We start from the raw sequence: 57,671 nt of genomic DNA on the forward strand, positions 1-57,671 counted from the left end.
TTTACTTTGTTCAGTTTTCAAAGATCTACTCTTTATAACTTGGTGTTTCGTTTGTTTACTGCTTTAGCAGCAACTAGTACATCATACCATGCTGTCGACTAAGTGTCAACAACCTTTTTGAAAAAGTTTTTTTCTTTTTCAATACCGGCGGCCGGAGTCGAACCGGCACGCCCTAACGGGCACTGGATTTTGAGTCCAGCGCGTCTACCAATTCCGCCACGCCGGCCTGTTAATATCGTTAATTTAAGACAAGGCGGTAACCGGATTTGAACCGGTGATGAAGGTTTTGCAGACCTCTGCCTTACCACTTGGCTATACCGCCATTTATTCATTTGGTATGAAACTGGGCTACCAGGATTCGAACCTGGGGAATGACGGGATCAAAACCCGCTGCCTTACCGCTTGGCTATAGCCCAAAAAACAAAGGGCGACTGATGGGGATCGAACCCACGAATGCCGAGACCACAACCCGGTGCGTTAACCACTTCGCCACAATCGCCATAATATTAAATTGAAACACAGGGGTAGTAGGAATCGAACCCACATTGATGGTTTTGGAGACCATAGTTCTACCGTTAAACTATACCCCTAGTAATGGAGGGAGTAGGATTCGAACCTACGAACCCGAAGGAGCGGATTTACAGTCCGCCGCGTTTAGCCACTTCGCTATCCCTCCAATGGCGCAGGACAGAGTCGAACTGCCGACACACGGAGCTTCAATCCGTTGCTCTACCAACTGAGCTACTGCGCCTTGGAAATGTTACTACGGTCCCGACGGGATTCGAACCCGCGATCTCCTGCGTGACAGGCAGGCGTGATAACCGCTACACTACGGGACCATATAGTTATTCTTTTTTCAATTGCGGGGACAGGACTCGAACCTGTGACCTCCGGGTTATGAGCCCGACGAGCTGCCAACTGCTCTACCCCGCGATCATTAATAAGGAGGATGTGGGATTCGAACCCACGCGCGTTTTTACACGCCTGACGGTTTTCAAGACCGTTCCCTTAAGCCGGACTTGGGTAATCCTCCAAAAATATATGATAGTAGTTTCCTACTAATGACCCCTACGGGATTCGAACCCGTGTTACCGCCGTGAAAGGGCGGTGTCTTAACCGCTTGACCAAGGGGCCGGTTAAGTATTAGGTGGAACAATGGGCCTAAGTGGACTCGAACCACCGACCTCACGCTTATCAGGCGTGCGCTCTAACCAGCTGAGCTATAGGCCCTAAACAAAAAGCGGGTGACGAGAATCGAACTCGCGACGACAGCTTGGAAGGCTGTGGTTTTACCACTAAACTACACCCGCATAATGCTAACGGTCCCGACGGGATTCGAACCCGCGATCTCCTGCGTGACAGGCAGGCGTGATAACCGCTACACTACGGGACCTCGCTATAATTGTTTAGATTGCGGGGACAGGACTCGAACCTGTGACCTCCGGGTTATGAGCCCGACGAGCTGCCAACTGCTCTACCCCGCGATAATAATAGAAAATCATAACTGAATACGATTGAATTAAATGAATGACCTTCTATAAAAAGATGATAGCGGCGGAGGGAGTCGAACCCACGACCTCACGGGTATGAACCGTACGCTCTAGCCAGCTGAGCTACACCGCCATGATTAGATGGCTATCTTTTTTAGAAAATCGGGAAGACAGGATTCGAACCTGCGACCCCTTGGTCCCAAACCAAGTGCTCTACCAAGCTGAGCTACTTCCCGTACTTTACTACTTTCCTTTCGGAAATGCACCCTAGAGGAGTCGAACCTCTAACCGCCTGATTCGTAGTCAGGTACTCTATCCAATTGAGCTAAGGGTGCGAATGTTTCAAATGCCGAGGGCCGGAATCGAACCGGCACGGTGAAAACTCACCGCAGGATTTTAAGTCCTGTGCGTCTACCAGTTCCGCCACCCCGGCAAAGGCCATTAAGACTAAGTAAATATGCATTCGCTTTATCTATAACCAAGCGAAAGACGGGATTCGAACCCGCGACCCCCACCTTGGCAAGGTGATGTTCTACCACTGAACTACTTTCGCAAAATGCCGGCTAAAGGATTTGAACCCTCGACCTACTGATTACAAATCAGTTGCTCTACCAACTGAGCTAAGCCGGCTTTAATTTTCAAAAATGAACTATGCGGATGGAGGGACTTGAACCCCCACGCCGTGAAGCGCTAGATCCTAAATCTAGTGCGTCTGCCAATTCCGCCACATCCGCGTTAAGTCATTTATATTTGTATATCGCTATACAATGAGCCATGCTGGGCTCGAACCAGCGACCCTCTGATTAAAAGTCAGATGCTCTACCAACTGAGCTAATGGCTCTGTAAAACATGGAGGTTAACGGGCTCGAACCGCTGACCCTCTGCTTGTAAGGCAGATGCTCTCCCAACTGAGCTAAACCTCCTGAGATATACGATTACTGCATAACGACGTCCTGCTTTCACAAGGAGAAACCCCTCACTATCCTCGGCGCTGAGAAGCTTAACTTCTGTGTTCGAAATGGAAACAGGTGGATCCTTCTCGCCATAACCGCTATACAGTTTTCGTATTGTTGCTAAAAGAGATAATCAATTAGCAGCAACTTTTATATAATACAATGAGAATACAATTTTGTCAATAACTTTACTGAATTTTTTTAAAAAAAGAAAATGCCGGGATACTTTCTCCCGACATCTCATCTTTATTATTCCTTGCCACAAAGCTTATTCTCCGGACCAGTTCTGCTCGATAAAATCGACTCTTCCTGAACCTTTACTGTATCGCTTGTAGTGCGCATTTTCTTTTTTATAGAAATCTTGATGATAATCTTCCGCTTCATAAAATGGATGCGCCTGCTCAATCGTCGTTACAACTGGTCGATCAAAGCGTCCACTTTCATTCAAAGCTTGTTTAGAAGCTTCTGCTACTTCTTTTTGTTGATCGGTATTATAGAAGATAACCGGTCTATACGAATCTCCGCGGTCAGCGAACTGTCCACCAGCGTCCGTTGGGTCAGTTTGCTGCCAATAAATTTCTACTAATTCTTCATAGGAAATTTTCGAAGGATCATACACGATTTCTACAGCTTCAGTATGGCCTGTTGTTCCAGACGTCACCTGTCTATATGTTGGATTCTCAACTGTCCCACCAGTATAACCAGATGTCACTTTTTCTATCCCTGGCAATGAGTCAAAAGGTTTGACCATACACCAGAAGCATCCGCCTGCAAAAATTGCCGTTTCAAATTTTTTATCCGTCATGGTTCCCCTCCTAATTGGTTGTGTAAAACCTATTATAACATCAATACCTCGTTCTACTTAATCGAAACAACTTATCGAACAGCATTATTTGATTTCAGTGATGCCACCCATATAAGGAACCAATACTTCTGGAACTTTCACCGTTCCATCTTCTTGCTGATAGTTTTCTAAAATCGCTGCGACGGTTCTGCCGATTGCTAAACCAGATCCATTTAATGTATGAACAAAATCGATTTTGTTATCCGCTTCTCTTCTATAACGAATTTTAGCTCTTCTAGCTTGGAAAGCTTCTGTGTTAGAACAAGAACTAATCTCTCTATACGTATCCTGCGCAGGAATCCATACTTCAAGGTCATATGTTTTCGCCGCTGCAAATCCTGTATCTCCTGTTGATAATAAAACAACTCTATATGGAAGATTCAGTTTCTGTAAAATAGCTTCAGCATTTGCTGTCATTTTTTCCAGTTCATCATAAGACTCTTCCGGTTTAGCAAATTTGACCATTTCTACCTTGTTAAACTGGTGTAAACGAATCAACCCTCTAGTATCACGTCCTGCACTCCCTGCTTCAGAACGGAATGATGGAGATAATGCCGTGAAGTATTTAGGCAGATCTTTTTCTTCCAATATTTCATCTCGGTAATAGTTCGTCAACGGGACTTCAGCCGTCGGAATGAGTGTTAAATCTGTATCTTGAATCTGGAATACATCTTCTTTAAATTTGGGAAACTGTCCTGTTCCATATAAAGAATCTGCATTAACTAAATAAGGCGGAATCATTTCATGGTACCCGTGTTCTTCTGTATGAATATCCAACATGAAATTGTAAAGTGCTCTTTCTAGCCTCGCACCTAATCCTTTGTAGTAAAGGAACCGACTTTTCGCAACTTTAGCGCCTCTTTCAAAGTCTAAGATATCTAAATCTGTTCCTATTTCCCAATGGGGTTTCATTTCAAAAGCTGGTTGCTCTTCAACATTTCCCCATCGACGAACTTCTAGATTGGCTTCTTCATCTGCACCGATCGGTAAAGACTCATGTGGTAGATTTGGTAAACCAGCTGCAATATCATGAAATTGATCTTCAATTTCTTCCAATTCTTTATCGATTTGTTTAATCGCTGTTCCGACTTTTTGCATTGAAGCAATGGCTTCATCAGCGTTCTCTTTGTTTCTTTTCTTCGTGGCGATTTCATCAGATACCTCATTACGAGTCTTTTTCAAGCGTTCAGATTCTTGAATATGCTCTCTTCTTTTTTCATCCAATTCTTTCAATTGAATCAACTCTTGAGGGTTTACACCTTTTGTTTCAAGCTTTTGTTTAACTACTTCAAATTGGTTACGAATTAATTTGATATCTAACATTTACTTTCCTCTTTTCTATTATTTAGTGATGAAGGGTCAAAAAAAGCAGTCTTCACCCCTTCAATTACGAAGGGACGAAAGACTGCTTTTCGCGGTGCCACCCTGATTCAGAGAAAATACCTCTGCTCTCTATGAGTGTTAACGGGCTCTACCGAAATAACTTAAACAGAAAGAAGTTCTGCAATCGTTATTTACTCATATGATGGATTCAGATTGCGAAGGATCAGTTCTCACCAACCACTGACTCTCTTGACCTTCGTTCCTCTTACTAGTTCATACTTTAACGTTCGTCTATAATATGGATTTATTTTACTTCACTTACTACATTAAATCAATACGTTTCTCTATAAGTTTAGAAGCGATTCATCAGTCCACTAAAGAACTCACTTATCCATGTGCCAGCAACAGAGAAGAATCCAGCTCGTTCTACAGCTTTTGACGTTACGACTGGGATCGTCTGGTGATCACTACCATCTAAGAACCCTAAATCATCACCTTCGTAAGATAGCGTCAGCGTACCAACACTTTGTCCTTTTTCGACTGGTGCTTCTAAGGTACTGTCCTGTCCAATTACTTCTTCATCTGGAACAAAGGTCCATTCAACATCATCTTCAGACACACCTTCCGGAAGTATATAATCCGCTGATGCTGCTGTCATCATATCTACTTGATCCACTTCTCCATTACGAACCGTTAGCGGCTCAACGTCTTCAAGCACCGTATTTTCTTCCATGATCGTCGTAGCAGTCCACTTATCGAATCCATAGTCCATCAATTTCTCGGTTTCGTCAAATCGTTGTGCACGATTTTCCACACCATCTCCAGCACCCATAACGACTGTAATGATTCTACGACCATCTTGTTCTGCTGTCCCCGTAAAAGTTGCACCTGCAAAAGGCGTTGTGCCTGTTTTCAAACCGTCTACGTTCGGACGTTCATGAATCAGTCCTTTTAACATCCAATTCCAATTACTCATTTGAATCGCATCTGACGTACCTTCTCTAAATACCATACTTGGTATACTTGATGTGTTCAATACTTCTGGATAGTCTTTCAATAAATGAGAGGCTACAGTCGCAATCCCTCTAGCTGACATAATATTTTCATTTTCAGCTGTACTTCCAGGGTAGATATTTTCTTCTAAATAGCTATTACTCAATCCCGTAGCATTATATAACTCAAACTCTGTAACGCCCCATGACTCTATAAGTTCACGCATACGGTCGACTAGCTCAGGTTCCGAGCCTGCAAGCTGTTCTGCAATGGCAATCGTTGCTCCATTAGCAGAGTATATGGCCATTGCTTGGTATAATTCTTCTATTGTATAGTTTTCACCTTGTCTCAACGGAACATTGGATAATTCATAGTTTTGACTTATACGGTGAGCGTACTCACTAATGGTTGTTTCAGTATCCCAATTGACATTCCCTGCTTCTATCTCTTGGAATAATATGTATTCCACAAGCATCTTTGTCATTGATGCAATACCTCTTTGACCATCGGCATTTTGATTTAGCAACACTTGATTCGTATCAAAATCGACCACTAAGGCAGCTTCTGCATTGATTCCCGGTGCTTGCGGCGCAGCATGCACTACTTGGTTTGCACTTGAAAGAACTGGCATTAATAGACTTGCTGTTAATCCTGAAAGGACGATTTTTTCTACTGACTGTTTCATTGATTTCATAAGCTAATACGTTCTCCTAAATGATGCCCTAAGCATCTGTTTATTTTATATGGTTGAAAATATTCTGGTGGGCTTATTATGCTAATTGTTCTCAATTTTTCAACCTTCTTTATGGTACTCTGTCGCTTTATAAAAAACAACTATTTTTCTATTGCTTCATAAAAAAGACAATCTATTTTTCAACTTTTTTCATGAAACAAACATATCCTTATAAGAATATGTTTATTAGCGATTTTATTTATTTGTCTCTAATTAATGACTGACCTGTTGCTTCAAGGGTAATTGAATATCAAAGCTTGTCCATTTTTTATTGGACTGTGCCGTGATCGTTCCTCCGTGAAGTTCTATAATGCTCTGTGCAATCGCTAATCCCAAACCTGTTCCTGCAGTTTCTTGAGATCTTGATGTTTCAGCACGATAAAATCGTTCAAAAATCTGATTAACGGCTTCTTTCGGCAGCGGTTCGCCGTCATTTTTTACCGATATCGACGCTTTTTCACCATGCTCATTGACTTCAACTTCAATCATGCTGCCACCTTTCCCGTATTTCAAAGCATTGGAAATAAGGTTATTAAAGACTCTGACTAGCTTTTCTGTATCAGCCGTCATCATTAGTCGTTCAACGTTAGATTTGACGATCACTTCCATGTTGTGACTTTTCGCCTCTAATTCGAAATCAATGGCCAGTTGTTCGACAAGTTGCACCATATCAAAGGTAACGAGTTGTAGTGGTGTCGTTGTTTGTCTTACTTTTGTGTATTCAAACAAATCATCAACGAGTACTTTCATTTGCTTTGCTTTTTTATACGCCGTATGTACGTATTTTTGCATATCTTCCGTTGAGTCGAACCTTCCTTCTTCTATTAACCCTAAGTAGCCAATAATAGAAGTTAAGGGTGTTCGAATATCATGACTGACATTTGTGATCAATTCATCTTTCGATTGCTCGATTCTACGCTCTTCTTCCATTGCTTCTACCGTTGAATCTACTAGCACATGGATACTCTCTACAACTTTCCCGATTCCCCCGCTGTAATTGCCTCGGATTTTGTGCGTATAATTCCCTTGTGCAATATAGTGTAGTTCATCGATGATATGTCGCAGTTCATATTGTTTATACCTTCTTTTCAGTCTCCAATAAATAGCGCCTAAAGCTACAAGAATCAATAAGAAAAAGACAAAAGGTGTCAATCCCCAGAATCCCTGTGGCTGATCCTGCATGTAGACTTCTTCCACTAACCAGAGATCTTCAAAAATATTCGGAAAAGCTTCTATAAACCAACCGAGTATTTCATAAGCAGCCAAGTAGCAAAGGAGAATGATGCCTGCAGTGATGAACGCCTCAATCAGCAATCGAAGTCGTTCTCTCATTGTTAGTTTCATTGATTTACTCCGTTCATTTATCTATTCATCTTTAGATTTCTGTTACTCGAAACTTTGTTTTTCTTCAATTTTGTACCCTACGCCCCATACTGTCTTAACGACATTCTCGCCGCCTGTTGCTTTTTCAATTTTATCTCTCAGATGGCTCACATGGACCATCACCGTTTTAGCTGGCACAAGACTTTCTTGCTTCCAAACGCGTTCAAAGATTTCATCTGCGCTGAATACGCGGTTCGGATTACTCGCTAGTAAGAAAAGAATTCCAAACTCTAATGCCGTCAACTGAATCAATGTGCCATCTACTGTTTCAACTTGATGTTGATCTTTGCGAATGATAAGCGGTCCGATTTCTAGTTCCCCAGCTTCTGCTTCTCGGTTCGTATAGGCACTTCTTCTCATTAAAGACTTGATTCTTGCAACAACTTCTAAAGGATTGAATGGTTTGACGACATAATCATCTGCTCCGTTTGCAAGTCCTCTAATTTTATCGACATCTGCTGTCTTTGCACTCAACATCAATATGGGTAACTGGGACGTTTCTCTAATTTCCTTCACGACTTCTAACCCTGTTTTTTTCGGCATCATGACATCTAACACGACACAATCGATTTCTTGATCATATAGTTTTTCAAGTGTTTCCTGTCCATCATGCGCTTTTTCAACTTCAAATCCTTCATTCTTCACATAAATTTCCAGTAAGTCACAAATTTCCTTATCATCATCAGCAATTAATACTCTCATCTTTCTGCCCCCTTCAGTTTCATTCTTTTACATTTTATCATGGAACCCTAGGATAGTTCGTAAACTTTTCCTTAAATTGATAGAAAAAAAGCACCTTTCTTTAAAGAAAAGTGCTTTATCCTTTATGAATTTAGGAGATTAAATACTGTTTTCTGCACGAGTACAGGCGCAATATTAAAGCTGTAGTTTTTTTCTAGTCGTTCTGTAAACTTATGAGAATCTTTCCCAAAAGGACCAATGTCTACTACTGGTAGCTGCAATTGCTGCATTTCTTCAAGCGGTAGAGAGTATTTCACACCAAATCCTGGCATGTTAAGTTTTAATGCATCCACTGCATTTGCTTCTCTAGGCGCCGCCGCATAACTTAAGTCTGATATATATGGGAAGAACTTTTTATAGACCAATTGATAATCTGTTTCTGTTGTATCCACAGCTTTCTTCACGGCTTCAAGTAATGCATTTTCTTGTTTCGTCTTCCCTTCCACATAAATATGCGGATAGTAAGGCGGTGTAAAATAAATCAGTATGACCGGTTCTTGGTTCGTCCACATTGTCTGCAGCCATTCGACTTCTTTTAATGCGTAATCCCGGTCATCGATCGTTTCGTCAATAAGCCATTTTTGACGAGCTTTTTCAAATTGCTCATCCAATTCCGGGCCTCTTTCGTCACGAACAACTCTATATAATTCACTATACGTCATCACTTTCGTTTTAAACGGCAAAGGCTCAAACGTGCGTTTCGACAACTTGCTATACTTTTCATATTGCGTATTTACGTCCTCCAACACTGCATCAAATGCTGCCGTAGCTACGTCACGCATTGTTTCCAGTACCATATCCGGTGTCGAATAATGGGTTGCGAAGTTGTAAAAGGCATGTGCTGTTTTGGCTGTTTGTACAGAGTATTCCGGTTTTAAATCTTGTTGCTTCAAGCTCATTGGTGGAAGCGTGACTTCCCCTTCGACGATATCACATAAATCAGTATTCAAATTGATTCGTTTCGTTAGTTCTGCTACAAGTTGATTCGGATCAAGTCCTTTGAAGGCCTCTCCTACATGCGTCTCTTTCCCTACAACGTAAAATGAAGGCATGAGTTTACCCACCGTACCTACATACACGTATTTATTCTCGTCTCCCGGGAACTCAGAAGTCATGTAATCAGTATTGATTAGCGCTGTGTACTCAAAAGCATTTTCTTCTCTTAATCTAACTAGTTCCGGCACACATGAGCGCATCCCAACTGAATTTGCTTCTTCATCACATACGGCACAATAAATAATCGTTCCGGAGAAATTTTCCAAATCTTTTTCAATTTCCTCCATCAACGTCATGATAATGGCATTACCAGCTTTCATGTCAAAAATACCACGACCGAACAAATAATCTCCAGAATCCAAATCGATTTGGACTTCTTCTGGAAGCTGATCTTTTCGTTCACGCAGTTTCTCCGTAATCTCATATGGTAGATGCGCAAAATCTTTTAAATCACCGAAATCCGAAATCCCCACCGTATCAGTGTGACCAATTAAAATGACTGCTTTATTATTTTGAGGTTCCTTTTTTCCTCGCAAGATAGAGATTACACTTTTTCTATTCCACGGATCGTTTGGCGCAGGTATCGTCATCAAGTCTTCCGGGTGTTCTTTAAAATAATCTAGCTCTTGAAAAAAATGCGAAACTTTCTCTGTGACGAGTTGTTCTTCTATCGTTTCCGTTACACTTCTTTGTCTTGTCAACATGACAGTGATTTCTTCAATTCGTTCGGGTTTCATTGTTATATTCATGATTTTTTCCTCCACATCAGCGTCTTTTCAAACTTAGTATAGATTGACCTTCATAATAAAGCAATACTATCGGCCTTCATGAAAAAAGCACACGTACTATACGTGTGCCTTTCACTACACTTTATATAAAATCGTATCTAAATCAAAATGATAAATATAGCCATCGAAAGCGACAGATTGTTTTTCGAGCACCTGTTCTCGGAAATCTTCTTGCGTGACCCGTAACAAGGCTACTTCTTCGCGCTCTCCTGACATTGTTTCCGTAGATAACCTGACCGCTTCACTTGATGAATACTCAAAAACATAGAGTAAGGCGGGTTCTGATAAGTGTTTAGGTTTCTTAAATCCAAGTGTCAAAATGGATTTAGCTAGTGCTTTACCGCTAAAGGCTGGCGTTCGGTAAGCTTCTACAGATTGAACAATTTTTTCGTTTTCTTTCATTGTTGGACTCCTTCTATCTACGTTTCTTCATTATATAGCTTTTTTGTATCGATTAAAGCACGTTTAATGTGAATCATGTGGTGTACTTTCAAGAAAAAGAAGATAGTCTAGCAATAGCGCGTTTCTTTCTTTCAAGTCTTTCTGGCTGATTCCTCTTGCTTTTTTAAACGTCTCTTCTAGTAAAGGACTGTTTGTCTCTATATAACCAGTGTTCTGATCCAGGAAACAACACACAGCACATCCACTTTGATAATCTTTATGGATTGGACTTGGATGGACATGTGCAAAGTACGCTTCACTTTTACTATTTTTAATAATGTGATAGAAATGAAAATCGCGTTGTTCGAGTAAGGTTTCTTCTGAGGAATAAAACCTTCTACTAAGCAGTTCTCTCTGATTCATTGCCATATAAGCATCTGGTAACACCTCAATTGATCGCTCTGAGATATCCACTATTTCCTTGAGTTCCGCTACAGCATCTAGTGGTTCATCTTTTATAACCATCTTTGGTTCAACACGTGCGATCGTGCGATTCAATTCGTCTGATTCGACTATTTCATCGTTTGGATCAATAGTCATACCGTCTCCGAGATAAATGTGATTGATTGTATCAGGGTTTCTATGGAGCATAAAGTGATCCGGGACTTTGTCGACACCTCCGGAAACGAAAGGATTACAGCGAATGATTCTTGCAATCGACATTGCACTACCTTTGAACGCACCATGCATTTCAATCGCCTGAACAGCATAGTTTGAACAGGTCGGGTAATATCGACAAGTTGCTGGAAATAATGGAGAAATCAATTTCTGATAAGCTTTTACAAACCCTAGTACAAGTAACTTCAAGGCCATTCCCCTCTCCCTTTAAAACTGGTCTTATTATACCAAAACGAATAAAAAAGAGAAGAGTCATCTAGACTCTTCTCATAGTTAATAGATTATTCGGCTTCAAAAATATTATCTACTGTTCTCGTTACATATCGAGCACCTTTTACTTTGTTGAATAATTTAACACCCTTTTTTTCAAAAAGATGTTGTTTAGCAATCGTTTCCATAGCCTCACTAACTGATGCGGCACTTAAGTTCATAACAGGTTGGTTAATTCCGATTGTTTGATTTTTTCCTTCTCCTGTTTCAAACTGCAACTCTAATTTCGTTGTCATCCTACATACCTCCTAATAAATTTTCCACAATAGTATTGGTTGTTTTTATTCACTCATTAAACAGTATAACTATACTGCTCAACGACGATTCCTTGGGTTGTCGGTAACGCACTAACACTATCGATTGCGCCGATAAACGCTGCTATCTGTTCAACAGTTGGTGCTTCTACGACGCCGTTAAAACGTTGACGAACAGAACGGTCATTTTCACTATCGTTCAAGTAAACATCCACTTTACTATCTACCCATTTCTTTTGCATATTGATTTCCTCCTCCAATTGTTTTCTAGCATTTTGTCCATTGTAAGTTGTGATCACTGCTTACACTCTTAATAACGAAACCTACTCAAAATGTGTTACCCCAATAACAAAAAAAGTATCTATACTAGTGAATAGATACTTTCATCATTATTTTTGGATACACGCTTCATAACAGTCGCACGTCGTCAAGTGGTCATTGACCATGCCTACTGCTTGCATGTAGGCGTAGCAAATTGTCGGACCAACAAACTTGAAGCCATCTTTCTTCAGCTGTTTACTCATTTGCGTACTGATTTCAGTAGTAGCTGGTACTTCACCAGGTTTGTCCCAGTGATTGACCACTTGCTGATGATCTACGAACTGCCAAATATAATCAGAAAATGACTGTCCAGATTCAAGGATCTTCAAGTAGGCCCGTGCATTGGTTAGAACACTTCTGATTTTGAGTTGATTTCGAATAATCTCTTCATTCTGCATAAGCGCTTGGACCGTATCTTCATCAAATTGTACAATCTTTGCTGGATCAAAGTCGGCAAAAGCTCTACGATATCCTTCTCTTCTTTGCAGAATCGTCCACCAACTCAGACCTGCTTGCGCACCTTCAAGGCACAACATCTCAAACAAACGCTGATCGTCGTATAAAGGTTTGCCCCATTCTAGATCATGATAATCAATATATAATGGTTCTTCTGTAACCCACGCGCAACGCTTCATCATAACATCTCCTTCTCGTTATTTCAGTGACAGTGCCCATGTTTCGGATACTAGATCCTCGCCAAATTCTTTATTGGTTTCTTCTTCAATTATTTCAAATCCCGCCTGCTTATAAACATGTCGGGCTGACGTTAGCATCTGCATCGTCCAAAGTAAAATCTTTTCATAGCCCGCTTTTTGTGAAAACTGAATCACTTCATCTACTAAATATTTAGCTAGACCAAGCCCTCTTGCTTCTGGTTCTACGAACAACAACCGTAATTTCGCTGAACCTTCACCAGCATCTACCACAAAGACACATCCCAACATCTTCCCCTCTCGCTCCGCAATAAAGCAACGCTCTTTAGCAGGATTATACTGCTTTAAAAATTGAGCAGCAATTTCTCCAACTACACCTTCGAAAGCTTCTCCCCAACCATAATCTTGGGCTACCGTCATCGCATGACGATAAGTAATCCACCCCATATCACCTAGCTCATGTGTGCGTATCGTAAACAATTGTTCTGACATGACTTCTCCCTCTTCCATACTTTGTGGTTCTATTTTTCATTACTCTTCATAAAAAGTCAACTTCTCTCCATCAAAGACTCAAGAAGGTCGTTGAACCACCAAAATGTTTCACAAAAATATAACTAATAAATGACTGAATTCTGAAATAGTTTATCAGAAAACATTTATTTTTTTATCATTTTTTCTGCAATAATCTTAACAATTCAAATTAGGATTGTATTCTCATACAGATACGATAAAATGCTTTTCAGTATCCTTTCATCTCTAGTCATTATTGCAAAAAACCTTTAAATAAAGCTTTTAACACTTGTTATTTAAATAGTTCAAAATCTCGAATTCGTATAATTTGCTCGATTCTTATTGCGTGATTTCATCAAAAGCTTAGGTTACAATGATATTACATTCGCAACACATTAAAACGAATTCTAATCATATTATTAGAAAGCTTTGGTTTCAGTATAGTGAAACGTTAACATTTACAAGAGCGTCTATGAAACAGCTTAGATTGTTTTACACGCTCGCTTTCGTTTGTTACGATTATACATGTGCGAAAAAAGGCATCGTTTTGATGTTATGTAAACAGCGCCTTTTATTCTAATGAACGTTGCGAGAAATAAATCACTATATCAAGAAAGCACAATACTATAGAGGAGGTAATGATTTCTTGAATACAAAAGTAGAAATTCAAAATCTAATTAAGATTTTTGGTAAGAAAGAGCAACAAGCTTTAGAGCTCGTTCACCAAGGGAAAGCTAAAGATGAAATATTAGAAAAGACTGGTGCGACTGTTGGTGTAAACCAAGCCAGCTTTGAAGTTAACGAAGGAGAAATCTTCGTTATTATGGGACTTTCCGGTAGTGGGAAATCTACATTGGTTCGTATGTTAAACCGATTGATTGAACCAACTGAAGGTAATATCCTGATTGACGGTGAAGACATTTCTAAAATGGATAAGAAAGCGTTACGTAATGTGAGACGTGAAAAAATATCAATGGTCTTCCAGAACTTCGGTTTGTTCCCTCACCGCACAATTCTTGAAAATACAGAATACGGCTTAGAGGTACAAGGTGTTGATAAAGAAGAACGTCAGTCTAAAGCTGAAAAAGCACTTGATAATGCTGGACTTCTTCCATATAAAGATCAACTGCCTAACCAATTATCCGGTGGTATGCAACAACGTGTCGGGCTTGCTCGAGCACTAGCAAACGATCCAGAAATCTTATTAATGGATGAGGCGTTCTCCGCACTAGATCCACTGATTCGTCGCGATATGCAAGATGAATTGCTGGATATGCAAGAATCAATGCACAAAACGATTATCTTTATCACCCATGATTTAAATGAATCATTACGTATCGGTGATCGCATTGCGATCATGAAAGACGGAGAAGTCGTACAGGTTGGTACAGGTGAAGAAATCCTAACAAACCCTGCAAACGAATATGTAGAACGATTCGTAGAAGACGTCGACCGTTCGAAAGTCTTAACGGCTGAGAACATTATGGTTCGCCCTCAAACGGTTCGTTTAGGCCAAAGTGGACCACGTGTTGCTTTGAATCGTATGAAGACAGAGAGCTTATCAAGCTTACTTGTTGTCGGCGAAAACCAAAGATTACTTGGTTACGTTGTAGCAGATGATGCGGCTCGTCTAGTTAAAGAAAATATCAATTCATTAGAATCGATTATCCGTACAGATATCCCTAAAGTTTCAAAAGAAACATTGATCCATGAATTGTATGATGTGATTCATGAAGCAACCACACCAGTTGCAGTTGTTGACGATAACGACCGTTTACACGGCATCGTTGTTCGTGGACTTGTCATCGGTGCGCTTGCTAAAGAACGCGAGGAGGTAACAATTGATGGAGAATAGTATTTTAGACAACATCCCACGTCTACCCGTTTCCGATTGGATTTCAAACGTCATAGACTGGTTGACGATAAACTTAGCATGGCTTTTCGGCGCAATTCAAGATGGTGGTACGACTTTCATGAATACAGTAACAGACTTACTGATTCTGATTCCGCCACTTGTATTTATTCTTATTATGGTCGCCTTAGCTTATCTAGCGACAAGAAAAATCGGTTTGCCTATCTTTACACTGATCGGCTTGCTGTATATTCAAAACCAAGGACTATGGGAACCACTAATGTATACATTTACACTCGTGATCGTTGCCAGTTTAGTCTCAATATTGATTGGTGTTCCAGCAGGTATCCTAATGGCTAAAAGTGAAATCGCAAATGTTATTTTAACCCCTGTATTAGATTTCATGCAGACAATGCCAGCATTCGTTTACTTGATTCCAGCTGTAGCATTCTTTGGAATTGGTATGGTACCCGGTGTATTTTCAGCCGTAATTTTCGCTTTACCACCAACTGTTCGTTTTACGAACTTAGGTATTCGCCAGGTTTCTGACGAAATGGTTGAAGCTGCGGAATCATTCGGTAGTACTGGCTCACAACGTTTGTTCAAAGTTGAATTACCATTAGCAAAAGCTACAATGATGGCTGGTATTAACCAGACTGTACTTCTAGCACTATCAATGGTGGTTATCGCTTCTATGATCGGTGCTCCAGGTTTAGGTGAACGTGTAATCAACGCCTTGCAACGTGCACAAGTAGGACCAGGATTTGTTTCTGGATTAGCACTCGTTGTTTTAGCTATCATCTTAGATAGAATCATGCAAGGATTTAATAAGAAGAAATAATTTAAGTACTAGAAATAGAGTAGTTTGATACGATCTACTCTATTTTTTTACAATCGTATCACTTTTAAACTGTTTATTCTTCGTCTTGCTTATAAATAAGACGATAAAAAAAAGAAGGAGAGATTTATTTTGACATTCACATGGAAAAAATTAGGACTTACTGCGGCTTCTGCCTCAGCATTATTCTTGGCAGCTTGCGGAAACGGTGACTCAGCAGATGGCGGCTCTGAATCTAAAGAAATCACACTTGCTTATGTTAACTGGGACTCAGAAGTTGCTTCTACTCACGTAGTAGGCGAAGTATTTGAAGACCTTGGTTATGAAACGACTTTAACACCTCTCGATAACGCAATTATGTGGGAAGCTGTTGCTAACGACGAAGCTGATGCTATGGTTGCTGGATGGTTACCAAATACACATGCTTCTCAATTCGAAAAATATGGCGATAGCTTAGATCATATCGGAACAAATCTTGAAGGCGCAAAAGTCGGTCTTGTAGTTCCAGAATATATGGAAGCTGACTCAATCGCTGACCTAACAGATCAAGCTGGTCAAACGATTACGGGTATTGAAGCTGGTGCAGGTGTCATGACTGCTACTGAAGAAGCATTAGGAACTTACGAAAACTTATCTGACTGGACATTACAACCTTCTTCTTCTGGTGCAATGGTTACTACACTAGGACAAGCTTATGAAAAAGAAGAAGACTTCGTTGTGACTGGATGGTCTCCTCACTGGAAATTCCAGACTTATGATCTTAAATATCTTGACGATCCAGAAGGTGTCTTCGGAGATGCAGAAACCATCGATACTTTTGCCCGTGAAGGATTAGCAGAAGATATGCCTGAAGCCCACGAAGTTCTTGAGAATTTCAACTGGACTGTAGAAGACATGGAAGCTGTTATGCTAGAGATTTCTGAAGGTACAGATCCTAAAGAAGCTGCGCGTAACTGGATAGATGCAAACCAAGATAAAGTAGACGAATGGACTGCTGGTGTATCAGAAGAATAATCTTTCTTCTGATACCGATTCATTCAAAAGGACAGGAATGCTCTTACGAGCACACCTGTCCTTTTTTATTTATTCCAAATTTTACTGCTGTTTACTGGATAGCCGTCACTTGATAAGCAGTTGCTGCCAATGCTTCTTGGGCTTCCTCTTCCGTTATGCCCGTCAAACTATCGACATCCGCTGTTTGATTGTCTAAATCAACTGATACCTTTTCTACTGTACTGATTGAAGCTAGATTCTGCTGGACGTTATTTACACAGCCTTCACACTTCATACCTTTAATCGTTAGTTGTTGTTTCATTACTTTTCCCTCCTAGGAATACATGTGCTGATTATCTGGCTTGAATTTTTTCAATCTCAAAGCATTTAGCAGAACAGAAACAGAGCTAAAGCTCATCGCTACTGCTGCTAGTGCTGGATTCAGCAAAGGACCTCCAAAAATAAATAGCGCGCCCATTGCAATCGGAATGCCAATCAAATTATAGGCGAATGCCCAAAACAGATTTTGCTTGATATTTTTTAGCGTCGCTTTACTCAAATCTAATGCAGTAATAACTTCGTTAACGTCACTTCTCATTAAAACGATGTCGGCAGATTCAACAGCAACGTCAGTCCCAGACCCAATGGCTAGTCCAATCGTCGCTTGGACTAATGCCGGAGCATCATTGATGCCATCTCCAACCATCGCTACTTGGCGACCTTCTTCTTGTAGTTTCTTGACTTCTTTCGCTTTATCTTCTGGCAATACTTCGCTCAACACTTTGTCGATTCCGGCTTGTTGCGCAATCGCGTTCGCTGTCCGACGATTATCTCCAGTGATCATCACTACTTGAATACCCTTATTCTGCAATGCATGGATGGTTTGCTGACTATTTTCTTTCAGTGTATCAGCCACCGCAACCACCCCTTGCAACTGATCATCTAGTGCAAAATACATTGGTGTTTTCCCTTCATCAGCTAGCGCATCTGAAGTAGCATCCATTTTATCGATGGAAATCTTTTGAGCATCCATTAATCTTCTATTTCCGAAATAAAGTGTAGAAGATTCCGATTGTCCCGTGATTCCTTGCCCAGGTATCGCTTCAAAAGACTCGATAGCTAACAGCTCTAATGCATTTTTCTCTGCTTCTTTTACCACGGCTTCTCCAAGTGCATGTTCACTGCCTTTTTCAAGCGAAGCGGCTAGTTGGAGGAGTTCAACTTCGGATAAACGACTATTTTCCGAAAGTACAAGGTCCGTTACGATCGGCTCTCCGCGTGTTAAAGTGCCTGTTTTATCAAAAACAACGGTATCGATACTGTGCATGGTTTCTAAAGCATCTCCACTTTTGATTAACACTCCATGCTCGGCCCCTTTTCCAGTACCTACCATTATGGCAGTCGGTGTAGCTAGTCCAAGCGCACAAGGACATGCAATAACCAAAACGGAAATCAAAATCGTTAATGAGAATAGAGGTGATTGTCCCGCAATCAACCAGACAAGACCTGATATAATCGCCAAACCGATGACGATCGGCACAAAGTATCCTGTAATGATATCGGCTAGTTTCGCAATCGGCGCTTTGGATCCTTGAGCTTCTTCGACAAGCTGTATAATTTGGGCTAATGTGGTATCTTTACCAACTTTTGTTGCGCGATAATCTGTACTACCATTTTTATTCAAGCTCGCACCGATCAGGGTATCTCCAACCTGCTTTTCAACAGGCAAACTCTCACCCGTCAACATGGATTCGTCTACGGTTGTCTGACCTTTAACAATGATGCCATCAACCGGTACTTTTTCTCCAGGACGTACTCTTACGATATCACCCGCTACAACTTTGTCTATCTTAATTTCTTCCTCTACACCATCGTGTACTACTCGTGCGGTATCCGGTGCTAAATCCATCAGTTTTTGAATTGCTTCTGACATTCTTCCCTTAGAACGTTCTTCAAGGTACTTACCAAGCGTATGGAATGTTAGAATCACGGCTGATGTTTCATAGTACAACATCATCGCCATATCCGCACCTTGGAATAAGATAGCGATCGTTGCACCAAGGCTGTAGATAAATGCTGCTGCAGTTCCCAACGAAATCAATGAATTCATATTTGGATGACCCTTACTCAAAGTTTTGAATCCTTGTTTAAAATACGGTAGGCCACTCCATACTACGGGTATTGTCAGTAGTAGCTGGGCTAGCGTGAAAGAAGCCGGATGCATCATTGGATCGAGAAACGCGGGTAGCCAAAGTCCAATCATATGTCCCATAGAAATATAGAGTAAAGGTATCGTGAATAGTGCGGATAAAATCACACGATCACGATAACGCTTCTGGTTTGAGGGCTGCTCATCTTGTTTTTCAGCCGTTTCTTCACTAGCCGCTGATTGTTCAAGAACAGCTTCATAACCTGATTGATGTACCGCGTCAGAAATTGTCCGTGTTGAGACTTCTAGCGGATTATAGGTCACGCTCATTTTTTCTGTTGCTAGGTTGACTGATGCAGTGTCTACACCACCCAATTGTTTTGTTGTTTTTTCAACTGTTGCCGCGCATGATGCACAAGTCATCCCTTCGATTGAAAACACAGTTGATGCTGCCTTAGGTAGAACAACTTCATAGCCAACCGCATCAATTTCTTTTTGAAGTCTATCTTGATCAAATGTATCCTCAGCTACGTTGATTTTTAATTTTTCCGTTGCCAAGTTCACACTTGCATCCGTCACCCCTTGCACACGACTAGCAGTTTTTTCGACTGTTGTTGCGCACGAAGCACAAGTCATGCCTTCAATGGGATATATTTTCGTTTCCACAGTGAGATTCCCCTTCCGTATGACAGTCACATTGCCCCGGTGTACATTCACAAGCGAGTACTTTCGGCGCCAATGGTTTCTTATTTTTTAGCAATTGTTCTAGTTGTTCAATGTCCTCTATGCTCAGCGTTGTATTGTCTATCATTTGATAAAGGACTTTGCCTCTTTTCTTCGTACATACCTGATTTAAAAGAGCGTTACTGGTGTCTTGAAGGTTTTCTTGCTCTGAAACCATGGCTTCGTACCTATATTTTCTACCTTCCTCTATGGTTGTTAAGTAATATTTTTTTACGAGCCGTCCAATTAATGTTTTCGTTGTTGCAGGTTTCCATGCCTTTTTTTCTTCGAGAACCTGACTAATATATTTACTGGTCGTCTGTGGGTTTGCCCAAACAACTTTCATGACTTCTCTCTCTGATGGCGTCATTTGATTTTCTTGCATTCGAATCACCCTTTTAACTTATTTACGTTTACGTTTGTAATCGACTATTTGATTATAGTTTACATCTGTAAACGTAATCTGTCAATCATTTTATCTTAGGTAATAAAAAAAGGGATTTGAAGCCTATGACTTCAAATCCCTTTTTTTATTCAATTACTTGCCATCTAGGTACGCCGTTTTTAAGTTCTGTGATTCTATACTCGCCTGTACCTGCTCTTTCTTTCAAATCATTTAGTGCATCGATATCATTAAAATGCCACCACTCAGATGCTAATGGTGTGAATCCGGCTTCTGCCATATAACTTTGCATGCGCAATGCAGGCTCCGTTACTGCTTCACTGATTTCCATGTCTCGCCAACCTTCTTGATCTTTAGCTGCTATAGGCCGTTTAAACATAGCTGAATCAGTGCTTAATTCGTGAATAGGCGTCTGCATTTGGTATTCCGTATACGCTCGTACATCCGGTACGTGATAGTCCCCAACGATTTGTTCTGAAAGTTCGTCTATTTTCACCAAACTCAAATCAATCGCCAAGCCTCGTTGATGGTTAGAGACACTCGTATTAATAAACCATGTCATACTCCACGGTTCTTCCGTAATCCCTTTTTTAACATCTGGGTTAGAATCAGCTAGTCTAGAAAGCGAGTCATTGACCAATATTTGAACATCTCTCGGTCGGAAGGTTTCATAAACTTTCAGAGATTCTTGGTTCTGCAAAGCAATTTGCTGAGCAGCTTGAACTTTTTTAGCCGTCTGATAAAGAATCGGCATAATAAAAGTTTCTTCATCTAGCCGGCCATTATACCCTCTCATATCGTATAAAGATTGTCCTGTCAGTTCAGGAATAGCAACATACGAAGAGGTGAATTTCGAATCGTAACTGTTTGAATGCTCATAGACAATAGATGGCACAACATCAGGCAAATTGATCATCGCAAATCGATGCTCAATCCATCCAGTTTTTTCATCTACCGTTTGAATCTGCCACCATTCTCCTTGCTCTTGCTCAATAAGGAATGGCGTTCCTTGCATAAGGTCTGTCACTTTTGCTGAATCTACATTAGGCTCCGTATACAAGACTTGATTTGTAGAAGTATAGCCACCTGATCCTGCAATCGGTAATTCAAATGGACCTTCTTCATGCCAAATAGGTAGTTCAGGTTTTGGATCTTTCACTTCATTCGATGGTTCATTTTCATCATCTGGTTTAATCGACTCTGTTGGTATTTCTTCTTTCATTTCGTCGGACCCACTTTGATCAGTTCTTACATCTTGAACAATAAATATCAGTAAAGATACCAATATCATAGTCAAAACTACAATAATCGCTGGTCTTTTGTCCTTCAAATAAATGCTCCTCTTTTGCCTGGCTTTTGCTATTTAAGTAGCTAACATTACCTGGATGTTATTCACTTATTCTATCATACAAGTAACAAGCTTAATAGAATAATTAAAACAAGATGAACTGGATAAAACCAGTAGAAAGCCCACTTATAAAAATTATTTCTCTTACCTGGTTTACCGTTGTAGAGATAGAAAAAGATAATAGCCATTAAAAACCCGAAGCGGTAGGTAACAAAGGTACCCATTTCCATCAATCCAGGTATGACATATAAAACCATTCCCGTTAGCGTATAGGCAAGCATCTGCTTTTTAAAATCATCCCGAAAAACGCCAAAACCTACAATCCATAGAATGGCTATATAATGCCAGTTGGCCGGATAAGCTGCGAGGCAACACAGTAGTATAGTGATGAACTTAGCTAGTTTCCCCATGGTCTTATGCTTAGCTGCTGTTAATGCAACGAGACCAAGCGTCAGTGACCACATCACACTGGTTGCCTGCCACCAGTTCAAGTTGAATAAAATCACATAGGGGAAGTGGGCTATCAATGCAAATAAGAATAGTCGTTTTGTATACGATCGTTTATCAGAAGTATAATGGTAACCTTCTGCAATGAGATAACAAATCAACGGTGCAGCTAACCTTCCAAAAAAATGTACCCCCCATCTCAATGGAACATCTCCTGGATCGTAAATTTGAAGTGAATGGTCCAAAAACATAGCTAAAACTGCGACCAATTTGATAACGTTTGCGTTCAATCCTTCTTTAGTGATCATTAGTTGTTTAGCACCGATCTTCATTTCCCCCTATTACAGCATGACTGTGTATTCTATTATTCATCTTCTTCTGCTACTTCTTTAAGATAGGTCGCCAGTTGCAACATTGCATACTGGTTTGCGCGTTGCTCTGCTTCAGGATTGTAGTTCGTATTCGTATTCACGTCGTAAGTATACAATTTCCCACTTTGATCACGAATAAATTCAAGTGCGGCGACTTGTACATTGCTCTCTTGCATAAATTGTCTATACTGTTCAATTTCATCTGCCGACAAGAGATTTTCTTGAATTTCAAACTTTGCTGGTTGCCCGTTAAGTTCTATAGTAGATTCATCCGGTAACTGACAATTGTCTGCCGGACACAATTCAAAACCATCACTGGAATCTACTTCTACAGTGTAGAAAAACTCTCCCCCGATAAATTCAGCACGGACGATCCGTCCATTCGTTGACTGGATATATTGCTGAATCAAACTGATACCATCAATAGATGCTTCAAATTCTGGCCCATTTATATACGCCTTCAGCTCGTCTATTGTGTAGATCAGTTTAACGCCCAACCCTTTTCCAGCACGATTATGCTTAATGATAAAAGGCCATTCATTTAATTTTTCGGCCGCTTTTATGATTTGGTCGAGACCTACTGCTCCAATCGTTTTTGGTGTTTCGATTCCAACTTTGTTTAATGCAAGATATTGTTTTAGCTTACTCACTTCTAAAGCTAGTGCATCTGTCCCATTAATGACTGTACGCCCATGCGCCTCCAACCAACTCAATACTTGATCCGTCAGTTCAGGTGCAAATCGATTCCCCCTTGTATGTGAAGAAGCACTCATCCGGTTATAAAAAATACCTTCTGGTGGCTCCACTGCGAGGTCTACGAAGCCTTCAGACAAATCCCACTCTTGATATGGAACCGCTAGTTCTTCTAATCTCTTGATCAAATGTCTTGTCCAGTCCATATTTTCATGTAAAACGTATACTTTCTGCATGATTATGCTTCTTTCCCCTCTTCTTGCTGATTCACAATGTCTTTTAATTAGTTTTATCATACTATTGTTTAACGCATCATTCTATCATTTACGTATTTTGTGATAAAAATGAAATGTTCTTACTAGTATTCACGGTATCAAAAAACAGGTTCTTTACTGATTCACAGCAAAGAACCTGTTTTTTAATTGATTTACTATTCACGCGTTAAGCTTTCTGCTAGCACTTGCATAGGATCGATCAAGGGAATTTCAACATCTTCTTGTTTCAATGCCAGCTCAATTTCTGTACAACCAGAAATGATAACATCTACACCATTATCAATTAGTTCTAAAGCCGCTTCTTGCAGTAATCTTTTAGGTGCAATGCCTGTATTTCCTTGTTTGATTCCATCTATTCCATAGATAGCTTCCATCACTTTTGTTTCCTGAGAACGATCGCTAGGATAACAAATATCAAATGGGAGATTCTTTTGAAAAAGTGCCATTTTTCTTGTCCCCGTAGTACATAGAACACCTACTTTTTGCACATTCTTTTCCTTCGTGCTCAAGTAGGTTGCTAGTGCTTCAAACACATTTGCAATGGGTGTGTTCACTTCTTTTTGTACGTCAGCAAGAAAGTAGTTTGAAGTGATACAAGGGACAGCAATCACGTCAGCACCCGCTTTTTCAACATTTTTTGCTGTAGCAATCAAGGCAGGTAAAGGGTTTTCCCCCTCACCTAGAATCGCTTTGGTTCTATCCGGTATTTTAGGATTATTATCGATAAAAATGCGGTAGTGGTCCTGATCTTTTTTTACTTCTGTCGATCGAATCAACTTGTAGAAAAAACTAGCCGTTGCTTCTGGTCCCATTCCTCCTACCACCCCGATTATTTTTTGGTGGTCGTTCAATCTGCATCATCCTCAGTTAAAAATGACTCATCGATTCCCGCTACTCTTTCTTCGAGAGGTGCTAAAACCGTTTTTGCATCTAATGTCGGATCCATTTCTACAAGCTGGTTCAAAATATACTTCGCACCGAAATCCATTCCTTGTGCGCCACCAATAACAATCAAATCGCCCGATTCTACTTGGTTCAAACTAGACTGTAAAGCATCTGGCATTTCATGGTGTAACTCTACTTCAACACCAACGTTTTTCATTGTTTTTTCAAATGCTTCGCGTTCTTCTGGTGTAACGATGTCTTTGTCCGTAATATGAGATTCACTTAGTGAAACAATCACTTTTTTAAGACCAAGTTCTGGCACCCATTTTGCCAAGGTTTCAGCGTTCTCAAGGTTTGTTGTAACCCCTCTACTGCCACGGATGGCATAAACAAGATGAAGGTTTTTGTAATCCATTTTCGTCAATGTTTCTAACGTCACATCGATATTACCAGCATTCGCAAAATGGTCATCGACGATTTTGAACGCACCTTCGTAAATGAATTGGAATCTTCTTTCTACTCCGGTGAACTTTTTGATACCGGCTTGAATCGTTGGAATTGAAATACCACTGATCAAACCGATCGCGATGGCTGTTAACGCATTGTAAACAGAATGATAACCAGCTACTGACAGGCTGATATCAAACGTTTCTTCTTTGACCCAATCTCCATTAATCGTTTGAAATGGCCGTTTGATTTCGACAGTAAAGTTTCCTCTACCTGTTGAAAGATCGATATTTGAGCAATGTAGATGGCCTTGATCACTTTCAATACCGTAAGTGACCGTTGTTGCTACTGTTTCATCGACAAGAGACGCAGAATGCGCGTCATCAAAATTTAATACCGCAAATTCGTCTGCTGTTGCTTCTCGGATCAAACTGGCTTTTGCATTGTAATACTCTTCAAATGAGCCATGCAAATCAATGTGTTCGCGACTGATATTGTTCAACGCTACGATATTAAAGTCAACATTACCGACACGTTTCAGATCTAGCGCAGATGAGGAAACTTCCATTGTTACATGAGAAATCGATTCATCTCTCATTCTTGCAAAATATCCGTGTAAATCTAATGACTCAGGAGTCGTTAAGATACTTGGAATCAAGGTATCCCCGAACTTGACCATAACGGTTCCCATCAACCCTGTTTTCCACTTATGTTCTTCTAGAATCGCATTTGTCATGAAAGATGTTGAAGTTTTTCCGTTTGTTGCCGTAATACCAATGACATTCAAATCCCTAGAAGGATGACCATAATATTGATCTCCAAGTGCTGCAAGTGCCTGACGCGAATCTTCAACAAGATATTGTGGTACTGAAAGTTCTGGAATGAACGATTCTACCACTAACGCTGTGGCACCTGTTTCGACGGCTTGTTGAGCATACTGATGACCGTCTGTCTTGTATCCCTTTATACAAACAAATAATGTATCTTGTTTAACTTTCCCTGAATGGTAAGCCACCTCTGAGATCATTTGCTCTTTATGATTTTTGGATTCTTTGACTTCTATCGCGCCAAGTAATTCTGCTATTTGAATCATGGGTCGTTTCTCCTTTTTCGGTTAACATGCCATTTAACCGTTTCTTCTAGTCACTTTTCCGGCAACTCTTTTAACAAATTTACCAATAAATTGCATACCAGGTTTGGGATCATCTTTTGCCCATACAGCACCTGTCTTACTTGCTCCATAAGATTTGATGATTTGGCTCCAAGTTAAATCTCCAGCTTTGACATACGCTTTTGAAGCATGTAGGTCTTCATACATATAATGAAAGACTTGTCCTGTATCTTCTTTGATCACTCTTGATCCAATCGGTTGTCCTGTTAATTCTTTGTATGCTATGAGTGGCATATTGATCCCCACGTCAGCGATCATCTGGTTAAAGTTCGTTGTTCTAACATTGATCTCGATTAAATAATATTCTCCAGTTTGGGCATCTTTTTTAAATTCGATTTCAGCGAAGCCTTTATAGCCTAACGCTTCTAGGAAAGGTGCACCAATAGTGAACAATTCTGGTACATATCGCTGTTGTGTATAAACAGAGGCACCGAAGTGAATAGGATACTGACGATGTTTTTGTGCTGTCATCCAATGTGTTACTTTTGATTCTTGATTCAAGTAAGCATCAAATGTGTACATATGGTCATCGAATCCTTGTACTAGCTGTTGAACGACTACTTCAATCTGTTTATCTTTCGCTTTTTTCAGCGCTTCTTCTAGCTCTTCTCGGTTCTGCACTTTAAAGAGCTTCTTGCGAAAAGTTGCTACAAATATTGTTGAGTCCGCGGGTTTCACTAAGCAAGGATACCCCAATTCTGACTCCACAGTTTGAATAAGATCTGCTCGGGATGTCTGAATCGTCTTCGGCACACGCACCTGGTGCTCTTCTGCTAATACGTATAATGAATCTTTATCAATCAAGCGTGTCCATAAGCCTTTTTCTGTTTGTGTGATCAGATAATACTCGCTTAGTTCGTCTAAATACGCATCAATAAATTCTACGTAAGGGTCAGCTGTTGGATAAAGTACAGGTTTTTTATCTTGCTTTTTAGCGTAATCGATCAAAAAGTTTTTTAAGGCTTCTGGTTCTTCTTTATAATTCGGTCCAATCAATTCTTCTGATAGATATTTTGAATGAAGTCCGTAAGCACCTTCTCGTTTGTATTCTACGGCTACGACGGGTACGCCTACACGACCGAGGCAACGAATAATGCTTAATCCTATATAGTAATTCGCACCAAGTACGACTGCTTTATGCTGTTCTGTCATTTTAATGTCCTTCTCTTTCTCTTGTGAGCGTTAGTTGTCATGATTGGTCATGTACCTTTCTCCAATGGTCTAGCTATAAATCCATTTCTCCACTCTTAGCCGGGAATGGCACATACGTGTTCATTATACATCATATTGTATGTTTTTTGTACAATTACCAGTTGTTTAACTGAGTTGAAAGCTTAAATATAACTTAAGCTTATCTTTGATTACTGACAACAAAGTTGGTATATCGCTTCTGCATAGATGTCCATTGCTAAATAAAAATCTTCTAATATAATACCTTCGTTTTCTTGATGCGCTAGACTGGGACTTCCTGGTAAATGTGCACCAAATGCAACCATATTCGGCATCGTTCTCGCATATGTTGCTCCACCGGCAGTCAAAGGTTCTTGCATATCCCCAGTTTTTTCTCTGTAGATATTCATAAGTGTTTCTACGAGTTGGCTATCTTTGGGTACATATAATGAAGGCAACGCATCATATGTCTGGTAAGTTAACTGATATTCAGAAATAACTTCTTTTAATCTTCTGACGAGATCCTCTTGATAATAAGAAACAGGTATCCGCATATCGACCATCATCTCTGACGTATGAGCGTAAATAACAAGAGAGGCTACGTTGAAGGTTAATTCTCCAGTCATCTCGTCTTCTACTTCTCCAAATATTCGAAAGCCATTCGTTTCTTGACTAACCTTCTCTGCTATAAAAGACAACATTGGATGTAATTGAAATTCGGCTAAACCTGCCACCAATCGCGTGATCGCATTCACGCCCTCAAAAGCTGTACTTGCATGAACAGCTTTACCGAAGACGACTAGCTCTTTTTCATTCTGTTCAAAAGATGTACCTTGTTTTTCCAGTATTTGTGCCAAATCTTGTTGTTTATTTCCATCATATGTCGCTACCGCTGGCACTACGTTTAGTGCGCCTGAGCAATTCAAGCTTAGCTTTTCGGATCCTGGGCCTGTCAATTTGAACTGTAATAATCCTTTTTCAGCATAAGTCAGTGGAAACGCACTATCAGGAACAAATCCCATATCTGGCATTTTTTCGTTTTGCTTATAAGCTTCCATACAGCGCCACAGGTTTTCTTCGTCTGTGCCAAAAACAAATCGTATTTTACGATTGAACGTTTGTCCTGCATCTACTAAAGCTTTGAAGCCATAAAGTGCTGCAATTGTTGGTCCTTTATCATCTTGTGTTCCTCTTCCATAGAGCACGCCCTCTTTTTCTGTTGCTACGAAAGGATCAGTGTCCCATTTTGCACGGTCTCCTTCTGGGACAACGTCTAAATGACATAATACGCCCACAGTCTCTTCACCTTCACCATAGTCTGCATATCCATAGTAACCATTAGGATCACAAAAAGTGTTCATGCCCAATGTTTCGCACAAAGCCAATGCCGCTTTTAGGGCACGATCAATTCCTTCACCAAACGGTTTTCTTATCTCATTCGTATTTCCTTGTTCTAAGTAAGATGGCACATCAACCAGTGTCTTTAAAGCTGCCAGACTATCTTTCTTTATCGCTTCAGTAATATAATTTTCCATGTCCATGCTCTCCATTCATTCTAAGATGATTGAAACCTACTTCATCCACCTTTTTCAGTTACTTTCACGTTACTAGATTATGTAGAAAAGTCAAGCAAACACTAGTAAAACTCTACTCCTGTTTAGTGGAATAGAGTTTATATTTGTCTTTTTAATTAAGACGCTTCTTTTACTTCTTTTCTTGCTTCTTCCATCCACTGATCGCTCAGCGCTTCTGGAATATAATACTCAGCTGAATAAAATCGGTTTTCATTATCCTTTAACCGTTTGACTGATTCGTTCAAGGTATAAAATTCAAACGTTTCCTCGCTTACTTGGACTACGTATCGACCATTTTCATATTCAAGACTTTCTACTTCATACACTGATTCATCATCGCTCGTATCTTCCGAAATAGACCATACTGTTAACTCAAGTTCATCTCCTAGTTGAATAAACTGATACTTATAAGGTAATCCAACCATCATATGGTCTGTCGTCAAAATAACATTGTCAAAGTCATCTACTTCTCCAGTAAACGTTAACGGATGTTGCTGCTCTTCATAGGCTAACTGTTTTTCAGCATATCGTTCACCAACTTTTTGAGCGAAAGTCTGACCTCCTTGCATTTCTTGTATATCAATATCGTCTGAATTTTCATTAAGCGCGCATCCGGATAGCAAAATCATACTTAATATTATGTTTATACTATATTTCATTTTTTACTCCTAATTATTCAGCATTTAAAAAAGTAGCCATTCAGATTTTCAGTGGGTACGACTGATTCTTTGAATGACCATCTTCCAATTAGAACTGCTCTGTTTCTTCAATTATTTTTGAAGGCAAGTGATTTCCTGCTCTCAAAGTTCCTCTGTATACTGCCATTTTTCTTCCATCAGAAGATCTATAATAACTTCTGTAATAGCTCAAATACCCTTGATATTTTTGTCCATTTCTGTAGCCAGAATGCCAGATTCTATCTGCTTCTATCGCTAGCCTATGAACTTCAAACACTTCTGTTTTCGAAGTAGCTTCAATAGAATTTTCGGCAGCTTCAACGTTTTCAGCAGTTACAAATGTAGCAAATAACAATATAGTTCCTAAAACAAACATAGCTTTCTTCATTGTTTTATGCCTCCATACTAATCTGTCCTCATTTTAACATTTGTTATACTGTTAATTTATCATAAATCATATCATTATTTTCAAATATTCAAATAATAATTTTTATGATTTGAATTTAATCATCTTGACTGCCAGAAATATCATTACCTCTATAATAACTAAGGTAGATAATAAAACGATAAAAGCACTATTGTATGTTAAGATTTGATCATTATATAAGTGATTATGATAGCCTATCAATATTGAACCTATTGAAAAAAAGTAGGTGGCGTAAACATTTTTTAACAAAGTATTCAAAATCGCTGAGAGCGAAACGACATAAAGCGTTAAAAGAAATAGCTAACCAAAATAAATAAACATATATTTAGTAATAGGTAGAGCGTAGTAAGCATGTTGATCGTAAACAATCATAGGATAGGCAAGCTCCCCACTACCGTGTAACACCCAAACAAGCACTACTGCAAATCCGGTCAATAAGAAGATGCTCAAGAAGCTTGCAGAAACATAAATGATCAGTTTACTGATTATTTTTTGTCTGTAGATTACTGGGTAACCTTTGACCATTGTCTGGTGATCAAGATCGTTTGTTAATAGACTACCGTTATATAATAAGAGAAACACGAAAGCTGCTACGCCAAAAGTATTAAGGTAAAGCATCATAAATCCAGCTACATTTTTTTGATCATACATAATGGGAATATCTTTATCTCTCATATACGTAAATCGAGCTAAATCGGTTCTTGCTTCATGTACAGAAGGAATCAGGTTTTTTAGTGCTTCGTCCAGGTCGTTAAAGGCATCATATGTATGTAGGTCAATCTGCAATTGTGCCAGCTCAATCGTTGAATCAAGATACCAGTCATGCTCTTCAAAGCGAATAACATTGGACTGTTGTGTACGTAACTGCTGCTGTTTGTATATATTTTCATACAATTCAGCTTTCTCTTCATTTTCAACATTTGCAGCCGCAATACTAGATATCGCTACTCTACTCGCATTCATTTCCTCAGCTTGTTCTTGTTCAACATTGCCTGCCCCTTGAACTACAAGCAAAAAATAAACAAATAGCAAGAACGCTGAAAATATTAGAAACATGATTCGATTCTTTGCTTCTTTAAGAAACAATTTCAATTCAAATAATAGATAAGTCTTCATCCTATCTCCTTTTTAGTCGTGATTGATAGCATATATGTAGGTTTGTTAAAATGATACCAAAGTTAGAGAATGATGTAAATATTTTAATTTTTGATCTACAATTGATTTTTCAGACAAAAAAATCGCCTCTCCACGGAGGAGAGACGATTAATGGTTTGTTATGATTTAAGCTAATTCTTCTGCTGAGATTTCTTTGTTTGTATCTTCTACTTTTGGTTTCCATAGTCCTAAGATAACTGTAGAAATTGCTGTACCAATTAGTAATGCAAGGAAGAATAACCATCTGTTATCTCCTAGCGCTAGTACGACAAGAGCCCCACCATGCGGTGCTGGAATGGCTGTACTCCATAATTGACTTAGTCCGCCACCAACAGCAGCCCCAACGATAGATGATCCAATAACACGTAGTGGATCAGAAGCAGCAAACGGAATCGCACCTTCGGTAATAAATGAAAGACCTAAGAAGAAGTTAGATAATCCAGAACTTCTTTCAAGCTCAGTAAATTTATTTTTGAAGATTACTGTCGCAAATGCAATAGCCAATGGTGGAATCATACCACCTATCATAACAGCTGCCATTAAGCTTCCGTCACCAGTATCTGTAAAGATACCAATTGAGAATGCGTAAGCTGCTTTATTGAACGGTCCACCCATATCAATGGCCATCATGCCACCTAGCACAGCACCTAGTATTACGGCGTTACCTGTACCCAAGTTTTCTAAGAAACCAATCATTGCTGTATTGATTGTTGTAAAGATTGGCATAATCAATACCATGACCAGACCTGCTATTAAAAGACCAAACACTGGATATAAAAGAATCGTTTTTAAACCATTAATAGCTTGTGGTAAGCCACGTAACATCTTTTTCACGAAATTCATAAGGTAACCTGCTAGGAAACCACCGATTAGTCCACCTAAGAAACCTGCATTCCCTTGCACTGCCATATAACCAGCAGCCATACCTGGTAATAATCCGGGACGATCTGCAATACTGTAAGCGATATAACCTGCTAGAATTGGAATAAGGAATTGGAACGCTGCACTACCAATCGTATTTAACGATGCAACAAGGATATTATCACTACCAAAAAATGGTTCAAATGCGAATGATATCGCTAAGATTATCCCGCCACCAACAACAAATGGTAGCATGTGAGAAATACCGTTCATCAAATCTTTATACAAAGTATTCCAAACGCTTCCGCCTTCTTCATCTTCGTATTTGTTACTTGAACCTTCACCATCAACGTTTAATATTGGTGCTTGTTGGTTCATTGCTTTTGTGATCAGTTCTTCAGATTTGTTGATTCCTTCAGCAACTGGACGTTGTAAAACGTGTTTGCCGTTGAAACGAGCTAATTCAACTTTTTTACTTGCAGCGATGATTACGCCGTCAGCACGACGGATTTCATCTTCAGTTAAGACGTTTTTCGCACCGTCTGAACCGTTTGTTTCAACACGGATCGTTACACCCATTTCGTTTGCTTTACGTTTCAAGGCATCTTCAGCCATGTAAGTGTGGGCAATACCTGTAGGACATGCTGTTACAGCTACAACGAATTTTTCTTTCCCTGAAACATTTTTTGTATCGGGCTTAACTTCATTTGTTTCTTCCTCAGAATCTGCAAAAACAGCTTGTACTTCTTCTGGTGTTTCAGCTTGACGTAAGTGTTCAAGCACTTCAGGATTCACTAACTTACGAGAAAGAGAAGCGAGTACTTGCAAGTGTAAATCATTTCCGCCTTCTGGTGCTGCGATCATAAATAAGAAGTGTGTTGGTTGACCATCTAATGCTTCATAGTCTACACCTTGAGTAGATTTAGCGAATAATACCGCTGGATTTTTTACTGCTTTGTTTTTTGAGTGTGGCATTGCAATACCATCACCTAATCCAGTAGAAGTTTGTGCTTCACGATTCATGATGCCTTCTTTATACGTTGCAACGTCGGAAATAACATCCTTTTCAGCTAAACGTGCGATCATTTCGTCGATTGCTGCTTCTTTTTCAGTCGATTTAAGATCTAATATCATCAGATCTTTTTTTAATAAGTCATTGATTTGCATTTAATTCTCCTCCAATACGTTGATTTCGATTTGTGGTAGTAGTGCCTCTATTTTATCAATTGTTGCTAAATCTTCTTCGAAGGCCGTTGCACTACCACAAGCGATGCCATACTTGAATGCTTCTAACTGGTCTTTCGTTTTAGCGAATATGCCTGTAAAACCAGCAACCATTGAGTCCCCTGAGCCAACAGAGTTCTTCAGATTACCTTTTGGTGCTTTTCCGTGATAAACGCCTTTTTCCGTGAATAACATTGCACCTTTTTCTGCCATTGAAATAATAACGTTTTGAGCACCTTCTTCTACTAACTTTTTACCGTAGTAGATCAGATCTTCTTGGGTTTCCAATGAAACATTAAAAAGCTCTTCTAATTCGTGATTATTAGGCTTAATCATGAGTGGTTTAGAAGCAAGTGAGTCTTGCAACTCTTTGCCTGTCGTATCGACTACGAACTGTGTCCCTGATTTTGTTAGCTTTTCAATGATCTCCTGATAGTAATCTTCAGCAAGACCAGCAGGTTTACTTCCTGATAATATAACGACATCTTCTTCTGTTAATCTTGACAGCATATCAATCAGTTCTTTTGCTTTTATGTTAGAGATATTCGGACCTGCACCATTGATCTCTGTTTCGTTACTACTTTTCACTTTTACGTTAATTCTTGTGTCTTCATCAACTTGGACGAAATCAGTTTTAATGGCTTCTTTTTCTAGCGCATCTTCAATAAATTTTCCAGTGAATCCACCAATAAAGCCTAGTGCTTTATTCTCAATAGATAATTGAGATAAGATTCTAGATACGTTAATCCCTTTTCCACCAGGGAATTTACGATCTTTTTGGATACGATTGACAGCACCTGGTTGAACTTCGCCATCCATATAAACAACGTAATCAATGGATGGATTTAATGTAACGGTATAAATCACTTTGTATTCTCCTCTATTACTCGCGTCATCTTAACGAGTTCCCTATTTCCTTCTGACAACTGGGTTGTAATCATCGTACAATCCTCAATTTCACTCACTTTCACGAAACTGACCTTATTGAATTTAGACTCGTCGACCAGTACATAAGCTTCATCCGTTTGCGCAATGGCCACTCTCTTCATAGAAGCTTCTTCCAAATCAGGTGTCGTATAGCCGACTTCCTTATCAATGGAATTCATTCCTAGAAAGGCTCTGCTAAAGCGGTAATTCTTCATTTGCTCTTGCGCCAATGTGCCAATGATCGCTTTCGTATTTTGTTTGATCTTTCCACCGAGTAAAATTGTCTCGATCTTCAGATCTGTCAGCAATGATGCATGGGGTACGCCATTCGTTACGACAGTAATTTCTTTGTTCTTTAAAAAAGGAATCATTTCATATGTCGTTGTTCCTGCATCAAGATAGATGACTTCATTGTCTTGAACGATTCGCGCGGCACGTTGTGCAATGCGTTGCTTGTCTTGAACGTTTTTGACTGTTTTCTCTTCCATCGTATCTTCTGTCGAAACGGCCACTCTTCTTTTGGCTCCGCCATGAATCCTGATCAGTTTCCCAACAGATTCCAGTTGACTCAAGTCTCTCCTAATTGTTGATTCAGAGTGATTTAACGTATCAACTAATTCCTGCACAGTTACTGTATTTTTCTGGTTGATTTGTTTAATGATATAAGCGTGTCGTTCATCTGTAAGCACTTACTTCACCTCTCACTTAACAATATACCATCTCAACCAATCAAAATCAATCATATTCATCAAATTACAGTCATTATCGACACTTTTCGTTCACGATTATATTTATTCGAAAACGCTACAACTTTTCGTTTATAAATGCGTTAACTTCTATTGCTTTTATCTTATTTAAAGCTATAATAAGCTTGGTACTATGATTTAATTTTAAATGAACCCTTAAAAATACTGAAAATTAGTTATAAAAGATTAAAAGGAGTGTATTAATGAAGAAAGACATGACACAAGGGAGTCCGATGAAATTGATTTTAAGTTTTACGGTACCCTTGTTGATCGGTAATTTGTTTCAACAATTTTATAATATGGCAGATTCTTACATCGTTAGTCAAACCGTTGGTGTTAAGGCATTCTCTGCAATCGGTTCGACAACGAGCTTACAGTTTTTGATTATTGGATTGGCCATTGGTTTAACTGCCGGCCTCTCAGTCATTACAGCTCAGCGATTTGGTAAGAAGGACGAAAAAGCTTTAAGAAAGAATTTGGCTGCGAGCGTGGTTATTAGTGGTGTAATTGCTGTAATTTTAACGGTTTTGACTACGACGTTCTCAAGACAGATTTTAACGCTGATGCAGACACCTGCTGAAACCTATGATTATGCTTATGATTACTTGAATGTTATCTTCTGGGGTATCAGCGGTACGATTCTTTTCAATCTGTTAGCAAATATGCTACGTGCACTAGGCGATAGCAAAACCCCTTTATATTTCTTGATTTTGACCTCTATTTTAAATATCGGTCTAGATTATCTTTTCATTCTTTATTTCGATATGGGGATTCGCGGTGCATCTGTAGCCACTGTGATTTCGCAAGTATTCTCAAGTATTTTATGTTTGATTTTCATCTGGAAAAAAGTACCTCTTCTAAGAATTCATAAAGAAGATTGGGCTTTTGACTGGTCCGAGTATAAAGAGCACTTACGTATCGGTCTTCCATACGGCTTTCAATATTCTATCATTGCTATTGGTGCTGTCGCGATAACTGTAACGCTTAATAAACTTGGCGCAAATGCTGTAGCTGCTTTTACTGCTGCGCAAAAAGTTGATACGGTCGCAATGCTTCCTTTACAGTCATTTGGCGTAACCATGTCTACTTTTGCAGCTCAGAATTATGGCGCACGTAAATTTAATCGCATCTGGTATGGTGTCAATCAAGCAATCAAACTGAGTATCACTTACAGCGTGATCATTGGTATCGTTCTTCTTTTATGGGGGAGACAAGTGGCGATGCTTTTTGTTGGAGCGGATGCTTCACCTGAAGTCATTAGTATGATCCAACAATTTTTCCTAACGAACGCTACCTTATATGCAGTTCTTTCATTATTATTTATTTATCGTCACACACTACAAGGGCTCGGGAACAGTCTTGCACCGACAGTAGCTGGAATTGGAGAACTGGTTGGTCGTGCACTTGCCGCTACACTCTTGTCCATTCCTTTCGGATTCTTAGGTGCAGCAATATCTAATCCACTTGCTTGGGTTGCTGCACTCGTCCCATTAGCTATTGCTTATTATTCAACAAGAAGAAGTTTATCAGGTCGTGTTTCGCTTTCTATAGATGATATAGAAGAAACCACCCCCGAGCTTGAACCTCAAAAAATCAGATGATTAAAATAAAGAAATCGACCCACTCGTAAAAACGAGTCGGTCGATTTCTTTTTGTTTTCAAAGTGGGATATCCTTCAGATAAGTTTGTGAAATCTCAATAAACACTCATAATCAACAGCCGTTCACTTTTTAGACTCATTTTCAGAAAATACAGATGAAAAAAAGGTTTGTTGCCACTGAAACAATGAAAACGTATAACATATCGCACGATGACTTTCGTTCACATTTTTTTCACAAAGAAATTTTGTAGTGGGTTGTTTTATAAAAAAAAGTCCCTATACTTATCAAAAGTGTTATCGATTCTCTGTACTCGATATTCAAACGAATTAAGCGTTGGCCATTACATTTATTCAAGTCTTGCATTTATTCTTGAGCCAACTTGATTCACTCATTATTTTTATTACCAATCAATCGACTCACGAATAACTGGAGGTTATTATATTGTACAAAGACATGACAAAAGGCAGCCCACTTAAATTAATCGTAATGTTCTCTATCCCTTTGATTCTGGGAAATCTCTTTCAACAAATGTATCAAATGGCAGATACATTCATCGTCAGTAAGACGATTGGCGTGGATGCTTTCGCCGCTGTTGGTGCGACAGGTAGCATCAACGGACTGATTCTTGGACTAGCAATCGGTTTGACAGCTGGATTATCTGTCATAACAGCTCAACGCTTCGGCCAAAAAGACGAAACAAAAATTAGACAGAACTTAGCAGCTAGTGTCATTATCGCTGGAACAATGAGTATTATACTAACGGTCGTTGCCGTCATCTTCACGCGCCAAATTTTAGAATTCATGAACACACCTGTTGAACTAATTGAACACTCAAACAGTTATCTTTCTATTCTATTCTCTGGTATTGGTGCAGCAGTAATGTTTAACTTGATTTCAAATATTCTTCGTTCTATCGGAAACAGTCGCGCACCACTTGTATTTCTTATCATCACTTCTTTACTGAATATTGGTCTAGATTTCCTTTTCATTCTTGTATTCAATATGGGTGTTGGCGGTGCAGCACTAGCTACCGTTATTTCTCAATTTGTCGCTAGTATCGTCGGTCTCGTTTATATTAAACGTTATGTGCCGATCCTTCGTATTCATAAAGAAGACTGGGCAGCTGGATTCAAACAAATCAAAGAACATGCCGCGATTGCATTCCCAATGGGTTTCCAAAGCTCTATCATAGCGATTGGTGCTATCGCTATTCAAATGACATTGAATAGTTTAGGACCAACTGCAGTAGCCGCTACGACTGCCGCTCAAAAAATCGATGGGATCGCAACATTACCGCTTGTTTCTTTCGGTATCACAATGGCTACGTTTGCTGCGCAAAACTATGGCGCTGGAAAAACTGAACGCGTTTGGCAAGGTGTTAGAACGACGTTAAAAGTTGTTTTAACTTACAGTGCCGTTATGGGTCTCGTACTTGTTTTATTTGGCCGTACTTTGACAACACTTTTTGTTGGTGCAGAAAGTACAGAAATCCTTGAACTTTCTCAACTATATTTCGTAACGAACGCTTCTTTTTACTTCTTATTAGCTATGTTGTTTATCTACCGCTATACTTTACAAGGATTAGGAAGAAGTACTGCACCTACTTTAGCTGGCATCATGGAACTCTTTTCAAGAGTTGGCGCAGCTTTACTTTTATCAAATACGATGGGATATGCAGGCGTAACACTTTCAAATCCACTCGCTTGGATAGCTGCTTTAATTCCACTGACATTTTCTTATTACAGCTTGAAGCGTCAATTAGATGGCGTGGCACGTCCAAAACTATTGCCTAGACTAGCTGGACTTATTCGTTAAACACTAAAGAATCTAGACACTTTCTCGTTACAAGTGTCTAGATTCTTTTTTATTCTTCTAATTTTCTCATCCAAGACTTTACAATGTGAGCAAATTGTTCTGAATCTTCCAAATGCGCACCGTGGCTAACCTTTTTCATCATACAATAGGTTCCTTGTTGAACAAGATCTGCGCAAGTGACAATATGTCTAGCCGGCCAATATGGACTATATTCCGTCCCAACAAATAAGGTCGGCTTAGTAACCTTGGCCAAACAACTCCGCCAATCTGCTTTCAGATAATCTTTGTAGAGTGGCTTTTTCTTTTTAATAGAGATACAGGACTTTTGTTTGAGTATCATTGTATTTATTAATAACCAGTTTATTTTTGCACTTGGTAATTTTCTCAATGGTAAGGTAGTATTTAAGAGATTTCGAAAAACAGAAAGGACATTTTTCTCAGCGATTCCTTCGCTCCATGTATCATCATTTATCATTTTTGGTGTCTGATCAACGATAATATTTGAAGCAATCTCTTGATCCCCAAATTGCGCTAAATAACTCATAATGACAGCTCCACCTAAAGAATGTCCGACCAAGACGGGGTGGGTTACTTTTATAAATGCTAAAAATTCATGTAGATCCTTTCCTTGTCTTTCCATTTTCATATCTTTTAATTCAACGATTGTCTTGCCCTCAAATCTTCGTTCTAACCCAATGACTCGGTAGTTATCTTTCAGTTTTCTAGCAACACACTGGTAGGTGTGGACAGTTGTTTCTGCACCAGCCAGTAGCACGATTGGTTTACCCTCTCCTATATCAAAATAATAAAGCAGGGCACCATCAGATGTCGGAAATGGTTTAACTCTTTCTAATCCCAATATATACTCTCCATTTTCTTTAAAGTATCGTCAAGCTGTTCTCATCATAATATAGTTCTGAAATAGAAGGGTTTAAAAACACTTTTAACATCTTATCAAAATCTTCTGCTACTTTTTCTTTCTCGATTGCGTCTAACGATACCCACTTCACTTCTCCCTCGTCTGAAGAAGTCAATACCCCTTTATATGTAGAAGTCTTATACAGCAAAACAATATAACGTTCCCCAGTCTTTGTGTGAAACTGTTTCGTACCACATAGTGTTAATTTTTCAATGTCTAGTCCCGTTTCTTCCTTCACTTCTCGAATAGCTGCATTTATAAATGACTCACCAAGTTCTACCTTACCACCCGGAAAAGCCCATCCATTCCAACCATTTTTTCGATTTTGAACAACCACGTTCCCTTTGCCATCTTCAACCATAATCATATTAGTCAGTATCACCTTCTCCATCTGTGCCTTCCTTCCTTTGTTTTTCTATAGTATAACAAATATTATAAAAAGTGTTGACACCTAAAGTGTATGCACTATATAATACAGTCACGAAGTGTATTGTATGATTCATACAGTTCGCCTTGTTTTTTACCCTTTCTGTATTAAACGTTTAATACAGATTTTTCACTTACTATTCTGATGGATTTATCTCTAACTGAAAGCTTTTAATTATATTTTCTTTCAGTTAGAGTATTTAAATTGTTTCACGGGAAACATATTCTATTGTTAACAGCCGTAAGCTGTACAAGAGAAAGGAGTTCGACAAAATGAATTTAATTCTCAATAAAAGAGATCCCATTTATTTACAGGTTATTCAGTTTTTAAAACAAGAAATCATTTCTGATCAGCTACATCCTGGACAAGAAATGCCCTCGAGAAGGCAGTTAGCACAAGATTTAAAAATCAACCCTAATACCGTTCAACGCGCATATAGTGAAATGGAGGCAGAAAAATTGATTTACACAGAACCGAATCGTCCAAGTAAAGTCACCGAAGATCCTATCTTATTAAAACAATTAAAGAGTGAATGGGTCAATCAGGCTGTCAAAGATTTCGTTAATGCTATAAGAACGGTGGATATATCGATAGAAGAAGTAACCACTATGATCCAGTCAGAAATGAATCATACACAACTAGGAGGTTAATCAATGTTAGAAGTCAAAGATGTTCATAAAAAATTTGGTAGAAAAAAAGTTCTAAACGGGGTCTCCTTTACTGCTCAAAAAGGAGATATCACTTGCTTGCTTGGTATAAATGGTGTTGGTAAAACGACGATTCTCAATGCAATCATGAATTTAACCCCTATTCAAAAAGGTTCGATTTTAATCGACGAACAACCACAGTCCCCTGATATGTATAATCGAATTGCCTTTATCCCAGATGCCGCTATTATGTTGCCACACATGACGATCAAAGAAGCTATGGCTTTTATGCAAGATTACTATGACGTCTGGAATGAGAAACGTGCAAAAGATCTCATTCGATTTTTCCGGTTAAAGACATCTGACAAGATTCAAGATCTTTCAAAAGGTAATCAAGCAAAAGTTAGTTTATTAGTGGGCCTTGCACTAGATGTTGACTACATACTCATGGATGAACCCTTCTCTGGTATCGATATCTTTACGAGAGAACAAATCAGTGAAGTTTTCAGTAGTCATTTGATCGCTGATCGTGGAGTGATCATTACGACACACGAAATCAGCGATATTGAACATTTAATTGATAAAGTCGTTCTATTGGGCGACGGTGTTATTTTAAAAGAATTCTACGCTGAAGAAATGAGAGAACAAGAAGGACTTTCCGTAGTAGATGTGATGAGAGAGGTGTATAACGCATGAAAAAACAATTAATCCATTTTATTCGATTGGTGAACTTTGAATTTGAACGAATGATTAAATTTTTGTTTGGTATCATAGCTATTGTCATTGTATCAAATTTGATTGGGTCAATTATTGTACCCCTATCTTACATGAGTGAAGCTAGAGAAACGATGTCATTAGAATCCTTGAATGTAACTCAATTCTTGGAGATGTATCCATCTTTTTCAATTTCCACTGTAACAAATTCATTATGGATATACGGACCTTTAGCGTTGGGCATTAGCGGGTTCTTGTTCTATAGCATTTATATTTGGTACAGAGAATGGCTAGGTAAGAACACTTTTGTTTATCGCTTATTGATGTTACCCATTCCGCGAATATTCATTTTCTTTTCGAAACTCTTTACAGTATTTATTGGGATTTTCAGTTTACTCTCTATTCAGTACGTGATGATTCGGTTGTTCTATTTTATAAGCCCCTCCCTTGTCTCTTCAGATTTGTATAAGCAAGTTGATGTAAGTGAAGTGATAAGCTCACACCGTGCATTTGCCTTTTTGTTCCCAGAATCTTTTGGGTTGTTTGCGGGTTTATATTCAATTGGCCTTGTCTTTCTACTCGTACTTTTTACTGGAATATTGCTAGAAAGAAGCTTTCGTATCACCGGATTCATCTACGGTATCGTGTATGCTGTAATTAGTCTGGTTTTAATTGTTTTGCCAAGTTTTATTCCAACTATTTTTAAGAATCAATACATCCTTTATCCCTCAGAAATATTATTACTCATTATTGCTGCAGCAATAATTGTCAGTGTTGTATCCATATTTTTAAGTAAGTATTTGCTCGAAAAGAAAATTACTGTATAGGAGGATAGATTAATATGAAAAAATATTCGAAACTATTAACATTTTTAACATTATCGATTATAGTCCTTGGCTTCCATGGGATATCTATGGCTTTTGCTGAATCTGAAAACAGAGTGCTTGAATTTAAGACGTTGGAAGGAGACGACGTTTATCTAGACGATCTGATTATTAGAGGCTTTGCCACTGGCAGCACAGAGATTTTCGATCCTTCTTTTTCTTATAGAGATCGTACTTTTACTTACGCAAAAGATCAATCTCTATTTAAACGACTCGACGAAGTAGAAGATCCTCAAATCAATCGTATTCGTGAACGATACCGTTCTTTCGTCAGAGGAAAGTCATCACGCGGTTATTTTAAAGAAACTGATGATGTCATTGTATACGCAAATAGCAGCAATGCCGTTTTCCCTTCGTACAAGGATCAAACCTTAGATATTTCAGTACTGAATAAAGCCGACGATTCAATTAGTGACTACACGTTAGAACTACCAATTGAGGAAAGCCAAGTAGCCTCTTTAGAAAATGTCTATATTAATTATCCTAATGTCTATTTTACCGTTCACTCCTCTATGACTTTAAGTGTTTTCTCCACTAACTTGAATGACGCCACACCCTCTTTAAGTTTAGAAGAAAATTTGACTGATTCTATAGGCACAAATATCGGACTAACCTATTCATATATGTATGCTGAGTCTCCTAACCAAAGATTTTTAACAATCGGTAAATTGGAGAATGCTGATACCGATCTCGACAGTTCAGACATGGTTTTCAACAGTTCTGATATAAAACCTTCGCACATATATGATTACCAGACTGGAAAGATAATTGATTTAGATCTTTCAACAAACGATAGTTTATTCATAGACGTCATTGTTGAAGATGACCTACTATTTTTAATGAGTGAATTTGAAAAAACTTTCACGCTTCAAGAAATAGATACAGACGGGGGACTGTCAGAACCCACAGAGATAACAAAAGAAACACTCCCTACTTTAGATAACCCCTCTATCAATAATAGTGATTTTAGTGTAATCGGGATCAAGGATGGGCGTTTATATTCACGTATTTCTGCCTATCCACATGGTTCAACTAATTCAGCTATTCAAGTTAACGATTTAGAGTCAGGTGAATTGCTTTATTTCGGTATGATTGTACCCGAATCATTAGATGTATGGGTATCCACCATTTACTTGAACGATTGATGGATTGTTTTGAGGGACTAGTGATGAAACTAGTTCCTCTTTTTTATGCTATAATTTTGAAAAAAGAAAGAGAAGGTTCAGATGAATTATACTATTTCTTACGCGAAAGATTTAAACAAGGAAAATTTTACTGATTACTTATCTTCTGTATTTAACCACTTGCCTAAAACCGACTATAATAAGATATTGGAAGCCACATTCGGCTCTACAATTTTGGCAATCGCCGTCAGTTGGTCCAACCCTTTTCATCCGTATGCTGAATACCTTCGTATTTACATAGACCCACTAGTAACAGATCCTGAAGAATGCTTCATTCAACTTTTGAAAAAGCTGGAGCGTTCAGTTGCTTCCGGACCAGATCGTTTTGTTTATACACTAATGAGCGATCAGACTGACACTATAAAAATACTAGAATCATTAGATTATAAGTTGATCCGAAAGACATTCGAGCCAACTTTGACCCTTGAACATTGCTTAGACCAATTTCCGGTTTCTCCCTATGAAGATGTGCTTTCTTACAAAGAAGTATTTGCAAATAAGCAACTCAAAAGGGAATTGCTCGGTTTATTGAAGAGAAATTATGAAGCTACACACGTGGTCAATCCAGTTGTAGATATGACGTTGCAAGAATGGGCTGACTTATTGATTGGCGAAAAACCTGATTTCGATTTAAGTCTTGTTGCGTTAACTGCCGGAACGATCACTGCTTACGTGACAGTATTCCGCTCACAATCAGTAGCCGAAGTCGCTTGGCTAGGCACTAACAGAGAAAACGACACTACCTTTTTCATTTTAAAGCGATTGTTCAAAACCCAACTACGCTTATTTGCCCGAAACCAGCTGACAACTATTGAAACTGAGATTGATACGACCGATCCCTTTGCACGATCACTTTTCTCCATAGAAGTAAATAAAGCTTCCCCTCATCTACTCGCTTATTCAAAGCTGATTTAAGTTAGTTTTTTCGTAAACTAGATTTTCTTAATATAAATTGTTATACTGTTTTAAAATTGCGGTACCTCTAAGGTACTTAAAACAGATAAACTTTTTATCAGAACGGATGAACTCATGTCACTTTCTAAAAGACAAAGCTTAATGGACAGCAATCGAATCGTTGTTAAAGTTGGGACTAGTACGATCATGTACCCTAACGGATCAATCAATTTACAACGCTTAGAGAAACTTGCTTTCGTATTAAGCGACTTAAAAAACCAAGGGAAGCAAGTTATTCTCGTTTCTTCAGGTGCTATTGGCGTCGGCCTTGCACGTATGAATCTAACAGAGAGACCTGCTACGATTCCTGAGCAACAAGCGATCGCTGCAATCGGCCAAACCGAACTAATGAATCTTTATAGTCAGTTTTTTTACCATTACGGTCATCAGGTCGGACAAGTGTTATTAACAAAGGATGTCGTCGATTTCCCGGTTAGTCGAGAAAATTCAGCGAATACCTTTGAACAATTACTGATCAAAAATGTCATTCCTATCGTAAATGAGAATGATACGGTTTCTGTTGAAGAACTCGATCATTTAACGCGCTTTGGCGATAACGATACGCTATCAGCAATCGTGCTAGAAATTACCGATGCAGACTTGCTGGTGCTACTATCTGACATTGACGGCTTTTATGATAAGAATCCTATGCACCATGTGGATGCTAACTTGTTCGATATGATTCATGAAATCAATGAGGATACCTATGCACTCGCGAATGATGCGGGTTCTCGTTTTGGGACAGGCGGAATGACGACCAAGCTTAGTGCCGCAGAACAAGTACTGCATAAGCACAAGCAGATGGTACTGGCGAATGGTGAAGATCCAACTGTTTTATTCGATATTCTTAACGGTCAATCAGTCGGCACGCTATTCACACCTTTATAGAAAGGAAAAAGCCCATGATAGATTTAATCACACTTGGACAACAAGCAAAAGCGGCTAAACCATTTCTTGCCCACGCCGCTACAAAAGAAAAAAATGATGCGCTTCGCAAAATGGCACAGTCACTACTCGACAATAAAGAGTTGATTCTAGAAGCCAATAGACAAGATACGGATGCCGCAGCTGCGAATGGCGTAGCTGCAACGATGTTGGACCGCTTAACGCTTGATTCCGCGCGGATCGATGCAATGGCCGAAGGGCTTACTGATATAGCTGTACTGGCGGATCCAGTTGGACTGGTCAATCAGATGTGGACGAACGAAGCAGGACTTAGAATCGGTCAGCAGATGGTGCCACTTGGCGTGATTGGGATCATCTATGAATCTCGCCCAAATGTAACGTCCGATGCAGCGGGTCTTTGTTTTAAATCTGGAAATGTCGTAATTCTTCGTGGCGGTAAAGAAGCTTTTCATTCAAATAAAGCCATCGTCAAAGCGCTTCAAGATGGTCTAGAGGGTACAAACTTCCCTAAAGAAGTGATCCAATTTTTAGAGGATACTTCTAGAGAGACAGCTAGGGCTTTCATGCAGTTGAATCGTTACTTGGATGTATTGATTCCGCGCGGTGGAGCTAACTTGATCAAAACAGTTGTTGAAACAGCGACAGTTCCTGTTATTGAGACCGGCACTGGAAATTGTCACGTTTATGTTGATGCTTCAGCAGATTTGACTATGGCAAAAGATATTATTGTTAATGCAAAGACTTCAAGACCTTCCGTCTGTAATGCGGCTGAGACCTTGCTGATTCACGAATCTGTTGCGGCTGAATATTTACCTGTTATTGAAGCAGCCTTAACCGAGTGGAATGTTGAATTAAGAGCAGATGAAGCAGCTAAAAATCATTTATCCAATGCGGTTGCTGCAACGGAAGAAGATTGGGAAACAGAGTTCTTAGATTATATTCTTGCTGTGAAAGTTGTGTCTTCAATCGACGAAGCGATTCAACACATCAACCACTATAGTACTGGACACTCAGAAGCTATCGTCACCAGTAATTATGCTGCAAGTCAGCAATTCCACAAAGAAGTCGATGCTGCTGCTGTATATGTCAATGCCTCTACCCGTTTCACGGATGGTTTCGAGTTCGGTTTCGGTGCAGAGATTGGGATTAGTACACAAAAGCTACATGCTAGAGGCCCAATGGGCTTACCAGAACTGACTTCAACCAAATATATCATCTTTGGCGAAGGACAAATCAGATAACACAAAAATGCAGTAGGCATCCTCACGGGTGCTCTACTGCATTTTTTATTATTGATCCATCATTTTTGTCTGTGTTTCTTTCGTGATATCCATCATCGACTGAAAGAATTTTGTTAACTCTTCTTCGAACTGTTTGTCTTTTAAACGCGCAACATTCTTTTCAATGACTTTCTGCTCACGACTCGCATCTAAAACGGGTACGTCATGTGCTTTTTTATAATCGCCGACTTTGAGGACTGTCTTTAAGCGGGCTTCAAATAACCGGGTCAGGTCTTGATCAATTGCATCAATTTCCTGACGGTATTGTTCTAACTCACTCATGATGTTGTCCTCCCATCATTAGATCCATCATTCCAAGTGCAGTTACCGCTTCTAAAACAGGCAGAACGCGTGGCACGATACAAGGGTCATGTCTACCTTCTACTTCAAGTTCGGCCGCTTTCCCTTCTTCGACGTTGATCGTTTGTTGTTTCTTCTTGATAGAAGCTGGTGGCTTAACGGCTGCACGGAAGACGACCGGCATACCATACGTAATTCCGCCGATGATCCCACCATTGTTATTGGAACGTGTTTTGATCTTACCTTCTTCATCATAGTAATATTCGTCGTTTGCTTCAGAACCACGCATTTTGGTAATGTCAAAACCTGTTCCAAATTCAATCCCCTTAATCGCAGGCACTGCAAAAACGAGGTGCGCTAATTGCGATTCAACGGAATCGAAAAACGGATTACCATAACCAGCATCTAGTCCTAAAACAAATGTCTCTACGACACCGCCGACAGAATCCCCGTCATCTTTTGCATCCACAATAAGGTCCTTCATTTCAGTCTCTTTTGTTTCATCAAATAAAGGTAGTTGTTGCGCTTTAAATTTCTCGATTTGTTCAACAGTAACCTCACTCTGATCGGCAAATGACTGGTCTTCGATCGTACCGATAGATTGAATATGCGAACCAACCGTTACGCCTTTTTTCTTCAGCCATTGCTTGCAAATGGCGCCTGCAAATACTAAAGGTGCCGTGATTCTACCTGAAAAATGCCCACTCCCGCGGTGATCATTATGTCCTTTATAGCGCATACGACCTGGATAATCAGCTTGTCCTGGTCTCATCACGTTTTTTAGTAAACTGTAATCTTTTGAACGTGTATTTGTATTCCAGATGATCGCAGTCAACGGTGCGCCTGTTGTTTTCCCATCCAAGAGTCCACTCAAAATTTCCGGTAAATCCTTTTCTTTACGTGGTGTCGTTAGTTCATTTCTTCCTGGTGCTCTTCTTGCCATTTCAATGAGTACTTCGTCCATATCGATTTCTAAACCCGGTGGTAAGCCATTGATAGTTGCTCCAATAGCAATACCGTGAGATTCGCCAAAAATCGATACTTGGACATTTTTACCCCATATTCCGCTCATGTATATCTCCTCCTACTTCTTGAAACACTTCCCAGAAATTGGGATATGATTTTTTAACACATGTTGGATCTTTTAATTGAATGGGTGCTTCACAGACTGTCGAAGCCATTGCCAGCATCATCGCCATTCGGTGGTCTTTATGACTCCACACATCTGCCCCACCCTTCAAGCTTTCTACACCTTCAATATGTAGTTGGTCTCCTACAACTTGAATGTTTGCGCCCAACGCGGCTAGTTCTTTTTGTGTTGCCATTAATCGGTCGCTTTCTTTGATTCGAAGTCGCTCAAGATTGATGAGCTTTGTTTTTCCTCTAGTCAAAGCAGCCGCAAGTGCTAAAGTCGGAATAATATCTGGCACCTGTGCACCATCAATCGTTCGTTCATGCTCGGTAGTCGTTAATTGTTCCAGCATACTGACGATTTCGCGATCACCTTGAAGTGAATCACGTTTTAACCCTTCAACCTTGATGTCATTTCCTAGTTGTTTAGCGGTCAGCCAGAAAGCCGCTTGTGAGTAATCACCTTCTACAGTATGATTTCTTGCTTGATACCGTTGATTCCCTTTGATTCGAAAGGTTCTATAGTGAGCATCATGCTGAATCTCTATACCAAATTCAGCCAATACTGATAAGGTAAGATCAATGTAGCCTATTGACTCAAGGTGTGTGGTGATTTTAATCGTCGAATCGTCATCCAATAAAGGTAAGGTCATGAGCATTCCGGTGATAAATTGGGAACTGATATCGCCTCTCATCTCATAGGTTCCAGGACTTAATCTACCTTCTACTGTTAAATCTAACTGTTCAGACTGACCTGTCTCATATCTTAAAGACTGTCGTTTAAACATATCTTGATAGGTATCTAATGGTCGTTGCCCGAGTTTGCCTCGACCAGTAAAATGCGTTGGTCCTTCGAATAATGTCGCTAAAGGAACAAGAAACCTTAATGTAGATCCTGATTCATTACAATCGATTTCCGATGTGACTCGACTTACTTTCGGGCCACAGCCTTCGACTATAAGCTGATTGTCCACGTGTTCTATAACTGCTCCGAATCCGCGCATACCTTCAATGGTTGCGATCATATCGTCGGACAACTGAATATTTTGAATCACACTACGTCCTTCGGCAAGACTCGCACAGATGACCGCTCGATGAGCCATACTTTTTGATGGGGGAACCGTGACCGTACCGGTTACTTTTTTAGGTGTAATCGTTAATTGCGTCACGCTGTCGTACCTCCTGATTCCAGTATACTAAAAAATTGTCGATCTGTTTTGACTCTACGTGCTTGGCCAATGTTATTTAATACAATAATATTTAAATTTCCTTCAAAATTCTTTTTATCTTTTTCAATATAAGGAAGAATCTTGTCGTAATCTTCTGGTTTTTCAAGGACGGTCGGTAAGTGATGTTGTTTTAATAGAGCAATGATTTTGTCTGTGGTTCCTTTTTGCGTTAATGCTTGTTGCTCAGCAATGGTTGACAGCTCAACCATACCAATAGCCACGCCTTGACCATGAGAATAGCGTTCATAATGATAAAAGGCTTCAATCGCGTGACCGAGTGTATGACCAAAGTTGAGTAGCATCCGCTCACTTGTGTCCTTCTCGTCTGCTTGTACAACGGTTTTCTTTATCGTACAACACGTTTCAATGACCCATTCGATTTGATTCATAACCGCTGCTCGTGAAGTCATTCCCATCAGCCGGTCGAATAATGATCTATCCTTTATACAACCGTATTTGATGACTTCAGCCATACCGTCTGAAAAAGCTTGATCTGTTAATGTTTCTAAAACAAGTGGATCGATCAGAACCAACTCTGGATGATAGAAAGCACCGACTAAGTTTTTACCTTCTGGTAAATCGACACCGACTTTACCGCCAACACTGCTATCCACCTGTGCAAGAAGTGTCGTTGGGATTTGCACAAAAGAGATCCCTCTCAAAAAACTCGCTGCCGCAAAGCCTGTAATATCTCCAACAACACCGCCCCCAAGGGCAATGATTAGATCACTTCTGGTTAGACCAAAGTCAATAAATTGACTGTAAATGGCTGGCATAGAATCAAACGTTTTGGTTTGTTCTCCTGGGGGTAAGACGATAGACTGAACCGCATAGCCAGCTGCTTTTAACTGTTCAAGCACCTTTTCCCCATAATAGCCATGAACGGTCTCATCTGTTACGACCATAATTTTTTGACCATCGAACTGTTGAGAAACTTCCTCTCCCACTCGGTCCAAAAGGTTTTTTTCTATTTTCAAAGCATAACTTGTTTCTTGCACGGGTACTTCTACGGTAATCTCAGGCATGTCTTCCCTCCATTGATAGTAATTTACGATACGTTACTAATGTCATTTTTTCATTTATCCTTTTCTCTACTCCGGTAGATTTGTAACCAAGTTTTTCATAAAAGTGGACTAGAGAAGGTTCTTCTTTGATAGTCTGTAATTCCCATATGGTTACCATCGGATGCTTTTCTTCTAAAATTTTGACAGCACTTTTTGCGTATCCTTTATTTTGATAGGTAGACTTTAAGAACATAGGACTTATCCTCATTTGATTTGAGTAAACTTTAACGACACAGATAGCACCAATTATTTCATCGTTTAATAAAACCGTATAAATGATTCCATTCGCTCGAAAAAGTCTATTCTTAACATCGTCCAATGTTTCAAGCGATGGGTTAGTATTCATATCTTGGTACTTGAGATATAACGGTTTGAAAGACTGCACTTGTATCGTGTGGATCAAATCAATTTCTTTTGTACTAGCTACGCTCAGATGAAGTCCCATTCCTCTCACCTATTCTATTATTTGCTTAAGATTGTTGAAGCTGTTTGAATTGAACGGCCTTCGATTTCTGCTAGTTTACTTGCTTTGATCATGAGTTCTTCGAATTCATCTGGTGTCAGACATTGTTCGCCATCGCTCCATGCGTTCGCTGGATCGTCATGTACTTCGATCATCAGACCATCTGCTCCTGCAGCGATTCCAGCTTTTGCGCCAGCTTCTACAAGGTAAGACTTCCCGCCTGCATGACTTGGGTCAATGATGATTGGTAAGTGAGATAATTTTTTAATAACAGGGACTGCTTGAACGTCTAGTGTGTTTCTAGTTTCCGTTTCAAACGTACGAATCCCACGTTCACATAAAATAACATTTTCATTTCCTTCAGACATGATGTATTCAGCTGACATTAACCACTCTTGGTAAGTTGCTGATAGCCCACGTTTTAGTAGTACAGGTGTCTGTGTTTTACCTACTTCTTTTAATAAGTCAAAGTTTTGCATGTTACGTGCACCGATTTGAATCATATCAACTGAGTCAACGAACTCATCAATCCATTTTGTTGACATTAGTTCAGTAACAATCGGTAATCCTGTCTCAGCTTTTGCCGCTTGCAACATTCTTAAACCTTCTAATTCAAGTCCTTGGAAGCTGTAAGGAGAAGTTCTTGGTTTGAATGCGCCGCCTCTCAAGAAGTTCGCTCCGGCTGCTTTGATTCGTTTTGCAACATGAATGATTTGTTCTTCACTCTCTACTGAACAAGGTCCTGCAATAATCCCCAATTGTCCACCACCGATTGTTTCTTTATCGATTTTGATTACAGAATTTTCTGGATGGAATTTTCTGTTTGCACGTTTGTAGGGATCTTCTACACGTACGATTTGATCTACTTCTTTCAACGCTTGTAATTGGTGTGTATCAATACCACTTGTATCACCGATCAATCCTAAGAAGTCTCTTTTCACATCTGAGAAGTGGCTGACTGTTACCCCTCTTGCTTCCATTTTTACTGTAATTTCTTTAACGGCTGCTGCTGTTACACCTTGTTTTAATACGATTATCATGTTCATTCTCCTCTTTTTTAAATAATTTTATATAGACACCAAACCATCACTGGCTCATATCGTTCTTGTATCTCATGTTCCGGGTACTTCTCTTTTTCAAACACGTCCTCACTAATGATGGTATACTTCAAGTTTTTCTTACAAAAAGCTGTCCATGCTTTATATTTACTATCTGCAAAATTGATCAACGTCTGTTCACTTGTTGATGCCAAATACTTTTTCATAAAAATAGTGGTGGCTGGATGAATCATGGCTGCATCTTCGGTATAACGATGATTGCGAACGAGCACCATGGGTTTTGTCTTTTTCTGAAAGACTTCTACTAGTTCTACTTTATCCCAGTAGTCATAATTGAATTCTTTCCACCCGTATTCCCTTCTAGCACTCTTGAACGCAACTGGGAACAACACGTGCTCACCTTTCAGCGATTCGATAGTGTGTAGCAGATTGTCAAAGGACGGATAGGCTACAATGTCATCTTCATCTGACTTCAACAATGATTCGGCTGCTGCGTAGCTATCTGTACTATTTGGTCCTAATGTATGGATAATCATGTTTTCATCCCTCACTATTTTCTGAAATGTTTTAGAATTTGTTTGCAGCTATTCGATTACGATTGAACAGGTCTCATTGCTGCGCTTCGAACGGATCGCCTGGCGGCTTCGGGGTACTACGCTCTCTTCGTTCGCCTAGTATTGTGGCCGTAACTCGCTTTGCTTCGAACGGCCACAACAAAAACGCCGCATTCGATTTCTCTTTGGGAGAAGTTCGAATGCGGCGTTGGTTAAGTTCACTCATAAAATGTTGTTATTTTACTTGTGCGCCCCATTCGATTTCTCGTGAAATCTATGGGACGCTGTTGTCAGCAGCTTAAAGCTCTTCAGCCTCCATAGATTTGATCCTAAAGAAGCTAAAGTAATAACTATTCAATTGCGGAGCCATTTCGATTTGTAATTGTCTATTCATCTCAATTTCTCTCCTTCAATCAATTAGTATCAGCTGTTGTTCAACTGTGCCTCCAATACTAGCAATTGGATTTAGGGTTGTCAACTATCTTTCTCAAAAAAATTCAAATAATATTTTAATCAAACTATTCAGATACTCATTTTCTCGCATCACAGTAAGGTTTTTCGGATAATTATACTTGGAAAAAATTTTTTTATTATGATTTCTATTTGTATTTTATTTTTCTTTTGTCTATACTTCAAACCAATATTAGACGGATGGAAGGAGTTTATTATGCATTTTTACGGTTTATTCGGAGAATCGCTTTCTCACAGTTTGTCTCCACAGCTACATCAATTGATTTATCAGAAATTAGGGATCGAAGCTGCTTATAAACCATTCGCCTTTGAGCCTAAATTGATGGCACAAGCCATTGCTGGAGTTCGGGCATTATCGATAGATGGTGTCAATGTTACAATACCGTACAAAGAAACAGTCATCCCCTATCTAGATGAAATGGATATTTTAGCAAACCAGTTAAATGCGGTTAATACTATCGAACATAAAGATCAAAAATTGATTGGACATAATACAGATTACGCAGGTTTTGGCTTGATCTTTGATAGAAGGAACTGGAAGATTGAAGGTAAACGAGCTGTTCTTCTTGGAACCGGTGGTGCTGCTAAAACGGTAGAAGCTTATCTTATCGATCATGGAATTGCTCATCTCACTATTGTATCTAGATCACCTGAACGGTTTGAAAATACCGAAAAAATTAGCTATACCAATTACGAATCTCTTTCTCACTTAACTGGGGACTACCTAATTAATTCTACCCCCGTAGGGATGTATCCAAATAGCGACGATACGCCAGTAGATGATGTAGTCATTGAAAACTTTGATACCTTAATCGACCTGATCTACAACCCTAAGGTCACGCGCTTCTTAGAAATCGGACATACGCTTGCCAAACAAACAGCTAATGGTTTAGATATGTTGATTGGGCAAGGTGTGCGTGCAGTAGAAATTTGGGAAAATTGTGTCATTGAGGATACGATCATAGAGGAATTGATCGAACACTTCCAAAAAGAAATCGGTGAGCAAACATGAAGACGAATATTGTACTCATTGGCATGACAGGTAGCGGAAAGACAAGTTTCGGAAAAGCACTCAGCCAACGTTTGAACTTTCCATTTCTAGATATCGACGAAGAGATCGAACGGACTACCCAACAAACCATTCCCGAATTATTCGCAGTCAGTGAAGATCATTTCAGAACGATTGAAACAACTGTTTCGAAAAAGATCGCTGCAGATTATCAATATACCGTTATATCTTGTGGTGGCGGTGTGGTTTTAAAAGCGGAAAATATCCGCGCACTTAAACAAACAGGTTGGATTATTTTAATTGATCGTCCGGTGGAGAATATTATTCAAGATATCCAAACTGCTCATCGACCGCTACTCAAATTCGGTTCAGAAAAGCTATACCAATTACACAAAGAGCGTATTGATCTTTATCATCACGCAGCTGATTTCGTTGTTCAAAATCGGTCTAGCGAGTCATACGTTCTCCAGAAAATTGAAGAGAATCTTCCAGATACCATAAAAAGGAGACAACCATGATGAAGTTATTAATTTTAAATGGTCCAAATTTGAATTTTTTGGGCATCCGCGAACCCGATATTTATGGTACACAGACATTAGCAGATATAGAAAATCACATACAGCAGTATGCTGACGAACGTGGACACTCTTGTGAATTTTTCCAAAGTAACTCAGAAGGCACACTTGTTGATCGCTTGCAGCAAGCACACCTAGACAAAGTGGACGGCATCATCTTTAATCCTGCTGCTTATACTCATTATAGTTACGCGATACATGATGCCGTCAAAGCGATTGCTGTTCCAACGGTAGAAGTTCATTTGAGCGCGATTCATGCTAGAGAATCTTTCAGAAAAGAATCTGTTGTCGCACCTGCCTGTATTGGACAAATTTCTGGGTTCGGTGCTACAGGCTATACCTTAGGTATCCATGCACTTGAAGAACATCAAAGGAGGCTAACATGAAGATTGCACTTATTGGTTTAGGCGCAATTGGTGCCTCATTTGCGATGGGTCTGAAAGCAGCCGGCTACACTGAATTATATGGGGTCGATATCGATCCATCCACAATTGATATTGCAGAAAAAGAGCATATAATAAAAAAAGGTCATACTGATGCACAGCTTCTACTCCCAGACATGGATGTTGTCATTCTTTCTCTTTACCCTAACCAAATTGCACCATTTGTAGAGAAATATAGTGCCTGTTTAAAAGAAGGCGTTATCCTAACAGATGTGACAGGCGTTAAAACAACTATTATTGAACAAGTCACTGCTATCTTACCAGCAACAGCTGATTTCGTTTTTGCCCATCCCATGCGTGGTAGCGAGAAAAAAGGAATCGTCGGCGCAGATCATAAGCGGTTTGCCGGTGCTAATGCACTCATTACACCGATTCCTTCAAACAGTGAAGATCATCTTAATCTTATAGAAAAACTCTATCGGGATATTGGTTTTGAGATGATTACTCGTGTCTCCCCATCAGCACACGATGATCAAATTGCTTATGTTAGTCAGCTAATGCACGCGCTATCTGTCGCTGTAGTAAATAGCGAGCAAGCATCTGAAGAAACACTTACCTTTGCGGGAAATAGTTTCAAAGAGCTTACGCGTATTGCTGATATTAATGGCGACTTATGGAGCGAATTATTTTTAAATAACCGTTCGGCACTTCTCCATTCTATCGACGCTTTTGAAGATGAACTAAACAAACTCAAGCAAACCTTAGTTGAAAACGATGAAGAGACGCTAAAGTCGCTTTTCAAACAAGCACGGACACAACGAACAGACTGGTATTAAAAAAGACGTATTGGCTAGTATTTCTAGCGAATACGTCTTTTTGTTAGCTCTGTTTAGTAGAATAAACATTAACCGGTACGCCTTTCAATTCAACGCTTTTCTTTACAGTCATGCCATTTGCTTCCGCAACTTTTCTTGAACCTTCATTTTCTACATGGACTAGCGAAATGATTTCGTCTAACTGTAGTGTTTCTTCTCCAAAGCTTCTCAATGCCTGTGCTATTTCAGTTGCATACCCTTTCTTCCAATGTTCTTTTGCGATCCAATAGCCAATCTCTATGAACGCTTCTCCTTCAATGGTTTGAGGGAGAAATCCAGCTTGTCCGATGGCGATGCCAGTATCTTTTAGCTCAATTTTTTTAAGCCCTAGATAATCAGCCTTTTCGTATAACTTAAACATGCGTTCCAAAGCAGCAGCTGTTTGTTCTTTTGTATAAACTTCTCCTGTTCGTATGTATCGAACGACTTCGGGGTTTGATGTCATCGTATATAAAAAATCAAAGTCTTCTTGCGTATAGTTTTTCAAAGTTAATCGTTTTGTTTCTAACATCTTTATCCCTTCTTTCTATAAGATGAAAAATACACGGAGAAGCCGTTCGCCTCTCTCGTGTATCGACTTTTACTTATTTGAAATAATTGATACCCATTGCGCTTTTCACTTCATCGAGTGTCTGAGCAGCAACTTTTTCTGCCTTCTCACTTCCAGCTTTCAACATAGCTTGTACTGCATCAAGATCTTTAGCTGCTTCTTCTCGACGTTCACGTATTGGCTGTAATTTATCTTGTAAGACTTCATTCAAGTAACGCTTGATTTTAACGTCTCCTAGACCACCTTTTTGGTAATGATCTTTCAGTTCTTGAACTTTATCTTTATCATCGTCAAATACATCTAAATAGGTAAAAACGACGTTTCCTTCTATTTGGCCAGGGTCTTCTACACGAATATGGTTTGGATCAGTGTACATGCTCATGACTTTTTTCTGAATATCATCCGCTGAATCAGAGAGGTAAATGCCGTTATTTAAAGACTTACTCATCTTCCCTTTTCCGTCGATTCCTACCAATCTGCCGTGTCCTTTAGGTGGAAGGATGATATCTGGCTCTACCAATGTATCCGTTTGGTAAATGCGGTTAAAATCACGAGCGATTTCTCTTGTCTGTTCCAACATTGGTCTTTGATCTTCTCCAACCGGTACATGAGTAGCTTTGAAAGCTGTAATATCCGCAGCTTGGCTGACAGGATACATAAAGAAACCAGCAGGAATACTTTCATTAAATCCTTTTTCTTGAATTTCAGATTTAACGGTTGGATTACGGTTTAACCTTGATACTGTAACGATGTTCAAGTAATACATCATCAGTTCAGCTAATTGTGGAATCTGTGACTGAATGAATATCGTCGTACGCTTAGGATCTAATCCAACTGCTAAATAATCTAGTGCCACTTCCGTTACACTTTTTTGTACTTTTTCAGGTGTTTTTGCGTTATCTGTCAAAGCTTGCTGATCAGCGATCATGACGTAAACATGGTTGTCAGAATCTTCTTGCATTTTCAAACGATTCTGAAGAGATCCTACGTAATGTCCTAGATGCAATTTCCCAGTAGGACGATCCCCTGTTAAAATGATTTTTTTCATAAATCCTAGCTCCTTAGTATTATAATTGGCTTTTACTTATTGTATCGTAACCGTACTATATAAAACAATGTAGATTTCAAGTTTAACGGTGCGGCGTGGTGAATATCAAAGATTCCCACTTTCCTAGATACCTGTTATTTGTGTATGGATTTCTTCACAAATTTGATGGGTAATCAAAGAATCTGAAATAGAAGGATTCGGCATTTTATGCTCTTGGACACATGAAATAAAATGATCAACCATTTGATAAAACCCACGTTTCATCAAAGTAGGTTCCCAATCGCCAAATCCTTTTACGGTCTCTGTATCATGTTGAAATTGAGTGGTTTCCACGAAATTACTGACAACGAGCTTATTACCCGCAGTCATATACTCGATGATTTCCTCTGTTGTTCCATTATCACGGTTCATGATTCCGATAGCTGTACAATCGTCACTAGCCAATTGTATCATCACATTATGCAGTTGACCTTCTTTTTCCAAATAACGAACTTGAAGTTCAGTTGCTTTGTCACCCATTAAGAACCGCATGGTATCAACCACATGAATAAAGTCTTCTACGACAACTTGTCTTTTGTCCCCAGGAAGATTGTACCGATTTTTTTGAATAAGAATTAAATCTGCTTTTCCTTGATCTTTCAAAGCGGCAATCATTGGAGCGAATCTTCGATTAAATCCAACCATCGCAACCAGTTTCTTTTCTTCAGCTAATTGAACAATTTGCTTAGTTTCATTGAAATCCATAGAGATTGGCTTGTCGATATAAACATGAATACCCTGTTCCAACAGTTTTTTAGCTATATCAAAATGAGCAGTAGTCGTTGTACTAACAAAAACCGCATCAACTTTCAACTTGATTAATTCATCGACTGTTTGTACATATTCTGTTAGACGATATGTATTCGCCAATTTTTTTAACACGTTTTGATTGCGCGTGCATAGAATTAGTTCGATTCCTTCTTT

Annotated in this window: 55 protein-coding genes, 24 tRNA genes, 1 rRNA gene, 1 pseudogene and 1 other annotated feature (1 of these 82 running past the window's edge); of the genes and pseudogenes, 16 read left to right on the plus strand and 65 right to left on the minus strand. The window is 39.4% G+C overall.

Annotation, left to right across the window (positions count from 1 at the left end):
* Window positions 1-142: 142 nt before the first annotated feature.
* The 37 genes and pseudogenes from J5J05_RS10630 to J5J05_RS10810 form a co-directional block, all read right to left on the minus strand.
* Window positions 143-226, minus strand: a tRNA-Leu gene (locus J5J05_RS10630).
* A 25-nt stretch (window positions 227-251) separates the two neighbouring features.
* Window positions 252-322 (minus strand) — tRNA-Cys (locus J5J05_RS10635).
* Window positions 323-343: 21 nt separating this feature from the next.
* Window positions 344-416, minus strand: a tRNA-Gln gene (locus J5J05_RS10640).
* Between the two features lie 10 nt (window positions 417-426).
* Window positions 427-499: transfer RNA gene (locus J5J05_RS10645), tRNA-His, on the minus strand.
* 20 nt (window positions 500-519) lie between these two features.
* Window positions 520-590 (minus strand) — tRNA-Trp (locus tag J5J05_RS10650).
* A 5-nt stretch (window positions 591-595) separates the two neighbouring features.
* Window positions 596-676 (minus strand) — tRNA-Tyr (locus J5J05_RS10655).
* Between the two features lie 2 nt (window positions 677-678).
* A tRNA-Phe gene (locus J5J05_RS10660) sits at window positions 679-751 on the minus strand.
* A gap of 15 nt (window positions 752-766) precedes the next feature.
* Window positions 767-839 (minus strand) — tRNA-Asp (locus J5J05_RS10665).
* A gap of 21 nt (window positions 840-860) precedes the next feature.
* Window positions 861-933, minus strand: a tRNA-Met gene (locus tag J5J05_RS10670).
* A gap of 10 nt (window positions 934-943) precedes the next feature.
* Window positions 944-1,033: transfer RNA gene (locus J5J05_RS10675), tRNA-Ser, on the minus strand.
* Window positions 1,034-1,062: 29 nt separating this feature from the next.
* Window positions 1,063-1,134: transfer RNA gene (locus tag J5J05_RS10680), tRNA-Glu, on the minus strand.
* A gap of 22 nt (window positions 1,135-1,156) precedes the next feature.
* Window positions 1,157-1,230 (minus strand) — tRNA-Ile (locus tag J5J05_RS10685).
* 9 nt (window positions 1,231-1,239) lie between these two features.
* Window positions 1,240-1,310, minus strand: a tRNA-Gly gene (locus tag J5J05_RS10690).
* Window positions 1,311-1,320: 10 nt separating this feature from the next.
* Window positions 1,321-1,393 (minus strand) — tRNA-Asp (locus tag J5J05_RS10695).
* Between the two features lie 18 nt (window positions 1,394-1,411).
* Window positions 1,412-1,484: transfer RNA gene (locus J5J05_RS10700), tRNA-Met, on the minus strand.
* 65 nt (window positions 1,485-1,549) lie between these two features.
* Window positions 1,550-1,623 (minus strand) — tRNA-Met (locus J5J05_RS10705).
* Between the two features lie 29 nt (window positions 1,624-1,652).
* A tRNA-Pro gene (locus J5J05_RS10710) sits at window positions 1,653-1,726 on the minus strand.
* Between the two features lie 25 nt (window positions 1,727-1,751).
* Window positions 1,752-1,825, minus strand: a tRNA-Arg gene (locus tag J5J05_RS10715).
* 12 nt (window positions 1,826-1,837) lie between these two features.
* Window positions 1,838-1,923 (minus strand) — tRNA-Leu (locus tag J5J05_RS10720).
* Window positions 1,924-1,971: 48 nt separating this feature from the next.
* Window positions 1,972-2,043, minus strand: a tRNA-Gly gene (locus J5J05_RS10725).
* 4 nt (window positions 2,044-2,047) lie between these two features.
* Window positions 2,048-2,120: transfer RNA gene (locus J5J05_RS10730), tRNA-Thr, on the minus strand.
* Window positions 2,121-2,142: 22 nt separating this feature from the next.
* A tRNA-Leu gene (locus J5J05_RS10735) sits at window positions 2,143-2,224 on the minus strand.
* 34 nt (window positions 2,225-2,258) lie between these two features.
* A tRNA-Lys gene (locus J5J05_RS10740) sits at window positions 2,259-2,331 on the minus strand.
* 9 nt (window positions 2,332-2,340) lie between these two features.
* Window positions 2,341-2,413 (minus strand) — tRNA-Val (locus tag J5J05_RS10745).
* A gap of 17 nt (window positions 2,414-2,430) precedes the next feature.
* A 5S ribosomal RNA gene (rrf, locus tag J5J05_RS10750) occupies window positions 2,431-2,546 on the minus strand.
* Window positions 2,547-2,711: 165 nt separating this feature from the next.
* Complete coding sequence (gene msrA, locus J5J05_RS10755) at window positions 2,712-3,248, minus strand: peptide-methionine (S)-S-oxide reductase MsrA (protein ID WP_208560669.1); 537 nt, start codon at window positions 3,246-3,248, stop codon at window positions 2,712-2,714.
* A gap of 84 nt (window positions 3,249-3,332) precedes the next feature.
* The gene (serS, locus tag J5J05_RS10760; protein WP_208560670.1) at window positions 3,333-4,610 is read right to left on the minus strand and encodes a serine--tRNA ligase; all 1,278 of its coding nucleotides are present in this window, start codon (window positions 4,608-4,610) and stop codon (window positions 3,333-3,335) included.
* Window positions 4,611-4,677: 67 nt separating this feature from the next.
* Window positions 4,678-4,903 (minus strand) — a binding site (T-box leader).
* A gap of 59 nt (window positions 4,904-4,962) precedes the next feature.
* Window positions 4,963-6,297 carry a serine hydrolase gene (locus J5J05_RS10765; protein ID WP_244244722.1) on the minus strand — a complete coding sequence of 445 codons (1,335 nt, stop codon included), beginning with the start codon at window positions 6,295-6,297 and terminating at the stop codon, window positions 4,963-4,965.
* Between the two features lie 252 nt (window positions 6,298-6,549).
* Window positions 6,550-7,680: a sensor histidine kinase gene (locus J5J05_RS10770; protein WP_208560671.1), complete on the minus strand. Its 1,131-nt coding sequence runs from the start codon at window positions 7,678-7,680 to the stop codon at window positions 6,550-6,552.
* A 42-nt stretch (window positions 7,681-7,722) separates the two neighbouring features.
* Complete coding sequence (locus J5J05_RS10775; RefSeq protein ID WP_208560672.1) at window positions 7,723-8,421, minus strand: response regulator transcription factor; 699 nt, start codon at window positions 8,419-8,421, stop codon at window positions 7,723-7,725.
* 122 nt (window positions 8,422-8,543) lie between these two features.
* Window positions 8,544-10,205 (minus strand): M20/M25/M40 family metallo-hydrolase, encoded by a 1,662-nt coding sequence (locus J5J05_RS10780; protein WP_208560673.1) that lies wholly within the window; start codon window positions 10,203-10,205, stop codon window positions 8,544-8,546.
* 114 nt (window positions 10,206-10,319) lie between these two features.
* A complete protein-coding gene (locus tag J5J05_RS10785; protein ID WP_208560674.1) occupies window positions 10,320-10,646 on the minus strand; it encodes a hypothetical protein in 327 nt (108 codons plus the stop codon).
* Window positions 10,647-11,261: 615 nt separating this feature from the next.
* Window positions 11,262-11,498, minus strand: a pseudogene (gene yidD / locus J5J05_RS12815) (membrane protein insertion efficiency factor YidD); the annotation flags it as partial.
* An 86-nt stretch (window positions 11,499-11,584) separates the two neighbouring features.
* Window positions 11,585-11,809, minus strand: a complete 225-nt coding sequence (locus tag J5J05_RS10795; protein WP_208560675.1) for a DUF2922 domain-containing protein — start codon at window positions 11,807-11,809, stop codon at window positions 11,585-11,587.
* A gap of 56 nt (window positions 11,810-11,865) precedes the next feature.
* Window positions 11,866-12,069: a DUF1659 domain-containing protein gene (locus tag J5J05_RS10800; protein WP_208560676.1), complete on the minus strand. Its 204-nt coding sequence runs from the start codon at window positions 12,067-12,069 to the stop codon at window positions 11,866-11,868.
* A 147-nt stretch (window positions 12,070-12,216) separates the two neighbouring features.
* Window positions 12,217-12,786, minus strand: coding sequence for a DNA-3-methyladenine glycosylase I (locus tag J5J05_RS10805; RefSeq protein WP_341868522.1), 570 nt, complete (start codon window positions 12,784-12,786; stop codon window positions 12,217-12,219).
* 15 nt (window positions 12,787-12,801) lie between these two features.
* Window positions 12,802-13,293 (minus strand): GNAT family N-acetyltransferase, encoded by a 492-nt coding sequence (locus J5J05_RS10810; RefSeq protein WP_208560677.1) that lies wholly within the window; start codon window positions 13,291-13,293, stop codon window positions 12,802-12,804.
* A 664-nt stretch (window positions 13,294-13,957) separates the two neighbouring features.
* Between J5J05_RS10810 and J5J05_RS10815 the strand changes: the two genes are divergently transcribed.
* The 3 genes from J5J05_RS10815 to J5J05_RS10825 all read left to right on the plus strand — a co-directional run bounded on the left by J5J05_RS10815 (window position 13,958) and on the right by J5J05_RS10825 (window position 17,015).
* Window positions 13,958-15,166 carry a quaternary amine ABC transporter ATP-binding protein gene (locus tag J5J05_RS10815; protein WP_208560678.1) on the plus strand — a complete coding sequence of 403 codons (1,209 nt, stop codon included), beginning with the start codon at window positions 13,958-13,960 and terminating at the stop codon, window positions 15,164-15,166.
* Window positions 15,156-16,004: an ABC transporter permease gene (locus tag J5J05_RS10820; RefSeq protein WP_208560679.1), complete on the plus strand. Its 849-nt coding sequence runs from the start codon at window positions 15,156-15,158 to the stop codon at window positions 16,002-16,004. The genes J5J05_RS10815 and J5J05_RS10820 overlap by 11 nt, the downstream gene beginning before the upstream one ends.
* 129 nt (window positions 16,005-16,133) lie before the next feature.
* Window positions 16,134-17,015, plus strand: a complete 882-nt coding sequence (locus J5J05_RS10825; protein ID WP_244244723.1) for a glycine betaine ABC transporter substrate-binding protein — start codon at window positions 16,134-16,136, stop codon at window positions 17,013-17,015.
* Between the two features lie 91 nt (window positions 17,016-17,106).
* Here the strand turns inward: J5J05_RS10825 and J5J05_RS10830 are convergent, their stop codons facing one another.
* From J5J05_RS10830 to J5J05_RS10905, 16 genes are all read right to left on the minus strand, one after another.
* A complete protein-coding gene (locus tag J5J05_RS10830) occupies window positions 17,107-17,316 on the minus strand; it encodes a heavy-metal-associated domain-containing protein (RefSeq protein ID WP_208560680.1) in 210 nt (69 codons plus the stop codon).
* Between the two features lie 12 nt (window positions 17,317-17,328).
* Window positions 17,329-19,809: a heavy metal translocating P-type ATPase gene (locus J5J05_RS10835; protein ID WP_208560681.1), complete on the minus strand. Its 2,481-nt coding sequence runs from the start codon at window positions 19,807-19,809 to the stop codon at window positions 17,329-17,331.
* The gene (locus J5J05_RS10840) at window positions 19,784-20,251 is read right to left on the minus strand and encodes a CopY/TcrY family copper transport repressor (protein WP_208560682.1); all 468 of its coding nucleotides are present in this window, start codon (window positions 20,249-20,251) and stop codon (window positions 19,784-19,786) included. Before J5J05_RS10840 ends, J5J05_RS10835 begins: the two co-directional genes overlap by 26 nt.
* Window positions 20,252-20,396: 145 nt before the next feature.
* Entirely contained in the window at window positions 20,397-21,599 is a 1,203-nt protein-coding gene (locus J5J05_RS10845; protein ID WP_208560683.1) for a M15 family metallopeptidase, read from the minus strand.
* Between the two features lie 74 nt (window positions 21,600-21,673).
* Complete coding sequence (locus J5J05_RS10850; RefSeq protein WP_208560684.1) at window positions 21,674-22,396, minus strand: TraX family protein; 723 nt, start codon at window positions 22,394-22,396, stop codon at window positions 21,674-21,676.
* A gap of 32 nt (window positions 22,397-22,428) precedes the next feature.
* On the minus strand, window positions 22,429-23,364 hold the full coding sequence (locus tag J5J05_RS10855; RefSeq protein WP_244244724.1) for an ATP-grasp domain-containing protein: 936 nt from the start codon (window positions 23,362-23,364) through the stop codon (window positions 22,429-22,431).
* Between the two features lie 194 nt (window positions 23,365-23,558).
* Window positions 23,559-24,254: a cysteate racemase gene (gene cuyB, locus J5J05_RS10860; RefSeq protein ID WP_208560685.1), complete on the minus strand. Its 696-nt coding sequence runs from the start codon at window positions 24,252-24,254 to the stop codon at window positions 23,559-23,561.
* Window positions 24,251-25,828 (minus strand): Mur ligase family protein, encoded by a 1,578-nt coding sequence (locus J5J05_RS10865; protein ID WP_208560686.1) that lies wholly within the window; start codon window positions 25,826-25,828, stop codon window positions 24,251-24,253. Before J5J05_RS10865 ends, cuyB begins: the two co-directional genes overlap by 4 nt.
* A 33-nt stretch (window positions 25,829-25,861) precedes the next feature.
* Entirely contained in the window at window positions 25,862-27,058 is a 1,197-nt protein-coding gene (locus J5J05_RS10870) for a carboxylate--amine ligase (protein ID WP_208560687.1), read from the minus strand.
* Between the two features lie 209 nt (window positions 27,059-27,267).
* Window positions 27,268-28,611 carry a M20 family metallopeptidase gene (locus J5J05_RS10875; protein WP_208560688.1) on the minus strand — a complete coding sequence of 448 codons (1,344 nt, stop codon included), beginning with the start codon at window positions 28,609-28,611 and terminating at the stop codon, window positions 27,268-27,270.
* 155 nt (window positions 28,612-28,766) lie between these two features.
* Window positions 28,767-29,309 carry a hypothetical protein gene (locus tag J5J05_RS10880; protein WP_208560689.1) on the minus strand — a complete coding sequence of 181 codons (543 nt, stop codon included), beginning with the start codon at window positions 29,307-29,309 and terminating at the stop codon, window positions 28,767-28,769.
* 88 nt (window positions 29,310-29,397) lie between these two features.
* The gene (locus J5J05_RS10885) at window positions 29,398-29,715 is read right to left on the minus strand and encodes a hypothetical protein (RefSeq protein ID WP_208560690.1); all 318 of its coding nucleotides are present in this window, start codon (window positions 29,713-29,715) and stop codon (window positions 29,398-29,400) included.
* 339 nt (window positions 29,716-30,054) lie between these two features.
* Window positions 30,055-30,870 (minus strand): hypothetical protein, encoded by an 816-nt coding sequence (locus J5J05_RS10890; protein WP_208560691.1) that lies wholly within the window; start codon window positions 30,868-30,870, stop codon window positions 30,055-30,057.
* Between the two features lie 165 nt (window positions 30,871-31,035).
* Window positions 31,036-32,937, minus strand: coding sequence for a PTS fructose transporter subunit IIABC (locus J5J05_RS10895; protein WP_208560692.1), 1,902 nt, complete (start codon window positions 32,935-32,937; stop codon window positions 31,036-31,038).
* Window positions 32,938-33,861, minus strand: coding sequence for a 1-phosphofructokinase (gene pfkB, locus J5J05_RS10900; RefSeq protein WP_208560693.1), 924 nt, complete (start codon window positions 33,859-33,861; stop codon window positions 32,938-32,940).
* Window positions 33,858-34,610, minus strand: coding sequence for a DeoR/GlpR family DNA-binding transcription regulator (locus J5J05_RS10905; protein ID WP_208560694.1), 753 nt, complete (start codon window positions 34,608-34,610; stop codon window positions 33,858-33,860). Before J5J05_RS10905 ends, pfkB begins: the two co-directional genes overlap by 4 nt.
* Before the next feature lie 260 nt (window positions 34,611-34,870).
* On the opposite strand from J5J05_RS10905, the gene J5J05_RS10910 reads away from it, so the two are divergent.
* Both J5J05_RS10910 and J5J05_RS10915 read left to right on the plus strand, forming a co-directional pair.
* Window positions 34,871-36,268, plus strand: coding sequence for an MATE family efflux transporter (locus tag J5J05_RS10910; RefSeq protein WP_208560695.1), 1,398 nt, complete (start codon window positions 34,871-34,873; stop codon window positions 36,266-36,268).
* Between the two features lie 441 nt (window positions 36,269-36,709).
* Complete coding sequence (locus tag J5J05_RS10915) at window positions 36,710-38,083, plus strand: MATE family efflux transporter (protein WP_244244725.1); 1,374 nt, start codon at window positions 36,710-36,712, stop codon at window positions 38,081-38,083.
* 49 nt (window positions 38,084-38,132) lie between these two features.
* Here J5J05_RS10915 and J5J05_RS10920 read toward each other — a convergent pair whose 3' ends face one another.
* Together J5J05_RS10920 and J5J05_RS10925 are read right to left on the minus strand one after the other, a co-directional pair.
* Window positions 38,133-38,942, minus strand: a complete 810-nt coding sequence (locus J5J05_RS10920) for an alpha/beta fold hydrolase (RefSeq protein WP_208560696.1) — start codon at window positions 38,940-38,942, stop codon at window positions 38,133-38,135.
* Window positions 38,943-38,961: 19 nt separating this feature from the next.
* Window positions 38,962-39,393, minus strand: coding sequence for an 8-oxo-dGTP diphosphatase (locus J5J05_RS10925; RefSeq protein ID WP_208560697.1), 432 nt, complete (start codon window positions 39,391-39,393; stop codon window positions 38,962-38,964).
* A gap of 308 nt (window positions 39,394-39,701) precedes the next feature.
* Here J5J05_RS10925 and J5J05_RS10930 point away from each other — a divergent pair, with 308 nt between their 5' ends.
* The 7 genes from J5J05_RS10930 to J5J05_RS10960 all read left to right on the plus strand — a co-directional run bounded on the left by J5J05_RS10930 (window position 39,702) and on the right by J5J05_RS10960 (window position 45,959).
* A complete protein-coding gene (locus J5J05_RS10930) occupies window positions 39,702-40,079 on the plus strand; it encodes a GntR family transcriptional regulator (protein ID WP_208560698.1) in 378 nt (125 codons plus the stop codon).
* 3 nt (window positions 40,080-40,082) lie between these two features.
* Window positions 40,083-40,772, plus strand: a complete 690-nt coding sequence (locus J5J05_RS10935; RefSeq protein ID WP_208560699.1) for an ABC transporter ATP-binding protein — start codon at window positions 40,083-40,085, stop codon at window positions 40,770-40,772.
* Window positions 40,769-41,617 carry a hypothetical protein gene (locus J5J05_RS10940; RefSeq protein ID WP_208560700.1) on the plus strand — a complete coding sequence of 283 codons (849 nt, stop codon included), beginning with the start codon at window positions 40,769-40,771 and terminating at the stop codon, window positions 41,615-41,617. Before J5J05_RS10935 ends, J5J05_RS10940 begins: the two co-directional genes overlap by 4 nt.
* Before the next feature lie 14 nt (window positions 41,618-41,631).
* Window positions 41,632-42,819 (plus strand): hypothetical protein, encoded by a 1,188-nt coding sequence (locus tag J5J05_RS10945; RefSeq protein WP_208560701.1) that lies wholly within the window; start codon window positions 41,632-41,634, stop codon window positions 42,817-42,819.
* Window positions 42,820-42,900: 81 nt separating this feature from the next.
* Window positions 42,901-43,773, plus strand: coding sequence for a hypothetical protein (locus J5J05_RS10950; RefSeq protein WP_208560702.1), 873 nt, complete (start codon window positions 42,901-42,903; stop codon window positions 43,771-43,773).
* Window positions 43,774-43,887: 114 nt separating this feature from the next.
* Entirely contained in the window at window positions 43,888-44,700 is an 813-nt protein-coding gene (gene proB, locus J5J05_RS10955; protein WP_208560703.1) for a glutamate 5-kinase, read from the plus strand.
* Window positions 44,701-44,714: 14 nt separating this feature from the next.
* Window positions 44,715-45,959: a glutamate-5-semialdehyde dehydrogenase gene (locus J5J05_RS10960; RefSeq protein ID WP_208560704.1), complete on the plus strand. Its 1,245-nt coding sequence runs from the start codon at window positions 44,715-44,717 to the stop codon at window positions 45,957-45,959.
* Between the two features lie 48 nt (window positions 45,960-46,007).
* Here the strand turns inward: J5J05_RS10960 and J5J05_RS10965 are convergent, their stop codons facing one another.
* The 7 genes from J5J05_RS10965 to J5J05_RS10995 are packed head-to-tail and all read right to left on the minus strand — an operon-like array spanning window position 46,008 to window position 51,779.
* Window positions 46,008-46,280: a chorismate mutase gene (locus J5J05_RS10965; protein WP_208560705.1), complete on the minus strand. Its 273-nt coding sequence runs from the start codon at window positions 46,278-46,280 to the stop codon at window positions 46,008-46,010.
* Window positions 46,273-47,370: a chorismate synthase gene (aroC, locus tag J5J05_RS10970; protein ID WP_208560706.1), complete on the minus strand. Its 1,098-nt coding sequence runs from the start codon at window positions 47,368-47,370 to the stop codon at window positions 46,273-46,275. Before aroC ends, J5J05_RS10965 begins: the two co-directional genes overlap by 8 nt.
* Window positions 47,351-48,598, minus strand: a complete 1,248-nt coding sequence (gene aroA, locus J5J05_RS10975) for a 3-phosphoshikimate 1-carboxyvinyltransferase (protein WP_208560707.1) — start codon at window positions 48,596-48,598, stop codon at window positions 47,351-47,353. Before aroA ends, aroC begins: the two co-directional genes overlap by 20 nt.
* The gene (gene aroB, locus J5J05_RS10980; protein WP_208560708.1) at window positions 48,595-49,683 is read right to left on the minus strand and encodes a 3-dehydroquinate synthase; all 1,089 of its coding nucleotides are present in this window, start codon (window positions 49,681-49,683) and stop codon (window positions 48,595-48,597) included. The genes aroA and aroB overlap by 4 nt, the downstream gene beginning before the upstream one ends.
* Entirely contained in the window at window positions 49,676-50,167 is a 492-nt protein-coding gene (locus J5J05_RS10985; RefSeq protein ID WP_208560709.1) for a GNAT family N-acetyltransferase, read from the minus strand. The genes aroB and J5J05_RS10985 overlap by 8 nt, the downstream gene beginning before the upstream one ends.
* Window positions 50,168-50,184: 17 nt before the next feature.
* Window positions 50,185-51,225 carry a 3-deoxy-7-phosphoheptulonate synthase gene (aroF, locus tag J5J05_RS10990; protein WP_208560710.1) on the minus strand — a complete coding sequence of 347 codons (1,041 nt, stop codon included), beginning with the start codon at window positions 51,223-51,225 and terminating at the stop codon, window positions 50,185-50,187.
* A gap of 17 nt (window positions 51,226-51,242) precedes the next feature.
* Complete coding sequence (locus J5J05_RS10995; protein ID WP_208560711.1) at window positions 51,243-51,779, minus strand: hypothetical protein; 537 nt, start codon at window positions 51,777-51,779, stop codon at window positions 51,243-51,245.
* Window positions 51,780-52,464: 685 nt separating this feature from the next.
* Here J5J05_RS10995 and J5J05_RS11000 point away from each other — a divergent pair.
* The 4 genes from J5J05_RS11000 to J5J05_RS11015 are packed head-to-tail and all read left to right on the plus strand — an operon-like array spanning window position 52,465 to window position 55,071.
* Window positions 52,465-53,280 (plus strand): shikimate dehydrogenase family protein, encoded by an 816-nt coding sequence (locus J5J05_RS11000; protein WP_208560712.1) that lies wholly within the window; start codon window positions 52,465-52,467, stop codon window positions 53,278-53,280.
* Window positions 53,277-53,795, plus strand: a complete 519-nt coding sequence (locus J5J05_RS11005; protein ID WP_208560713.1) for a shikimate kinase — start codon at window positions 53,277-53,279, stop codon at window positions 53,793-53,795. The genes J5J05_RS11000 and J5J05_RS11005 overlap by 4 nt, the downstream gene beginning before the upstream one ends.
* Window positions 53,795-54,238 (plus strand): type II 3-dehydroquinate dehydratase, encoded by a 444-nt coding sequence (gene aroQ / locus J5J05_RS11010; protein WP_208560714.1) that lies wholly within the window; start codon window positions 53,795-53,797, stop codon window positions 54,236-54,238. Before J5J05_RS11005 ends, aroQ begins: the two co-directional genes overlap by 1 nt.
* Window positions 54,235-55,071 carry a prephenate dehydrogenase gene (locus J5J05_RS11015; RefSeq protein WP_208560715.1) on the plus strand — a complete coding sequence of 279 codons (837 nt, stop codon included), beginning with the start codon at window positions 54,235-54,237 and terminating at the stop codon, window positions 55,069-55,071. Before aroQ ends, J5J05_RS11015 begins: the two co-directional genes overlap by 4 nt.
* Before the next feature lie 43 nt (window positions 55,072-55,114).
* Here J5J05_RS11015 and J5J05_RS11020 read toward each other — a convergent pair whose 3' ends face one another.
* From J5J05_RS11020 to J5J05_RS11030, 3 genes are all read right to left on the minus strand, one after another.
* Window positions 55,115-55,621 (minus strand): GNAT family N-acetyltransferase, encoded by a 507-nt coding sequence (locus J5J05_RS11020; protein ID WP_208560716.1) that lies wholly within the window; start codon window positions 55,619-55,621, stop codon window positions 55,115-55,117.
* A gap of 73 nt (window positions 55,622-55,694) precedes the next feature.
* Window positions 55,695-56,708 (minus strand): tryptophan--tRNA ligase, encoded by a 1,014-nt coding sequence (trpS, locus tag J5J05_RS11025; protein ID WP_208560717.1) that lies wholly within the window; start codon window positions 56,706-56,708, stop codon window positions 55,695-55,697.
* Window positions 56,709-56,831: 123 nt separating this feature from the next.
* On the minus strand, window positions 56,832-57,671 hold the 3' portion of the coding sequence (locus J5J05_RS11030; protein ID WP_208560718.1) for a Gfo/Idh/MocA family protein. 66 nt of this gene lie beyond the right edge of the window; only the last 840 of its 906 coding nucleotides appear in the window; its start codon lies off the right edge, out of view; the stop codon is at window positions 56,832-56,834.

Origin of the sequence: Marinilactibacillus kalidii, from assembly GCF_017599325.1 — a bacterium.
In the GTDB taxonomy this organism is placed as follows: domain Bacteria; phylum Bacillota; class Bacilli; order Lactobacillales; family Carnobacteriaceae_A; genus Marinilactibacillus; species Marinilactibacillus kalidii.

Excerpts from the sequence above, each read along its gene's own strand:
- J5J05_RS10880 (WP_208560689.1), bottom strand. The coding sequence starts at position 29,309 with ATGAAATATAGTATAAACATAATATTAAGTATGATTTTGCTATCCGGA.
- aroQ (WP_208560714.1), top strand. The coding sequence starts at position 53,795 with ATGAAGTTATTAATTTTAAATGGTCCAAATTTGAATTTTTTGGGCATC.
- J5J05_RS10995 (WP_208560711.1), bottom strand. The coding sequence starts at position 51,779 with ATGATTATCCATACATTAGGACCAAATAGTACAGATAGCTACGCAGCA.
- J5J05_RS10890 (WP_208560691.1), bottom strand. The coding sequence starts at position 30,870 with ATGAAGACTTATCTATTATTTGAATTGAAATTGTTTCTTAAAGAAGCA.
- J5J05_RS10785 (WP_208560674.1), bottom strand. The coding sequence starts at position 10,646 with ATGAAAGAAAACGAAAAAATTGTTCAATCTGTAGAAGCTTACCGAACG.
- J5J05_RS11020 (WP_208560716.1), bottom strand. The coding sequence starts at position 55,621 with ATGTTAGAAACAAAACGATTAACTTTGAAAAACTATACGCAAGAAGAC.
- J5J05_RS10795 (WP_208560675.1), bottom strand. The coding sequence starts at position 11,809 with ATGACAACGAAATTAGAGTTGCAGTTTGAAACAGGAGAAGGAAAAAAT.
- msrA (WP_208560669.1), bottom strand. The coding sequence starts at position 3,248 with ATGACGGATAAAAAATTTGAAACGGCAATTTTTGCAGGCGGATGCTTC.
- J5J05_RS10965 (WP_208560705.1), bottom strand. The coding sequence starts at position 46,280 with ATGAGTGAGTTAGAACAATACCGTCAGGAAATTGATGCAATTGATCAA.
- J5J05_RS10935 (WP_208560699.1), top strand. The coding sequence starts at position 40,083 with ATGTTAGAAGTCAAAGATGTTCATAAAAAATTTGGTAGAAAAAAAGTT.
- proB (WP_208560703.1), top strand. The coding sequence starts at position 43,888 with ATGTCACTTTCTAAAAGACAAAGCTTAATGGACAGCAATCGAATCGTT.
- J5J05_RS10985 (WP_208560709.1), bottom strand. The coding sequence starts at position 50,167 with ATGGGACTTCATCTGAGCGTAGCTAGTACAAAAGAAATTGATTTGATC.
- J5J05_RS10805 (WP_341868522.1), bottom strand. The coding sequence starts at position 12,786 with ATGATGAAGCGTTGCGCGTGGGTTACAGAAGAACCATTATATATTGAT.
- J5J05_RS11015 (WP_208560715.1), top strand. The coding sequence starts at position 54,235 with ATGAAGATTGCACTTATTGGTTTAGGCGCAATTGGTGCCTCATTTGCG.
- J5J05_RS10925 (WP_208560697.1), bottom strand. The coding sequence starts at position 39,393 with ATGGAGAAGGTGATACTGACTAATATGATTATGGTTGAAGATGGCAAA.
- J5J05_RS10765 (WP_244244722.1), bottom strand. The coding sequence starts at position 6,297 with ATGAAATCAATGAAACAGTCAGTAGAAAAAATCGTCCTTTCAGGATTA.
- J5J05_RS11005 (WP_208560713.1), top strand. The coding sequence starts at position 53,277 with ATGAAGACGAATATTGTACTCATTGGCATGACAGGTAGCGGAAAGACA.
- J5J05_RS10770 (WP_208560671.1), bottom strand. The coding sequence starts at position 7,680 with ATGAAACTAACAATGAGAGAACGACTTCGATTGCTGATTGAGGCGTTC.
- trpS (WP_208560717.1), bottom strand. The coding sequence starts at position 56,708 with ATGAAAAAAATCATTTTAACAGGGGATCGTCCTACTGGGAAATTGCAT.
- J5J05_RS11000 (WP_208560712.1), top strand. The coding sequence starts at position 52,465 with ATGCATTTTTACGGTTTATTCGGAGAATCGCTTTCTCACAGTTTGTCT.
- J5J05_RS10910 (WP_208560695.1), top strand. The coding sequence starts at position 34,871 with ATGAAGAAAGACATGACACAAGGGAGTCCGATGAAATTGATTTTAAGT.
- J5J05_RS10775 (WP_208560672.1), bottom strand. The coding sequence starts at position 8,421 with ATGAGAGTATTAATTGCTGATGATGATAAGGAAATTTGTGACTTACTG.
- aroC (WP_208560706.1), bottom strand. The coding sequence starts at position 47,370 with ATGAGCGGAATATGGGGTAAAAATGTCCAAGTATCGATTTTTGGCGAA.
- J5J05_RS10780 (WP_208560673.1), bottom strand. The coding sequence starts at position 10,205 with ATGAATATAACAATGAAACCCGAACGAATTGAAGAAATCACTGTCATG.
- aroB (WP_208560708.1), bottom strand. The coding sequence starts at position 49,683 with ATGCCTGAGATTACCGTAGAAGTACCCGTGCAAGAAACAAGTTATGCT.
- J5J05_RS10945 (WP_208560701.1), top strand. The coding sequence starts at position 41,632 with ATGAAAAAATATTCGAAACTATTAACATTTTTAACATTATCGATTATA.
- J5J05_RS10930 (WP_208560698.1), top strand. The coding sequence starts at position 39,702 with ATGAATTTAATTCTCAATAAAAGAGATCCCATTTATTTACAGGTTATT.
- J5J05_RS10875 (WP_208560688.1), bottom strand. The coding sequence starts at position 28,611 with ATGGAAAATTATATTACTGAAGCGATAAAGAAAGATAGTCTGGCAGCT.
- J5J05_RS10940 (WP_208560700.1), top strand. The coding sequence starts at position 40,769 with ATGAAAAAACAATTAATCCATTTTATTCGATTGGTGAACTTTGAATTT.
- J5J05_RS10895 (WP_208560692.1), bottom strand. The coding sequence starts at position 32,937 with ATGCAAATCAATGACTTATTAAAAAAAGATCTGATGATATTAGATCTT.
- J5J05_RS10885 (WP_208560690.1), bottom strand. The coding sequence starts at position 29,715 with ATGAAGAAAGCTATGTTTGTTTTAGGAACTATATTGTTATTTGCTACA.
- J5J05_RS10810 (WP_208560677.1), bottom strand. The coding sequence starts at position 13,293 with ATGTCAGAACAATTGTTTACGATACGCACACATGAGCTAGGTGATATG.
- J5J05_RS10870 (WP_208560687.1), bottom strand. The coding sequence starts at position 27,058 with ATGACAGAACAGCATAAAGCAGTCGTACTTGGTGCGAATTACTATATA.
- J5J05_RS10800 (WP_208560676.1), bottom strand. The coding sequence starts at position 12,069 with ATGCAAAAGAAATGGGTAGATAGTAAAGTGGATGTTTACTTGAACGAT.
- J5J05_RS10960 (WP_208560704.1), top strand. The coding sequence starts at position 44,715 with ATGATAGATTTAATCACACTTGGACAACAAGCAAAAGCGGCTAAACCA.
- serS (WP_208560670.1), bottom strand. The coding sequence starts at position 4,610 with ATGTTAGATATCAAATTAATTCGTAACCAATTTGAAGTAGTTAAACAA.
- J5J05_RS10840 (WP_208560682.1), bottom strand. The coding sequence starts at position 20,251 with ATGCAAGAAAATCAAATGACGCCATCAGAGAGAGAAGTCATGAAAGTT.
- J5J05_RS10865 (WP_208560686.1), bottom strand. The coding sequence starts at position 25,828 with ATGATTCAAATAGCAGAATTACTTGGCGCGATAGAAGTCAAAGAATCC.
- J5J05_RS10855 (WP_244244724.1), bottom strand. The coding sequence starts at position 23,364 with ATGCAGAAAGTATACGTTTTACATGAAAATATGGACTGGACAAGACAT.
- J5J05_RS10830 (WP_208560680.1), bottom strand. The coding sequence starts at position 17,316 with ATGAAACAACAACTAACGATTAAAGGTATGAAGTGTGAAGGCTGTGTA.
- J5J05_RS10820 (WP_208560679.1), top strand. The coding sequence starts at position 15,156 with ATGGAGAATAGTATTTTAGACAACATCCCACGTCTACCCGTTTCCGAT.
- aroF (WP_208560710.1), bottom strand. The coding sequence starts at position 51,225 with ATGATAATCGTATTAAAACAAGGTGTAACAGCAGCAGCCGTTAAAGAA.
- J5J05_RS10850 (WP_208560684.1), bottom strand. The coding sequence starts at position 22,396 with ATGAAGATCGGTGCTAAACAACTAATGATCACTAAAGAAGGATTGAAC.
- J5J05_RS10950 (WP_208560702.1), top strand. The coding sequence starts at position 42,901 with ATGAATTATACTATTTCTTACGCGAAAGATTTAAACAAGGAAAATTTT.